This window comes from Arthrobacter sp. PAMC25284 (assembly GCF_019443425.1).
GTDB lineage: Bacteria > Actinomycetota > Actinomycetes > Actinomycetales > Micrococcaceae > Arthrobacter > Arthrobacter oryzae_A.
Window position 1 is genome coordinate 288,083 of sequence record NZ_CP080382.1, and the last position, 57,436, is coordinate 345,518.

The 57,436-nt window shown below is 65.8% G+C and carries 52 protein-coding genes and 4 pseudogenes (1 of these 56 only partly in view); 35 read left to right on the forward strand and 21 right to left on the reverse strand.

All coding sequences use genetic code 11. The features are described from left to right. The first annotated feature begins 60 nt into the window (after positions 1-60). A complete protein-coding gene (locus tag KY499_RS01375) occupies positions 61-792 on the forward strand; it encodes an alkaline phosphatase family protein (protein WP_258190887.1) in 732 nt (243 codons plus the stop codon). Here KY499_RS01375 and KY499_RS01380 read toward each other — a convergent pair. From KY499_RS01380 to KY499_RS01385, 3 genes are all read right to left on the reverse strand, one after another. After that, positions 732-2,534 carry a phosphopantetheine-binding protein gene (locus KY499_RS01380; RefSeq protein ID WP_258191045.1) on the reverse strand — a complete coding sequence of 601 codons (1,803 nt, stop codon included), beginning with the start codon at positions 2,532-2,534 and terminating at the stop codon, positions 732-734. The genes KY499_RS01375 and KY499_RS01380 overlap by 61 nt on opposite strands. Continuing rightward, positions 2,422-3,351, reverse strand: a complete 930-nt coding sequence (locus tag KY499_RS17980) for an AMP-binding protein (protein ID WP_258190888.1) — start codon at positions 3,349-3,351, stop codon at positions 2,422-2,424. The genes KY499_RS01380 and KY499_RS17980 overlap by 113 nt, the downstream gene beginning before the upstream one ends. A 91-nt stretch (positions 3,352-3,442) precedes the next feature. Continuing rightward, the gene (locus tag KY499_RS01385) at positions 3,443-4,147 is read right to left on the reverse strand and encodes an endonuclease/exonuclease/phosphatase family protein (protein ID WP_123256040.1); all 705 of its coding nucleotides are present in this window, start codon (positions 4,145-4,147) and stop codon (positions 3,443-3,445) included. A 187-nt stretch (positions 4,148-4,334) separates the two neighbouring features. Between KY499_RS01385 and KY499_RS01390 the strand changes: the two genes are divergently transcribed. Next, entirely contained in the window at positions 4,335-5,138 is an 804-nt protein-coding gene (locus tag KY499_RS01390) for a thioesterase family protein (RefSeq protein WP_123256085.1), read from the forward strand. Here the strand turns inward: KY499_RS01390 and KY499_RS01395 are convergent. Then, complete coding sequence (locus KY499_RS01395; protein ID WP_123256039.1) at positions 5,135-5,524, reverse strand: DUF2177 family protein; 390 nt, start codon at positions 5,522-5,524, stop codon at positions 5,135-5,137. The genes KY499_RS01390 and KY499_RS01395 overlap by 4 nt on opposite strands. 16 nt (positions 5,525-5,540) lie before the next feature. Between KY499_RS01395 and KY499_RS01400 the strand changes: the two are divergent. Beyond that, positions 5,541-6,321 (forward strand): annotated as a pseudogene (locus KY499_RS01400) (biotin/lipoate A/B protein ligase family protein). Positions 6,322-6,525: 204 nt separating this feature from the next. Here the strand turns inward: KY499_RS01400 and KY499_RS01405 are convergent. From KY499_RS01405 to KY499_RS01415, 3 genes are all read right to left on the reverse strand, one after another. Then, the gene (locus KY499_RS01405; protein ID WP_123256037.1) at positions 6,526-7,170 is read right to left on the reverse strand and encodes an MBL fold metallo-hydrolase; all 645 of its coding nucleotides are present in this window, start codon (positions 7,168-7,170) and stop codon (positions 6,526-6,528) included. Continuing rightward, a complete protein-coding gene (locus tag KY499_RS01410; RefSeq protein ID WP_123256036.1) occupies positions 7,167-8,252 on the reverse strand; it encodes an S-(hydroxymethyl)mycothiol dehydrogenase in 1,086 nt (361 codons plus the stop codon). Before KY499_RS01410 ends, KY499_RS01405 begins: the two co-directional genes overlap by 4 nt. Positions 8,253-8,387: 135 nt before the next feature. Then, positions 8,388-8,645 carry a mycoredoxin gene (locus KY499_RS01415; RefSeq protein ID WP_123256035.1) on the reverse strand — a complete coding sequence of 86 codons (258 nt, stop codon included), beginning with the start codon at positions 8,643-8,645 and terminating at the stop codon, positions 8,388-8,390. Positions 8,646-8,765: 120 nt separating this feature from the next. Here KY499_RS01415 and KY499_RS01420 point away from each other — a divergent pair, with 120 nt between their 5' ends. The 4 genes from KY499_RS01420 to KY499_RS01430 all read left to right on the forward strand — a co-directional run bounded on the left by KY499_RS01420 (position 8,766) and on the right by KY499_RS01430 (position 11,232). After that, complete coding sequence (locus KY499_RS01420; RefSeq protein ID WP_258191046.1) at positions 8,766-9,494, forward strand: SOS response-associated peptidase; 729 nt, start codon at positions 8,766-8,768, stop codon at positions 9,492-9,494. A 139-nt stretch (positions 9,495-9,633) separates the two neighbouring features. Continuing rightward, complete coding sequence (locus KY499_RS18475) at positions 9,634-10,047, forward strand: beta-ketoacyl synthase N-terminal-like domain-containing protein (RefSeq protein WP_308813065.1); 414 nt, start codon at positions 9,634-9,636, stop codon at positions 10,045-10,047. Positions 10,048-10,055: 8 nt separating this feature from the next. Further along, positions 10,056-10,865 (forward strand): beta-ketoacyl-[acyl-carrier-protein] synthase family protein, encoded by an 810-nt coding sequence (locus KY499_RS01425; RefSeq protein WP_308813066.1) that lies wholly within the window; start codon positions 10,056-10,058, stop codon positions 10,863-10,865. Between the two features lie 46 nt (positions 10,866-10,911). Then, the gene (locus KY499_RS01430) at positions 10,912-11,232 is read left to right on the forward strand and encodes a chorismate mutase (protein ID WP_123256033.1); all 321 of its coding nucleotides are present in this window, start codon (positions 10,912-10,914) and stop codon (positions 11,230-11,232) included. A gap of 60 nt (positions 11,233-11,292) precedes the next feature. On the opposite strand, the gene KY499_RS01435 is transcribed toward KY499_RS01430, so the two are convergent. Next, a complete protein-coding gene (locus KY499_RS01435) occupies positions 11,293-11,679 on the reverse strand; it encodes a hypothetical protein (protein ID WP_123256032.1) in 387 nt (128 codons plus the stop codon). Between the two features lie 191 nt (positions 11,680-11,870). On the opposite strand from KY499_RS01435, the gene KY499_RS01440 reads away from it, so the two are divergent. Both KY499_RS01440 and KY499_RS01445 read left to right on the forward strand, forming a co-directional pair. Then, positions 11,871-12,194: a DUF6504 family protein gene (locus KY499_RS01440; protein ID WP_123256031.1), complete on the forward strand. Its 324-nt coding sequence runs from the start codon at positions 11,871-11,873 to the stop codon at positions 12,192-12,194. After that, positions 12,191-15,707: pseudogene (locus KY499_RS01445) on the forward strand (DNA polymerase III subunit alpha). Before KY499_RS01440 ends, KY499_RS01445 begins: the two are co-directional and overlap by 4 nt. A 45-nt stretch (positions 15,708-15,752) precedes the next feature. Here KY499_RS01445 and KY499_RS01450 read toward each other — a convergent pair. Next, positions 15,753-16,457 carry a DNA alkylation repair protein gene (locus tag KY499_RS01450; protein ID WP_123256029.1) on the reverse strand — a complete coding sequence of 235 codons (705 nt, stop codon included), beginning with the start codon at positions 16,455-16,457 and terminating at the stop codon, positions 15,753-15,755. 301 nt (positions 16,458-16,758) lie between these two features. On the opposite strand from KY499_RS01450, the pseudogene thrS reads away from it, so the two are divergent. The 4 genes and pseudogenes from thrS to pdxS all read left to right on the forward strand — a co-directional run bounded on the left by thrS (position 16,759) and on the right by pdxS (position 21,199). After that, positions 16,759-18,766, forward strand: a pseudogene (gene thrS, locus KY499_RS01455) (threonine--tRNA ligase). Positions 18,767-18,786: 20 nt separating this feature from the next. Beyond that, a complete protein-coding gene (locus tag KY499_RS01460; protein ID WP_123256027.1) occupies positions 18,787-19,410 on the forward strand; it encodes an HIT domain-containing protein in 624 nt (207 codons plus the stop codon). Beyond that, positions 19,400-20,039 (forward strand): annotated as a pseudogene (gene pgsA / locus KY499_RS01465) (phosphatidylinositol phosphate synthase). The gene KY499_RS01460 and the pseudogene pgsA overlap by 11 nt, the downstream one beginning before the upstream one ends. Positions 20,040-20,272: 233 nt before the next feature. Next, positions 20,273-21,199, forward strand: a complete 927-nt coding sequence (pdxS, locus tag KY499_RS01470; RefSeq protein WP_123256083.1) for a pyridoxal 5'-phosphate synthase lyase subunit PdxS — start codon at positions 20,273-20,275, stop codon at positions 21,197-21,199. Positions 21,200-21,292: 93 nt separating this feature from the next. Here pdxS and KY499_RS01475 read toward each other — a convergent pair whose 3' ends face one another. Together KY499_RS01475 and KY499_RS17985 are read right to left on the reverse strand one after the other, a co-directional pair. Next, positions 21,293-23,317, reverse strand: a complete 2,025-nt coding sequence (locus KY499_RS01475; protein ID WP_219886079.1) for a M3 family metallopeptidase — start codon at positions 23,315-23,317, stop codon at positions 21,293-21,295. A 40-nt stretch (positions 23,318-23,357) separates the two neighbouring features. Continuing rightward, on the reverse strand, positions 23,358-23,657 hold the full coding sequence (locus tag KY499_RS17985; RefSeq protein ID WP_258190889.1) for a hypothetical protein: 300 nt from the start codon (positions 23,655-23,657) through the stop codon (positions 23,358-23,360). On the opposite strand from KY499_RS17985, the gene KY499_RS01480 reads away from it, so the two are divergent. The 4 genes from KY499_RS01480 (at position 23,623) to KY499_RS01495 (ending at position 25,839) form a co-directional block, all read left to right on the forward strand. Further along, entirely contained in the window at positions 23,623-24,654 is a 1,032-nt protein-coding gene (locus KY499_RS01480; RefSeq protein ID WP_375141130.1) for a CapA family protein, read from the forward strand. The two genes, KY499_RS17985 and KY499_RS01480, sit on opposite strands and share 35 nt — an antisense overlap. 11 nt (positions 24,655-24,665) lie before the next feature. Continuing rightward, complete coding sequence (locus KY499_RS01485; protein ID WP_183164564.1) at positions 24,666-24,806, forward strand: hypothetical protein; 141 nt, start codon at positions 24,666-24,668, stop codon at positions 24,804-24,806. Positions 24,807-24,879: 73 nt separating this feature from the next. Then, positions 24,880-25,185: a putative quinol monooxygenase gene (locus KY499_RS01490; protein ID WP_123256082.1), complete on the forward strand. Its 306-nt coding sequence runs from the start codon at positions 24,880-24,882 to the stop codon at positions 25,183-25,185. 489 nt (positions 25,186-25,674) lie between these two features. Then, entirely contained in the window at positions 25,675-25,839 is a 165-nt protein-coding gene (locus tag KY499_RS01495) for a hypothetical protein (protein WP_183164563.1), read from the forward strand. Positions 25,840-26,035: 196 nt separating this feature from the next. Here KY499_RS01495 and KY499_RS01500 read toward each other — a convergent pair whose 3' ends face one another. Together KY499_RS01500 and KY499_RS01505 are read right to left on the reverse strand one after the other, a co-directional pair. Beyond that, a complete protein-coding gene (locus tag KY499_RS01500; RefSeq protein WP_219886886.1) occupies positions 26,036-26,845 on the reverse strand; it encodes a PKD domain-containing protein in 810 nt (269 codons plus the stop codon). After that, on the reverse strand, positions 26,817-28,178 hold the full coding sequence (locus KY499_RS01505; protein WP_219886081.1) for a hypothetical protein: 1,362 nt from the start codon (positions 28,176-28,178) through the stop codon (positions 26,817-26,819). Before KY499_RS01505 ends, KY499_RS01500 begins: the two co-directional genes overlap by 29 nt. A gap of 201 nt (positions 28,179-28,379) precedes the next feature. Here KY499_RS01505 and KY499_RS01510 point away from each other — a divergent pair, with 201 nt between their 5' ends. From KY499_RS01510 to lepB, 5 genes are all read left to right on the forward strand, one after another. Further along, complete coding sequence (locus KY499_RS01510; RefSeq protein WP_123256022.1) at positions 28,380-28,892, forward strand: hypothetical protein; 513 nt, start codon at positions 28,380-28,382, stop codon at positions 28,890-28,892. Between the two features lie 123 nt (positions 28,893-29,015). Further along, entirely contained in the window at positions 29,016-30,560 is a 1,545-nt protein-coding gene (locus KY499_RS01515) for a BTAD domain-containing putative transcriptional regulator (protein ID WP_219886082.1), read from the forward strand. Then, positions 30,544-31,893: a sensor histidine kinase gene (locus tag KY499_RS01520; RefSeq protein WP_219886083.1), complete on the forward strand. Its 1,350-nt coding sequence runs from the start codon at positions 30,544-30,546 to the stop codon at positions 31,891-31,893. The genes KY499_RS01515 and KY499_RS01520 overlap by 17 nt, the downstream gene beginning before the upstream one ends. 108 nt (positions 31,894-32,001) lie before the next feature. Then, complete coding sequence (locus KY499_RS01525; RefSeq protein WP_219886084.1) at positions 32,002-33,615, forward strand: multicopper oxidase family protein; 1,614 nt, start codon at positions 32,002-32,004, stop codon at positions 33,613-33,615. 107 nt (positions 33,616-33,722) lie between these two features. Continuing rightward, positions 33,723-34,172 (forward strand): signal peptidase I, encoded by a 450-nt coding sequence (gene lepB, locus KY499_RS01530; RefSeq protein ID WP_219886085.1) that lies wholly within the window; start codon positions 33,723-33,725, stop codon positions 34,170-34,172. Between the two features lie 148 nt (positions 34,173-34,320). Here the strand turns inward: lepB and KY499_RS01535 are convergent, their stop codons facing one another. The 4 genes from KY499_RS01535 to KY499_RS01550 all read right to left on the reverse strand — a co-directional run bounded on the left by KY499_RS01535 (position 34,321) and on the right by KY499_RS01550 (position 37,790). Continuing rightward, positions 34,321-35,157: a class I SAM-dependent methyltransferase gene (locus KY499_RS01535; protein ID WP_219886086.1), complete on the reverse strand. Its 837-nt coding sequence runs from the start codon at positions 35,155-35,157 to the stop codon at positions 34,321-34,323. Continuing rightward, a complete protein-coding gene (locus KY499_RS01540) occupies positions 35,154-35,492 on the reverse strand; it encodes a glycosyltransferase (RefSeq protein ID WP_219886087.1) in 339 nt (112 codons plus the stop codon). The genes KY499_RS01535 and KY499_RS01540 overlap by 4 nt, the downstream gene beginning before the upstream one ends. 211 nt (positions 35,493-35,703) lie before the next feature. Next, complete coding sequence (locus tag KY499_RS01545) at positions 35,704-36,492, reverse strand: type 1 glutamine amidotransferase (RefSeq protein WP_219886088.1); 789 nt, start codon at positions 36,490-36,492, stop codon at positions 35,704-35,706. Next, positions 36,489-37,790: a Mur ligase family protein gene (locus KY499_RS01550; protein WP_219886089.1), complete on the reverse strand. Its 1,302-nt coding sequence runs from the start codon at positions 37,788-37,790 to the stop codon at positions 36,489-36,491. The genes KY499_RS01545 and KY499_RS01550 overlap by 4 nt, the downstream gene beginning before the upstream one ends. A gap of 92 nt (positions 37,791-37,882) precedes the next feature. Here KY499_RS01550 and pdxT point away from each other — a divergent pair, with 92 nt between their 5' ends. The 9 genes from pdxT (at position 37,883) to KY499_RS01595 (ending at position 47,836) form a co-directional block, all read left to right on the forward strand. Next, entirely contained in the window at positions 37,883-38,584 is a 702-nt protein-coding gene (pdxT, locus tag KY499_RS01555; protein WP_219886090.1) for a pyridoxal 5'-phosphate synthase glutaminase subunit PdxT, read from the forward strand. 3 nt (positions 38,585-38,587) lie between these two features. Then, complete coding sequence (locus tag KY499_RS01560) at positions 38,588-39,343, forward strand: YebC/PmpR family DNA-binding transcriptional regulator (protein ID WP_123256013.1); 756 nt, start codon at positions 38,588-38,590, stop codon at positions 39,341-39,343. Positions 39,344-39,377: 34 nt separating this feature from the next. Then, complete coding sequence (gene ruvC, locus KY499_RS01565; protein WP_219886091.1) at positions 39,378-39,956, forward strand: crossover junction endodeoxyribonuclease RuvC; 579 nt, start codon at positions 39,378-39,380, stop codon at positions 39,954-39,956. Between the two features lie 92 nt (positions 39,957-40,048). Continuing rightward, complete coding sequence (gene ruvA / locus KY499_RS01570; protein ID WP_219886092.1) at positions 40,049-40,693, forward strand: Holliday junction branch migration protein RuvA; 645 nt, start codon at positions 40,049-40,051, stop codon at positions 40,691-40,693. Then, positions 40,686-41,789 carry a Holliday junction branch migration DNA helicase RuvB gene (gene ruvB / locus KY499_RS01575; RefSeq protein ID WP_123256010.1) on the forward strand — a complete coding sequence of 368 codons (1,104 nt, stop codon included), beginning with the start codon at positions 40,686-40,688 and terminating at the stop codon, positions 41,787-41,789. Before ruvA ends, ruvB begins: the two co-directional genes overlap by 8 nt. 230 nt (positions 41,790-42,019) lie before the next feature. Continuing rightward, positions 42,020-42,412, forward strand: coding sequence for a preprotein translocase subunit YajC (gene yajC, locus KY499_RS01580; RefSeq protein WP_123256080.1), 393 nt, complete (start codon positions 42,020-42,022; stop codon positions 42,410-42,412). Positions 42,413-42,516: 104 nt separating this feature from the next. After that, positions 42,517-44,292, forward strand: coding sequence for a protein translocase subunit SecD (secD, locus tag KY499_RS01585; RefSeq protein WP_219886093.1), 1,776 nt, complete (start codon positions 42,517-42,519; stop codon positions 44,290-44,292). Continuing rightward, the gene (secF, locus tag KY499_RS01590) at positions 44,293-45,312 is read left to right on the forward strand and encodes a protein translocase subunit SecF (RefSeq protein ID WP_123256008.1); all 1,020 of its coding nucleotides are present in this window, start codon (positions 44,293-44,295) and stop codon (positions 45,310-45,312) included. It begins immediately after the preceding gene. 133 nt (positions 45,313-45,445) lie between these two features. Beyond that, positions 45,446-47,836: a RelA/SpoT family protein gene (locus tag KY499_RS01595; protein WP_375141107.1), complete on the forward strand. Its 2,391-nt coding sequence runs from the start codon at positions 45,446-45,448 to the stop codon at positions 47,834-47,836. On the opposite strand, the gene KY499_RS01600 is transcribed toward KY499_RS01595, so the two are convergent. The 3 genes from KY499_RS01600 to KY499_RS01610 all read right to left on the reverse strand — a co-directional run bounded on the left by KY499_RS01600 (position 47,833) and on the right by KY499_RS01610 (position 51,100). Continuing rightward, positions 47,833-48,474: a hypothetical protein gene (locus tag KY499_RS01600; protein WP_308813067.1), complete on the reverse strand. Its 642-nt coding sequence runs from the start codon at positions 48,472-48,474 to the stop codon at positions 47,833-47,835. The genes KY499_RS01595 and KY499_RS01600 overlap by 4 nt on opposite strands. A gap of 177 nt (positions 48,475-48,651) precedes the next feature. Continuing rightward, complete coding sequence (locus KY499_RS01605) at positions 48,652-50,232, reverse strand: DUF349 domain-containing protein (RefSeq protein WP_258190891.1); 1,581 nt, start codon at positions 50,230-50,232, stop codon at positions 48,652-48,654. 61 nt (positions 50,233-50,293) lie between these two features. Then, positions 50,294-51,100: a peptidylprolyl isomerase gene (locus KY499_RS01610; protein ID WP_219886094.1), complete on the reverse strand. Its 807-nt coding sequence runs from the start codon at positions 51,098-51,100 to the stop codon at positions 50,294-50,296. Positions 51,101-51,339: 239 nt separating this feature from the next. On the opposite strand from KY499_RS01610, the gene hisS reads away from it, so the two are divergent. After that, complete coding sequence (gene hisS, locus KY499_RS01615) at positions 51,340-52,689, forward strand: histidine--tRNA ligase (protein ID WP_219886095.1); 1,350 nt, start codon at positions 51,340-51,342, stop codon at positions 52,687-52,689. On the opposite strand, the gene KY499_RS01620 is transcribed toward hisS, so the two are convergent. Then, positions 52,686-53,972, reverse strand: coding sequence for an APC family permease (locus KY499_RS01620; RefSeq protein ID WP_219886096.1), 1,287 nt, complete (start codon positions 53,970-53,972; stop codon positions 52,686-52,688). The genes hisS and KY499_RS01620 overlap by 4 nt on opposite strands. Before the next feature lie 97 nt (positions 53,973-54,069). On the opposite strand from KY499_RS01620, the gene aspS reads away from it, so the two are divergent. The 3 genes from aspS to KY499_RS01635 all read left to right on the forward strand — a co-directional run. Then, entirely contained in the window at positions 54,070-55,857 is a 1,788-nt protein-coding gene (aspS, locus tag KY499_RS01625; RefSeq protein WP_219886097.1) for an aspartate--tRNA ligase, read from the forward strand. Positions 55,858-56,054: 197 nt separating this feature from the next. After that, positions 56,055-56,501, forward strand: a complete 447-nt coding sequence (locus KY499_RS01630; RefSeq protein WP_123253734.1) for a transposase — start codon at positions 56,055-56,057, stop codon at positions 56,499-56,501. Beyond that, positions 56,465-57,436, forward strand: the 5' portion of a protein-coding gene (locus tag KY499_RS01635; RefSeq protein WP_123253733.1) for an IS3 family transposase. Its footprint extends 72 nt past the window's final position; only the first 972 of its 1,044 coding nucleotides appear in the window; it begins with the start codon at positions 56,465-56,467; its stop codon lies beyond the right edge, outside the window. Before KY499_RS01630 ends, KY499_RS01635 begins: the two co-directional genes overlap by 37 nt.

A 57,436-nucleotide genomic window follows, 5' to 3' on the forward strand; every position in this document is an offset into this window, starting at 1 on the left:
GCCAAAGCGGAGGGACTTCACGGGCAATCCGTAACTGCGGCTGGCACAGTGCAACCACCAGTGCCACAGACTCTCAACTGGCCGGACATGTCCGGTCCCGAGCGGAAGCCGAAACCGATGATCTGGAAGGCCACACACCAACCGAGACTGAAAACCACGCGCAGGCGGACGTGGCTGCTGATGGCAGCGGTGCTCGCCCCGTTCACCGTGACAGGAACGGTGACCCCGGGGCAGGTGCAGGGAGCCGGTTGCGTCTACCCGGCGTCAATTCCCACCGTCGCCGGCCAGCTCAGTGCCGCCGGCAAGACCTGGAAGGGCTACATGGAAGACATGCAGACCCCGTGCCAGCATCCTGAACCCGGTGCCAAGGACGACCACCAGGGTGCCAGGGCCGGGGACCAGTACGCGACCCGGCACAACCCTTTTGTGTACTTCGAGGAGATCACCTCCTCCCGGGACTGCCGGCACAACGTGCTCGACTTCAGCAGCCTCGCGGGTGATCTGCGGTCCGTCAGTTCAACGCCTAACCCCGCCTACATCACATCGAACCTCTGCAACGACGGGCACGACAGCCCATGCGTTGACGGCCGTCCCGGCGGCACGGACGGGGGACGGGTCGGGGCACTGGTCCTGTCGCCCCTGACGGCAGGAGGGACGACGTCCGAGAAGCTCTACAACCACTACAGCCTGCTCGCCACGATCGAGGACAGCTTCTCCCTGCCCCGCCTCGGCTATGCCGGGGCCGCGGGACTGGATAGCTTCGGGCCGGACGTTTTCAACGGGACCCCGTAGCCCGGGATCAGGCCCCGGACGGCCCGGTCAGCCGCTTCGGGGCTTCTGCGCCGCCCTATTCGGAACTTCCGGCGCCCCAAAGCGGCGGTCGCACGCATGGTCAGGGCCCAATACGCGGCACCGGCTGCCAGAGACGCTGCGACGGCCAGCGCAGGGCTCATCCCGGCCAGCGGGGGGTAGACCAGCCAGTGGACCAGATACGCAAAAAGGGACGAACTGGCCAGAACAGCGGTGAGCCGTCGCAGTCCAGCGGGGACCGGCAGGACCGGGACCCAGATCAGCAGCAGGATCCCGAGGAGAAGAGTCCACTCCCGGGGCACGTCTTGGAAGTAGCCGGGGACCGTCAGGACCGCGACTATTGACAGTGCGCAGCGCTGATACGCGGTCCGGGCCTGGGCAATCGCCCAGCCCAGGGCAAAAATCCAGAGAACCGGCGCCGTGTGCGGAACCCCCGGGTCGAGCACTTCGAAGCGTGTGAGGAGCCCGGCGCCGGTGAGCGCCAGTGGAAAGAGCAGGGGGTAGCGTCTCTCCGCCAGGTCAGCCCATGGGATGGCGAGGAGGGCCGTCACTGCCACCAGAAGATAGACCAGCACCTCCACAAACCAGAAATGCCACTGCGTGGTCACCTCCTCGGGGCCGAGGACAGCGTTGAGCAGCAGGATGTTCGCAGGACTGTAGTGGTCGGTGACCAGATAGGCGACGGCGATGAACGCCACGCTTGGCACCACGATCCTGGCCACGCTTGAAAGCTGGCGGCGCAGCCGGACGGACCGCTCACCGGAGACCTGAAAGCGCGCGAAGTTGTACCCGGCGACCGCCATCAGGACGTGGGCCGTGCCCTGCCAGTGGAAGAGGCCCACGTGCGTGCTGATGATGCAGACAATGGCGGCGGCACGCAGCACGATGCTGGTTTCGATCGGCGCGAAAAGCCGCCGGGTGCGGGAGGCGCGTCGGTGCGGCTGCAGATCCTTGACCGGGGTGACATGCCAGTTGGCCGGGAGGTGACCGAGCGCCTGTTCCAGCCGGACCGAGGCGGCGACGTAGGAGAGTGAGTCGCCGCCGAGGCTGACGAACGTGTCGTCGTCGCCAATGTCCGGGCACTCCAGGGTCTCGGCGAAGATGGTCCTGACGCTTACGGGGCCAGCTGTGCCGGCGCCGCGGACCGGCGCCGGCCGGGTGCTGGCCGGCAACCCCAGGGCAAGAACCGCGGGGTAGTCGATCTTGCCGGTGGACAATCGTGGCAGTGAGTCGACGGCGTGCAGGGCGACGGACGCCCGGGGCAGCCCCGCGTCCTGGGCCAGGACCTTGCCCAGAAGGGCCGTGTCGTGGTCGCCTTCGACCGCGACGACCAGGCCCGCGTCGTTTCCGGCGCACGCAGACTGCGCCCCCAGGTCCGCAAGGATTTGCTCGATCCGGCCCAGATCGACGCGCAGGCCGACGATCTTGACGAACCGGCTTCTGCGCCCCACGATCTCGTAGACCCCGGCCGGGTGCAGCCGGGCAAGATCACCGGTGCGCAACTCCCCGATGGTGCGGCCCGCGGCCAGGTCTCCGGCGTCTTCCGCGTAGCCGAGCATCACGTTCGGACCGGTATATACGAGCTCCCCGTGCTCCAGCCCCGGCACGGGATCAATCCGGAAGGACCCGCCAGGCACCGGGATACCGATGGTCTGGGGCACTGTGGTCGCCAGGTCCGGCGGGAGGTAGGCCATCCGGGCGGTCGCCTCCGTGGCGCCGTACATCACGAAAAGGTTCCAGCCTCGGCGGCGGCCCCAGCTCGGCGAAACTGTGCACCGTGTCCGGATCCAGCCGGCCCCCGGCCTGGGTGACGTAGCGGAGTCTGGGCAGGTCCATACCGGCAAACCCCACCCGTTCCAGCAGCTCGAAGGTGTAGGGGACCGCCGCGAACGAGGTTGCTCCCGCGCTGCGGAACAGGTCCCAGAAACAGGGATCCACAACGGAGTGTTCGGTGAGGACCAGCCCTGCGCCGCGGAGCAGATGGCTGTTGATGACCGACAATCCGTAGGAGTAGGACATCGGCAGTGTCGTCGCCGCCCGGTCTCCGGGACCTATGCCGAGGTAGTCGGCGATGGCCTCGGCGTTGGACTGCACATTGGCATGTGAGAGGCGCACGAGTTTAGGGGAGCCGGTGGAGCCGGACGTGCTTAGCAGCAGCGCGAGATCCGGATGCAGCTCATGCGCGGTGCCGGGGCGCCGTTCGTCGAACCCGGCCGCCCCGGCACGGGAGCGGAGGACGACGTCGGGGTCGTAGACGGACAAAACCGCGTCAAGTGCGGAGGGCTTATCCGCAGGGACGACGATCAGCGGGTGTCCGGATTCGAGGGCGGCAAGATAGGCGACGAGAGAGTCGACGTCATTGGCGGCGGCCAGGGCAACGAGCCGGCGGACCGGCCCCAGCCGCCGGGCCAGCGCAGTAACACGGTCGGCGAGTTCCTGGTACGAAAGGATGCCAGAGCGGGTGAGGATAGCGGGGGAGTCTCCGTAGCGCGCGAGGTCGGCGGCAAAAGGGACCCGGGCGAGGTCAAGCTGAATGGTCACCCGGACGATGATATTAGATAAGGCTTACCTAAGTAAAAACGGCTTGCATCGAACGTTACGGCCAGGTCCGCCCCAGGGCAGCAACGCCCGCTCAGCCGTCGTACGGCCCGGCGCCGTTCTCTGCGGCGAGCCCGTATTCGGCGGAAACCAGGATGGGCAGATGGTCCGACGCACCGCGCGGCAGCGTCTCCACACTGTCGATCACCAGTCCCTGGGACGTGGCAAAGTCAAAATGGCCCTTAAAGACTTTGTACCGGGTGTAGGTCCGGCGGTCGCTGAGCGAGAGGTCGTAGCCGGCGTCCTTCATTTGCGCGGTGAGCGACTTGGTGAAGAACGGATAATTGAAGTCACCGACCATCAGCGACATGAGGCCGCCGCCCATGCTCAGCAGCTCGGCGTGGGCGGCATGGATCTGGTTGCGCCTCAGCGAATTCGATGCCGTTAGAGGTGCGGCGTGGAAGGACGCGATCACGAGGCCGTGGTCCGTCTCGTTGTCGATGACGTGCGTGCCGATGAGCCGCTCATGCGCCGGGGCCAGGACGCGGTCGTGCAGTGACTTCTTCAGCGCGAACGTCTTGGTGTCGAAGGCGGTGAAGCGCGTCTGGCGGTAGTAGATGGCCAGGCCCAGCCGGTTCCCCTTCGTGGAATCGGCCAAGTGCAGGTCACCAATGGTCTCCGGCAGGTCCGCGGTATCGCACTCCTGCAGGCACAACGCATCGATGTTGAAATCCCGTGCCAGGTCAACCAGCTCACCACTGGCTTTGTGCTTGCGGAGGTTGTAGCTAATGACTCGGATCAGGAGAGCACCTCTTCGGCGGATAGTGGTGGAACCTGTGTCCGAGTGTACCCAGTCGGGCCCGTGACGGACTGAATACGTAGACGTGCGTCACGCCTGTGTCCGGCCTGATCCTGTACCTGCCACAGGACAGGCGGGCGGTAGGGTGAAGCGGGATACACCGATGGACGCTGCGAAAGGGTCGACGTTGACTGCTGAACTACCGGTTTTGGCCGAGGGCGATTTCTACTACGAAGTGCTGGGGCAGGGGCGGTTCCGTTCGACCGTCCACGCCCAGGGTGCCTGGAACGAGCATGAGCAGCATATGGCTCCCGCCTCCGGCATCATGGCTGACTGCCTCGCCCGGCATGAGCCGCGGGACGACATGCGGATGGCGCGTTTGAGCTATGAAATCCTGGGGCTCATCCCCGGCGGGGAATTTACTGTCGTCACCAGCACGCTTCGGCCGGGCCGGACCATTGAGCTGCTCCAGGCCGAGCTCGTGGCCGGCGGCCGCGTCGCGATCCGCGCCACGGCCTGGCGGATGATCGTGTCGGACACCTCCGCGATCGCCGCCGTCGAAGACCCCCGGATCCCCGCGCCGGAGGACTGCAAACCCTACGACGCCGCCGTCATCTGGCCCGGCGGGTACATCGCCTCGCTGCAGATGCGCATCGCCGAGGGCCACCGGGCCGGCTCGGGCACAGTCTGGCTGCGGACGGACTATGCGCTGACGGACCGCGCGGACAGCGGTGACCTGGCCCGACTGATCGGTCTCGTCGATACCGCCAACGGAATTGCGGCCCGCGTCCCGCCGGGCAAGGGCAGCTACGCCTTCCCCAACCTGGACCTGCAGATCCATATGTACCGGCGTCCGGAGGGGGAGTGGCTGGGCCTGAACAATGAGGTTTCTTTCGGTGCCGACGGCATCGGGCTCACCTCAACGGTGCTGCACGACCTCGCCGGCCCGTTCGGCCGGGCCGAGCAGATCCTGACCCTGCGCCGGAGCTAATTCCGGTGAAACACGAGCCAGCCGGCGACTGTCGCCAGGCCGGTCAGCGCGGCTCCCCACAGGATGTCGACAATAATGATGGTCAGCGGCCAGTTCCGCAGGGTCGCGGCGTTGGTCAAGTCATAGGTGGCGTAGGCAAAGGCTCCCAGCGCGGCTCCGTAGCCGAGGGCTGACAGCCAGCTGCCGCCGTCGAGGGACGGACGCAGGGCGAAGAAGACGATCCCGGCGATGTAGATCGCATAGAACACAACGGCGTAGCCTAGATTGGGCTTGTCCGCCATGAGATGGCCCAGATTGCTGCGGTAGAAACCGCTCATTGTCGTTAGCCAGATCGAATCGATAACTGCGAACGCTGCGGCGACGACGAGAAACTGCAAAATAACCATAAGGGAGCATAACAATATGCAGCACGCAGCCGCGACGAAGACGCTGACGGTGGCCCGGCAGGAGCAGTCCCTCGGCGCCGCCGGCGATCTTGACTTCGCGATCGAACTGCTGCACAAGGTCAAGACCGGACAGGGCCGGGCCCATGCTGCGGCTGTACCGTCCAGCACCCACTGTGGCCTTCGGGCAACGCGACGCCAACCTGCCCGGCTTCGACGCTGCGGCGCAGGCCTGCCGCGGCCTGGGCTTCGAGCCGCTGGTCCGCAAGGCCGGCGGCCGGGCCGCGGCCTATCATGAGGGAACACTCGTCGTCGACCACCTCGAACCCAGCACCGACGCAATCGCAGGAGCCAAAGGACGGTTCTCCTTCTTCGGCGAACTCCTGGCCGAGGCACTCCGGAACGCCGGTGTCGACGCTGCCGTGGGGGAGATTCCCGGCGAGTACTGCCCCGGGGAATTCAGTGTGCACGGCAAGGACCCACTGGATCCGGAGCGCCGGATCAAGTTGATCGGCACTGCCCAGCGCGTTGTGTCCGGCGGCTGGCTCTTCAGTTCGGTCATTGTGGTGGAAAACTCCGCGCCGATCCGCGCCGTACTCGAAGCCAGCTACGCCGCACTGGGCCTGGACTGGGATCCGGCGACGGCCGGGGCGGTCAACGACCTCGTCCCGCACCTGGACGTGGCCACCATTGAAGCGTCCGTGCTCGAGATCTACGCCCGGTACGCCCGGCTCAGCTCCGCGGACTTCGCGAGCCTGCGAAGCCAAGGTCTGGTCAACCCAACCGCCAGCCGGCCCTGAGCCAGCCGTGCGCCGCGGACGGCCGCCGTCGCTGGCGCCTGATTAACGACAGGAAAAGCCCCGCCCGGGTGAACTGCTCCCCGAGAGTCAGAACTGATTTCTCAGTCCAACGTTCGGGGAGCAGTTCAGGGTTTCCGGACGGGGCCTTTCCCGGCGTTGGTGTACCACTGGACGCCCTGGTGCATCACCTGAGCCGGTCCGGGATCAGTGCCCCCGGGCGATCCATTCCTGCAGTTGCGGCGCCTCGGCCCCGACCGTTGTCGAATCACCATGACCGGTCCGCACCACGGTGTCCGCCGGGAGCGTCAGCAGCCGGCTGCTGATCGATTCGATGATGGTGGGGAAGTCGCTGAAGGACCGGCCGGTGGCTCCCGGGCCGCCCTGGAACAGGGTGTCGCCGGCGAAGACGGTACCTTCACTTTCCAGGTAGAAGCAGGTGGAACCGGGGGAGTGCCCCGGCGTGTGCAGAGCCACGAGCCGTGCCCCGGCGACGTCGAAGGTATCCCCATCCGCGATGGCGTGGTCCGGTTCGGTACCGGGGAACACCCGCTCCCACAGCATCCAGTCGTCCCGGTTCAGATGGACCGGGGCGCCCAGCAGGCCGCGTACCTCGCCGACGGCGCCGATGTGGTCATCGTGGCCGTGGGTGAGCAGGACCGCCGTGACCTTCCGGCCGGCGACGGCGGCCGCGATAGCAGCCGGGTCGTGGGCCGGATCGATGACAATGCATTCCTCGTCATTGCCGACGATCCAGACGTTGTTGTCTACGTCCCAGGTTCCGCCGTCGAGCGAGAACGTCCCGGAAGTGACCAGCTGGTCAATCCGGACGCTGCCAGCGCCGCCGATCACAGTTCCACCACCGAGCGCAGCACAGCTCCGGCGTGCATCTTGTCGAAGGCTTCTTCGATCTGGTCGATCGTGATCCGTTCGGTAACGAAGGCATCCAGGTCCAGCTTGCCCTGCCGGTAGAGGTCGATCAGCATCGGGAAGTCACGGGACGGCAGGCAGTCGCCGTACCAGGAGGATTTGAGTGACCCGCCGCGGCCGAAGACATCCAGCAGCGGCAGCTCAAGTGTCATCTCCGGGCTGGGGACCCCCACCAGAACGACAGTGCCGGCGAGGTCGCGGGCATAAAACGCCTGCTTGTAGGTCTCTGGACGGCCGACGGCGTCGATCACGACGTCTGCGCCGAAACCGCCGGTCAACTCGCGGATGGCCTCGACGGCGTCCACTGCGGAGGAATCGACCGTGTGGGTGGCGCCGAGTTCCTTGGCGCGGGCGAGCTTCTTGGCGTCGATGTCGACGGCGATCACGGTGGTGGCACCGGCCAGGGCGGCACCGGCGATGGCCGCCACGCCGACTCCGCCGCAGCCAATAACGGCAACCGAATCGCCACGCTTGACGTTGCCGGTGTTAATGGCGGCACCCAGGCCGGCCATCAGGCCGCAGCCGAGCAGACCGATCGCTGCGGCGTCGGCGTCCGGGTCCACCTTGGTGCACTGGCCGGCGGCGACGAGGGTCTTCTCGGTGAACGCTCCGATGCCGAGCGCGGCGGAGAGCTCGGTGCCGTCCTCCAGTGTCATTTTCTGGGTGGCGTTGTGGGTGTTGAAGCAGTATTGCGCCTCGCCGCGACTGCAGGCCCGGCATTCGCCGCAGACGGCACGCCAGTTCAGCACCACGCGGTCACCGGGGGCCACCGAGGTGACGTCAGGGCCGACGGCGCTGACGACGCCGGTGGCCTCGTGGCCGAGCAGGAACGGGAAGTCGTCACTGATGGCGCCAAGCTTGTAATGCAGGTCGGTGTGGCAGACTCCGCTGGTGATGATGTCCACCAGGGCCTCGCCGGGACCCGGATCCGGGACCAGGATGGTTTCCAGTGTGACGGGGGCGTTCTTGGAACGGACAACGGCGCCCTTGACCTTATGGACCATAAAAATCTCCTTGAAAGGGTATCGTGACAAAATAAGACGGCGCGGCCCCCAAAGGAGGCCGCGCTATCATTGATCAGCCGTACTGAGTCCTGATCAGACTATGAAGTTGTGTATAAGAAAACTAGCACACTTTTCTCACGCGGCGAGACGGCTCTGAACGTCCGCGGCGGAGGGGTTGGTGGCTGCGGTGCCGTCGGGGAACAGCACGGTAGGCACGGTGCGGTTGCCGCCATTGAGCTTTTCGACCAGCTCGGCGGTGCCCTCAACCTCTTCGATGTTGATTTCCTTGTAGCCGATGCCCTTGGCGTCGAGCTGCTTCTTCAGCCGGTTGCAGTAACCACACCACGTGGTTGAGAACATGGTGATGGTGCCGGATTCGGGAGTGAAGTCCACGAAAATCTCCTAGGGTGTTGTCCGTAATTGGTTGTTCTTTCCACAACCGTAACCTGCAGCCCGCTATTCCCGGTGGTTGTCCGCAGATGGCATGCTGGTGCCATGTGTGGACGCTACGTAATGGCCCGGGCCGTCGGAGATCTCCTTGCCGCGTTTGATGCAGAGCTGGAAAATGAGATCGTAATTCCGCCGTCGTGGAATGTCGCACCCACCACTGATGTGCCGATTCTGCTGGAGCGGCTCGTTGATGGCAGCGTGGCCCGGCAGTTGCACATCGCACGCTGGGGTCTGGTGCCGTCGTGGGCCAAGGACCCGGGTATCGGCCCACGGATGATCAATGCCCGCAGCGAAAGCGTGCTGGAGAAGCCCTCGTTCCGGAAAGCGGTCCGGTCCCGCCGCTGCGCTGTCCCGGCGGACGGCTACTACGAGTGGAAGACGGAAGGGCGCAGCAAGCAGCCCTACTACGTGCACCCCAGGGACGGAAGTCCCATCGTGTTCGCCGGACTCTACGAGTGGTGGCAGGACCCGGCCAAGGCCGAAGGCGACCCGGAACGCTGGCTGCTTTCGACGTCGATCCTCACCACGGACGCGCCTCCGGATGGCTATGCCGGCGGCACACTCGCCGAATTGACTGCCCTGCACGACCGCGTCCCGATCCCCATGGACCAAAGCACCCTGGCGGCCTGGCTGGACCCGCGCGACGATGACGCCGCCGCCCTGGTGGACCTTGTCCGCGCGGGGGCACACGACGTCGCGGAGACCTGGACGATCGACGCCGTTGGCACCGCCGTCGGAAATGTGAAAAACAATGCTCCGGAGCTCCTCATTCCCGTGGCGGGGCTCTTCTAGCCGACCGCCGGTCCCGGCATCCGGACACCTGGCCGCTCCGAATACTTCCCAAAGGTAAGATTGGTTGCGCCCTTTTGCCGGCGTGCGCCTGATGCTCCCACCGCGGGGGTGCGCGGGGAATTGAGTCGGAGGAAAAAGAGTGGCTGCTGTAACCGGAGAATCCATCGGAGTCGTTGTTACCGGCATGGGCGCCATGACGCCGGTAGGCGGAACGCTGCCCGAGACGTGGGCGGGGCTGCTGGCCGGCCGGTCCGGGGTTGCTGCCCTCGAGGACGAATGGGCCGCCACCCTGCCGGTCCGTATTGCCGGACGCGTCACCGCGGACCCGGCCGACCACCTCTCGATGCGTGAATTCCGGCGGATGGACCGCTGCGGCCAGTTGGCCCTCATCGCGGCACGGGAAGCCTGGGTCCAGGCCGGTACCCCCGGGGCCGACCCCGAGCGGCTCGCCGTAGTCATCGGCTCCGGGTACGGCGGACTGGGGACCACTCTTGCCCAGGCCCGTGTCCTGGACAACGCGGGGGGCCCCGCCGGGTTTCACCGCATACCCTGACCCAGATTATGGTCAACGGTCCCGCGGCCTGGGTCTCGATCGACGTCGGCGCCCGCGGCGGTGCGCGGACTCCGGTCAGCGCGTGTGCGTCCGGGGCTGAGGCAATCGTCCAGGCAGCTGAGATGATCCGCAGCGGCGCCGCCGACGTCGTTATCGCCGGCGGCGTGGACGCCTGCGTCAATGAGCTGACCATCAGCGGCTTCGCCCAAATCCGGGCATTGTCCACCGCTGACGGGGATCCGGCCAAAGTGTCCCGTCCCTTTGACCGGGACCGCAACGGATTTGTGATCGGCGAAGGCGCCGGGATCCTGGTGCTGGAACGGGAGGACTTTGCCGTCGCACGGCGGGCTGAAATCCTGGGCCGGATCGCCGGCGGGGCAATCACCTCCGACGCCCATGACATTGTTGCGGCCGACCCGGCAATGCAGGAACGAGTGATGCAAAAAGCGCTGGACCAGGCATCGCTGACCGGCGCCGACGTCGGCTTCGTCCACGCCCATGCCACCTCCACCCCGCTGGGCGACCGGCTCGAGGCCGGGGCCATCGCGGCTTTGCTCGGTGACCAGGTCCCCGTCACCTCCACGAAGTCCATGACGGGGCACATGCTCGGCGGCGCCGGGGCACTGGGCGCCATCGTCGCGGTCCAGGCGCTCCGCACCGGAAGGCTCCCGGGAACCCTCAACCTCGAGAATCCTGATCCGGAGATCGGCCTCAACGTGATCGGCGCGGCCATCGATTGTTCAGCGGCCGGCGCTGGAATGACCAATGCCTTCGGATTCGGCGGCCACAGCGTGTCGCTTGTTATTACGGGCGGCTAAGCGCACGAATCGACCACGGGGCCGAACCTTGGATACGCTCAGGGACATGTCCACGAACCACGAAGCTGAGAAAAACGCCAAGGCCGACAGGGAACAGCTCGCCGCTGTCCGGGTAGCCGTTGACGAGGTGGACGAGCAGATCGTCACACTGATTGCACGCCGGGAACGGCTCATCAGGATTTCAGGCACCTTGAAGGGTGACGACGCGGAAGTCCGGGCGCCCGGGCGGGTCGAGCGCGTGATTGAACACGTACGCTCCGCCGCGGAGAAAAAAGACATCGATCCCGACATTGTGGAGACGACCTACCGGGCCATGATCTCGGCATTCATCGAACTGGAACTGAAAGTCCACAACGCCACCGACTGACACCGCCGCAGCCGGCTTGTACAGGCGGCCGGCCGTCACGGCGGGCCGCCTTTGTGTTGCCTACAGGGACTCCTGAACCGGAACGTTGGCCTGGAAATCGCGGCCGTCCGCTTCGCTGAACGCGCTCATCAGGTGCCCCTTGGTTAGGCCCATCACGGTGCTCAGCGGGAAGTTGCCGGTAATGGTGTTGCCCGAATGCTCCACGTCCTTGAGGTCAAAGTTCTCCTCGGTGCCGTCGTGGCTGAAGCAGTAAAAGGACACGGCCTCGCCGTTCATGAACTCGATCCCCATCCGGCGCTGGTGGGAATAGTCCGGGGTGGTCGCAACCAGACCCACCACGTAGGCGCCCTGGCCCGGGATATTGCCGTCAATACTAAATTTCGCCACCAAATGGGATTCCTTGGCGGCGACGCTGACGTGGTTCAAAAGTGCGTTATGGGAGCTCATGGCTCAATCCTGCTACCTGTGTCCGCGTCCGTCCACCCCTGATCTAGGTTTTGTTCCCCGCCCTGCGTAGACTGACTCTGTTCGAATATATATTCGAATAAAAATTGTGTGCCTGGCTGCCAGCAGGCCGTTCCCGGGCGCCGTCCAACTGTGTCCGGGAACCCTGCCGCCGGGTTGTTCAGGGAGGCTTAATGGGCGTTTTCAGCGAGTCTGTCTCTGTCGTCTGCTCTCCCGCGGGCCAGCCCGAGACGCTGGAGTGGTCCGGCCGCTGCTACACCGTCTGTGTGGAACCGGTCCGCTGGTTCGAGCGGCGAAAGTGGTGGGCCGAGGAATCCCGGGCGCCGCTCGGGAGCGGCCCCGGACTGGTGGACCATGAAATCTGGCGTGTCCAGGTGCGTGCTTCCGAGGATGCCGGGGAAGGCCTCCTCACCCTTGACCTCAGCCGCCACGTCGGCAGCGGCCGCTGGCGGCTGCTGCGGGTCCATGACGCCGTCCAGACCAGGCGGCGAGCATGAGCTTCACCCATCTGCACGTTTCCACCGCCTTCAGCGCCCACTACGGCGTCTCCTGGCCCGAGGACCTCGCGGCGGCCGCTGCCGCGGACGGCGCCACCGCACTGGCCTGTACCGACCGTGACGGACTCTACGGGGCAGTCAAGCACCTGAAGGCCTGCATGGCCGCGGGCCTGGACGCAATCATCGGGGTGGACCTGGCGGTCCTGGACGACGACGGCGACCTCCGTACCGACGTCGGGGGCCGCGTCGTCGTCCTGGCCCACGGGCACACCAGCGGTGCCGGGTACCGGGCACTGTGCCGGCTGATCTCCGATGCGCATGCCCGCACCACGGGAAAGGCCGGTGGAGCCGTGCCGGTGGCTGTTACCCGGGCCGAACTGGCCTCACGCACCCTGGACCCGGAAACCCTGCAGCCGGTGCTGACCGTGCTGATTGGCCCCGACTCGGACGTCGGACGCGCCATGGGCGGGCGGCGCTACCTGCGGCCCCGTACCCTCTTCAAACGCTGGCTGGAAGCCCTGCCGCCGGGGACCCTCGCCGCCGAAGTGGTCTCCCAGCTCAGCCCGCCCGGTGAACCGCTCAGCACGGCCCAGGCCGTGCGGATGCTCAAACTCGCCGCCGAACACGACGTCCCTCCGGTGCTGAGCAACGCCGTCCGGTATGTCGCCGAGGACGGGGCGGCCACCGCTGACGTCCTGGATTCAGCCCGGGCGCTGAAATCGCTCCCCGAACTCTCCGCTGCCCCGCTGCTTCAGCCCAACGGCCAGGGCTGGCTCAAACCGGCGGCACAGATGATTCGGCTGGGACAGGAAATCATTCACGCCGCAGGGTACGGCGCCGCGGACCTCAAACGGCTGCTGGACCAGACCGGGGCGCTCGCGGACCGGTGCAGGATGGATCCCGCCACGGACATGGGGTGGAAACAGCCCGTCGTCCCCGAGGCCTCTGTAATCGGGATTGCCGGGGACCCGCTCGTGGAACTCACCCAGCGCTGCGATGCCGGCATCAGCGCCCGGTTCCCCGGAATCACCGGGAAGGCCCGGGAACAGCTGCGGGCCCGGCTGGAACACGAACTCCGGATCATCGACAGCCTGGGTTTCGCCTCCTATTTCCTGACGGTCGCCGAGGTCTCACGGATGATCCAGGACATGGGGGTCCGGGCCGCCGCCCGCGGCTCCGGTGCCTCCAGCCTGGTCAACTACCTCATCGGCGTCAGCCAGGTCAATCCGCTCCAGCATGACCTTATTTTCGAGCGCTTTCTCTCCCGGGACCGCGCCACCCTCCCCGACATCGATATCGACGTCGAAAGCGCTGAACGGCACAATGTTTACCGGAAAATCTTTACCCGCTTCGGAGCCGAACGCGTCACCTTGATGAGCATGCAGAACGGCTACCGCGCTCGCGGTGCCGTGCGGGACGCCGGCATGGCCTTGGGGCTGGACGACGGCGAGGTTGGGGAGATCGCCAAGCAGCTGTGGCGGTTTTCTGCCCGGAATTTCCGCGAGGCGCTGGCGGAGAAGCCGGAACTTAAGGAGTTCGCCGGGCGGGTGGATCAGCGGGATTTCACCGGGAACCAGCAACTGGACCTGCTGGTGGACCTGACCGAACGGCTCGACCGGCTGCCACGCCACATCTCCATGCATCCGTGCGGGGTCATCCTGGGCGATGCCACGCTGCTGGACCGCACCCCGGTGCAGCCCAGCGGCTTGGGCCTTCCGATGAGCCAGTTCGACAAGCACGACATGGACCCTATGGGCATGCTCAAACTCGACGTGCTGGGGGTCCGGATGCAAAGTGCCATGGCTTTCGCCGTCCGGGAGGTCATCCGGCTCCACCCCTCCAAGGCCGAGGTGGTCGCGGCAGGCGCACATCCAACCGGGCCGGACGGGACCGGGCCGGACTACATCGCTGCGGACGGGCGGATCGACCTGAACGCCGTCCCGCTCGATGACGAACCCACCTATGAACTGATCCGCAGCACGCACACCCTGGGCTGTTTCCAGATCGAATCCCCGGGCCAGCGCGAACTGATCGGCAAGCTGGCGCCCCGGGAATTCAACGACCTCATCATCGACATCTCGCTGTTCCGTCCGGGACCCATGCAATCCGACATGGTCCGGCCCTTCCTGGAACACCGGCACGGGTTTGCCCCCGAGGTCTATCCGCACCCGGACCTGAAACCGGTGCTGCAGGAGACCCACGGTGTCACGGTCTTCCACGAGCAGATCCTGAAGACCTTCGACGTGATGACCGGCTGCGGGCTGGCGCGGGCCGACGAGTTCCGCCGCGCGTTGGGCAACGGGGTACTGGAAGGGAAAGTGGAGGAGTTTTTCCGGAAGGAGGCCCGGGCAAGAAAGTACACTCCGGAGGTGGTGGACAAGGTCTGGGGCACGCTGAAGGCTTTTGGCAGCTTCGGATTCTGCAAGGCCCACGGGGCTGCCTTTGCCGTGCCCACCTACCAGTCGGCATGGTTGAAGACCCACCACCCGGAGGCGTTCCTGGCCGGGCTGTGGGAGCACGATCCCGGCATGTACCCCAAGCGCCTGCTCGTGGCCGAGGCCCGGCGGATGGGAATCCCGATCCTGCCCCTTGACATCAACCGGAGCGGGGCCGAGTACCGGGTGGAATTGGTCGACGCCGGCCCCGGGCCGTGGCAGGCTGGGCATACGCCTGAGCCTGAACGGCATCTACGGGTTGTCCGGCGCCGAGCTGAAACGCATCGAGGCAGGCCAGCCCTATGATTCCCTGGCGGATCTGCGGGTGCGGTCCCGGCTGAGCAGGCCGGGCATCCAGCGGCTGGCACGGTTGGGTGCGTTTGATTCGTTGCACCGCGCCTCGGGAGGCGAGGGCAGTCGTGCGGACCTGGTCCAGCACCTGCAGAACCTGCAGCACCGGCCCCCGCGCAAAGGCACAGAGGTGATCGAGGGTCAGCTGGCCCTGCCGCTCGGGGACGTCGAGCTGAAAAACGTGAAGGCGGTCCTGCCCGCACCCAGCATGGTGGAAAATGTCCGTGCGGAGCTGGACCTGATGGCCATGGACGTCAGCGAACACCTGATGACCAGCCACCGTCCCCTGCTGGACAGGCTCGGCGTCACCACCGCGGACAAGCTGCTGGGGCTGCGCAACGGCACGGAAGTGCTCGTGGCCGGGGTCCGGGTCGCCACCCAGACGCCGCCCATGCGGGGAGGCCGCCGGGTGGTGTTCATCAGCGTCGACGACGGCACCGGATGCGTGGACTCGGTGTTCTTCCATGAGGCCCAGGAGCAGGCCGGGCCCCTGCTGTTCGGCACCCGGCTCCTGCTCATCCGGGGCACCACCCGCCGGACCGGACCCCGGGGGATCAGCATCAGTGCCAGTATGGCCTGGGACCTTAGCCGCACCGGCACCCTGCCGTACCCGGAGCAACCGTCCGCCGCACCCGGTCCCGGTGGGCCACGTCACCATGGTCCGTTGCTGCCGGGGCCGCTGGACGGCATCCGCCGCAACCTTGCCATCACCGGGTTCGGAGGCTGACCCCGGGCTCTACAAAAGGCCCGAAGTTTCGGGCCTCGGTCACCTTCACGGTTGGGCCAGCATCCTGGCAATCGGGCGGACCACTCGTCGAGTTGGTGCGTCGTCGGATGCGGCGAGTCGTCGTACGATCGCGTCAACCTCAGTCAGTAGCTTTGGTCGTTTGTGCACGATTGCGCGGAGCGCCATGGTTTGCGCTTTCCCCACCAGATGCCGGGGGTCGCTGGCATTCGCATCGATCAGCGCCAGGGCGTTCCCGAAGCGCTCGTCGTCGGCGCTCTTGTCGTGGAGGGCGAGAGCCCACAACAACGCGAAACCGGCGCGCTTCGTGAATTCGCCGTCGTTGTTCGCCCAGGGTTCGACCATCGACCAGGCTGCAGGAGCCTTATCGAACAGTGTGAAACACACAGTATCGACCAGGGCCCAGTTGTCGAAGTCAGAGCACCAATCATTCATTTGATCGACGTCGACAAGTTCGGGGTCATCAATGTGCGCGGCGATCGTGCGTGCCTCGTAGAGACCTGAGGCCCACAGCGCGAGGGCAAGGCCATGGTTCGGGCGGTGCGGCGCGGCGATCGCTTTCATTCTGGCCATTGTTATGCCGACCGCCCGGTCGGTATGAATGCCATAGCGCCTGCCGAGCTCGGCGCGCACCACCGGATCACCTTCGTCATGGAGTCCTTTGACGATGGCTGCTGCGGTTGCTTCCGGGTCGTCTGTCATCGTTTCGAAACCTGATGCCTCCTCCAGCATCAAGAACCTCACTGACGTCTGTGCTGCGCCCCATGAGGCGATCCCTGGTCGTTTCACTGTCGAATACAACCAAGTGCAATGCCTTCCAACGTGCCTAGGATACTGCGTCGCCTCCAGTCCCCGGGAGGGCCGACGACATCAACCGGGATGAACACTGGAGGGACATGCCCGGGAATGACCCTTCCGGGCGTGTCCGTGGCGCGTTGGGTGGCGTATCCGTAAACCGATAACATGGACGGGGCTGGCTGTGGTCCCCGTACGCCACAAGCTACGAAGCCTTAACTTTGAATAGGAGACACCCGTGTCAGATGCCCAGAAGATCACCGTTCTCGTCGATGGCGAAGAGACCAAGGTGACTACCGGGACCACCGGCGCGGAACTCTTTTTTGAGCGCCGTGACGTTGTGGTGGCCCTCATTAACGGCGAGCTGAAGGACCTCGATCAGCCGCTGCCCGAGAACGCCACGGTCGAAGGCGTCACCATCGACTCCCCGGACGGACTCAACGTCCTGCGCCACTCCACAGCACATGTGATGGCCCAGGCCGTGCAGCAGTTGCGCCCGGACGCCAAGCTCGGCATCGGCCCTTACATCACCGACGGCTTCTACTTCGACTTCGACGTCGCTGAGCCCTTCACCCCGGAGGACCTGAAGACGCTGGAAAAGATGATGCTCAAGATCGTCAATCAGAATCAGAAGTTCGTCCGCCGCGTGGTCAACGAGGCTGAGGCCCGCGAGGCCATGGCCAATGAGCCTTACAAGCTGGAGCTGCTGGGCAAAAAGAACGACGCCGACACCGCTGAGGGAGTCAACGTTGAGGTCGGCGCCGGAGACATCACCATTTACGACAATGTCGATCGCAAGAGCGGCGACTCCGTCTGGTGCGACCTGTGCCGCGGCCCGCACCTGCCCAATACCAAAATGATCTCCAACGCGTTTGCCCTGACCCGCACCTCCGCCGCCTACTGGCTGGGCAACCAGAACAACCAGCAGCTGCAGCGCATTTACGGCACCGCCTGGCCCACCAAGGACGCCCTCAAGGCCTACCAGGAGCGGATCGCCGAGGCCGAGCGCCGCGACCACCGCAAACTCGGGGTGGAGCTGGACCTCTTTTCCTTCCCCGACGAGCTGGGTTCTGGCCTGCCGGTCTTCCATCCCAAGGGCGGCATCATCCGCAAGGAGATGGAGGACTACTCCCGCCAGCGCCACGTGGACGCCGGCTACGAGTTCGTTTACACCCCGCATATCACCAAGGGCCACCTTTACGAGGTCTCCGGGCACCTGGACTGGTACAAGGACGGCATGTTCCCGGCCATGCACATCGACGCCGAACTCAACGCTGACGGCACCGTGCGCAAACCCGGCCAGGATTACTACCTCAAGCCGATGAACTGCCCCATGCACAACCTGATCTTCCGTTCCCGCGGCCGGTCCTACCGCGAACTGCCGTTGCGGCTCTTCGAATTCGGGTCCGTCTACCGCTACGAGAAGTCCGGGGTAGTGCACGGGCTCACCCGGGTGCGTGGCATGACCCAGGACGACGCCCACATCTACTGCACCCGCGAGCAGATGAAGGATGAGCTCACCAAGACCCTCAACTTCGTGCTTGGGCTGCTCAAGGACTACGGCCTGGATGACTTCTACCTCGAACTCTCCACCAAGAACGAGGACAAGTTCGTGGGCGAGGATGAGGCCTGGGAAGAGGCCACCCGTACCCTCGCCGAGGTGGCGGAGGCCTCAGGCCCTGGAGCTGGTTGCAGATCCGGGCGGCGCCGCGTTTTACGGCCCCAAGATCTCTGTCCAGGCCAAGGACGCCCTGGGCCGGACCTGGCAGATGTCCACCATCCAGCTGGACTTCAACCTGCCGGAACGCTTCGAGCTCGAATTCCAGGCCGCTGACGGCACCCGCCAGCGGCCCGTGATGATCCACCGTGCCCTGTTCGGTTCGATTGAACGTTTTATGGGTGTGCTGACCGAGCACTACGCCGGGGCCTTCCCGGCCTGGCTGGCGCCTGTGCAGGTGGTCGGGATCCCGGTGGCGGAGGCCTTCAACGACTACATGTTCGACGTCGTTGGTCAGCTCAAGGCCGCCGGCATCCGCGCCGAGGTGGACATTTCCTCGGATCGCTTCCCGAAGAAGATCCGCACAGCCAGTAAGGACAAGATCCCGTTTGTGCTGATTGCCGGGGGAGACGACGCCGAGGCCGGTGCCGTGTCATTCCGTTTCCGCGACGGCAGCCAGGACAACGGTGTGCCCGTGGCCGAGGCAGTCCGGCGGATTGTGGACGCTGTCCGCGACCGGACCAGCTAGCGGACAGGCAAGGGAGCGACGTGCAGGAGCAATCAGAAAGCGCCGGGCCGGCCGGGCCGGGCGACGACGCCGTGACCGACGACTTTGGCCTGGCCGGGGTCCCGGACGCTTTCCAGCGGCTGTGGACTCCGCACCGGATGGCGTACATCAAGGGCGGCCAGCACCAGTTCAAGAACGAGAACGACTGCCCGTTCTGTGTTGCGCCGGCGCGAAGCGACGACGATTCGCTCATCGTGTACCGGGGACGGTCCGTTTACGTGGTGCTCAACCTGTTCCCGTACAACCCCGGCCATCTGTTGGTGTGCCCGTACCGTCACGTTCCGGACTACACGGACCTGACGGTGGAGGAAACCGCGGAATTCGGCGAGCTGACCCAGACTGCCATGCGCGTGCTGCGCAAGGTCGCCAACCCTACCGGTTTCAACCTGGGCATGAACCAGGGCGTCACCGGGGGCGCGGGGATCGCCGGCCACCTGCATCAGCACGTCGTTCCGCGCTGGGGCGGGGACGGTAATTTCTTCCCCATCATTGCCCAGACCAAAGCCATCACGCAGACCCTGGGCGAGGTCCGGCAGCAGGTTGCGGATGCCTGGCCGCAACAGGCACGGGAGCAGTCCGGACCCGGGGAGACGCATGCTGAATAGGCACGCGCGGGGCTTTTTCACCGCCCTGTTCTCTCCGCTTGCACGCTGGCTGCTCAAGATCGGGGTTTCCCCGGACGCGGTCACTGTTGTCGGCACACTGGGCGTGGTGATCGGTGCCCTCGTGTTTTACCCGCTGGGCCAGCTGTGGTGGGGAACTTTGTTCATCACGGCCTTTATCTTCTCCGATGTCATCGACGGCATCATGGCCAGGATGCAGGAGCGCGGCGGCCGCTGGGGAAACTTCCTGGACTCGACCCTTGACCGGGTGGCCGACGGTGCGCTCTTCGCCGGCGTCTCCATCTGGTTTTTCACGGGAGGAGCGGACACGCCGATCGCAGTCGCCGCCATGGTGTGCCTGGTCCTGGGCATGGTGGTCTCCTACGCGCGGGCGAAGGCCGAGGCGCTGGGCTTCCACGCCAATGTGGGCATCGCCGAGCGGGCCCGAGCGGCTCGTGTCGGTGCTGGTCGTCACCGGCTTCACCGGCCTGGGCCTGCCTACCGTGGTGCTGTTTTCGACGTTGTGCCTCCTCGCGGCCGCCAGCCTGGTGACCGTGATTCAGCGGATCATCGCGGTCCGGCGCCAGTCGCTGGATGAATTCGGCGGCACCGCCTCCGAGCAGGCGGCGTAAATGTCACCGCGCGCCGGGGTATGCCGGGTGTCCGGCGGGCGGTGTCGGGTCGCGAAGAATCCGGGTCAGCCAGTGGAATTCCACGACTGTAACCGGAATTCTGCCGCGCCGTAGCCGGGGGCTAGTATTAGGATTACCGGCCAACGGATCCGGTAATCCGGTGTGTGCATCGCGGCATTTCATGTGCCGTCAGCGCCTCCGGCGAGGTCATCTATCTACCCATAGGGGTTTTTGTGTCTACACCTGATGTAAGCAGCGAAGCCGGCGTGTCCGCCAAGAACGTAACGGGCAGCAGCCGCGTCAAGCGCGGCATGGCGGAGATGCTCAAGGGCGGCGTCATCATGGACGTTGTCAACGTCGAACAGGCCCGCATCGCCGAAGATGCCGGTGCCGTGGCCGTGATGGCGCTGGAGCGTGTTCCGGCCGACATCCGCGCCCAGGGCGGCGTCTCCCGCATGTCGGACCCGGACATGATCGATGCGATCATCGACGCCGTTTCCATCCCGGTCATGGCGAAGGCCCGGATCGGCCACTTCGTCGAGGCCCAGGTCCTTGAGTCCCTCGGCGTGGACTACATTGACGAGTCCGAGGTTCTGACCCCGGCCGACTACGAGCACCACATCGACAAGTGGAACTTCAAGGTCCCGTTCGTCTGCGGCGCCACCAACCTTGGTGAGGCGCTGCGCCGGATCAACGAGGGCGCGGCGATGATCCGTTCCAAGGGCGAGGCCGGCACCGGGGATGTCTCCAACGCCACGGGACACATGCGCAAGATCCGGGCCGAGATCCTCAAGCTCGCGGCCCTGCCCGAGGACGAACTCTACGTCGCTGCCAAGGAACTCCAGGCACCGTACGAACTGGTCAAGGAAATCGCCGCGACCGGCAAGCTTCCCGTGGTCCTGTTTACCGCCGGCGGCATTGCCACGCCGGCTGACGCTGCCATGATGATGCAGCTCGGCGCTGACGGTGTGTTCGTCGGTTCGGGGATCTTCAAGTCCGGCAACCCGGCCCAGCGCGCCGAAGCCGTGGTCAAGGCCACCACCTTCTTCGACGACGCCGACGTCATCGCCAAGGTTTCCCGCGGCCTGGGCGAAGCCATGGTCGGCATCAACGTCGCCGACCTCCCGGCACCGCACCGCCTCGCCGAGCGCGGCTGGTGACCCTGCCTTAGCAGCACTGAAAAAAGCACGACGCCGGCAGGCCACCTTTTCGGGTGACCGGCCGGCGTCGTCTTGCGTTAATTCCCGGGTTGGTCAGCTTCCGGCCTGATCGAGGCCGCGGCGCTTGAGCAGCGGTTCAAGTTCGGCGTCACGGCCGCGGAAGGCGCGGAAGGATTCAAGCGGATCGCGGCTATTGCCCCTGGACAGCAGTTCCGCCCGGAAGAAGTCGCCGTTGGCGCGGTTCAGGCCGCCGTTGTCCTTGAACCATTCCACCGTGTCGGCGTCCAGGACCTCGCTCCAGATGTAGGAGTAGTAGCCTGCGGAGTAGCCGTCGCCGGCGAAGATGTGCTGGAAGTAGCCCGTGCGGTAACGGGGCGGAATGAGGGGGTGCGCCACCCCGGCCGCGGCCAGCGACTTCGCCTCAAACTCGAGCGCGTCGCCGGGGACCTGATCGGGGCCGAGGACATGCCATGCAAGGTCCAGCAGGGCCGCGCCCAGGTATTCGGTGGTGCCGAATCCTTCACCCCAGAGCCGGGCTGCTTCCAGCCGGTCCACAACGTCCTGCGGGAGCGGCTCGCCGGTGGCATGGTGCCTGGCGTAGTTGGCGAGCACCTCCGGCCACAGGATCCACATCTCGTTGACCTGCGAGGGATACTCCACGAAGTCACGCGGCACAGAGGTGCCGGAAAAGCGCGGGTAGGTCACCGAGGAGAAAAGGCCGTGGAGTGCGTGGCCAAACTCGTGGAAGACGGTGCGGAGCTCGTCCAGGGTCAGCAGGGTGTGTTCCCCGGCCGGTGGTTTGGAGATGTTGAGGTTGTTGATCACGACGGGCCGGGCGTCCAGGAGCCGGGACTGCTCCACGAGCGAGTTCATCCAGGCGCCGCCGCGCTTCGATTCGCGGGTGTAATAGTCGCCCAGGAACAGGCCGAGCCCGGCGCCGTCCTGGTCTTTGACCTCCCAGACGCGGACGTCCGGATGGTAGCCGGAGAGGTCGGTGCGCTCGTGGAACGTGACGCCGTACAGGGCGCCGGCGGCGTGGAACACACCGTCCGTGAGGACCCGGTTCAGCTCGAAGTAGGGGCGCAGGGCCTGCTCATCGACCGCATAACGTCCGCGCTTGACCCTGGCCGAGTAGAAGGCCCAGTCCCAGGCTTCCAGGGGGTGGCCGGCCACCTCCGCCAGCGCGGTGGCCTCGGCGTCGGCGTTCCGGACGGCGGCCGGGGCGAGCCGGTTGAGCATCGCCTGCACAGCGGCGAAGTCGGGCGCCGTCTGGCGGTCCACGGTCAGTTCCGCGAAGTTCCCGAACCCCAGCAGGCCTGCCTTCTCGGCCCGGAGCCGGACCAGGTCCTTGACTACGTCGAGGACGTCGAGGCCGCCGCCTGCGCTGCCGCGGCTGACCGACGCCTCGAACAGACGCCGGCGGATGTCCCGGTTCTCCAATGACGCCAGGGCGGGCTGGCTGCTGGGCAGGATCAGGGTGAGCAGGAATTTTCCGTCGTGCCCGGCGGTGCGGGCGGCCTCCGCTGCACTGGCGACATCGTCCGCGGGCAGTCCTGCCAGCTCGGCGGCGTCGTCCAGCAATACGGCGGCGGACTTCATCCCTTCCTTCACCCGCTGTCCGAATGCGGTGCCGAGCCGGGACAGTTCCGTATTGAGCGCTTTAAGCCGGTCCTGCCCGGTGTCGTCGAGCTGGATACCGGAGGCCCGGAACTGTTTGAGGTATTCCTCCACGAGCCGGCCCGCCTCCGGATCGAGGGCGTGGGAATCCAGGGCCGCGAACCGGTCAAAGAGGGCGCGGTTGAGGTAGATGGCGTCCTGATGCGCCGAGAACAGCGGGGACAGCCGGGTTTCCAGCTCCCGGATCGCGTCCGAGGCATCTGCCGAGACCAGGGTGAAGAACGATGCGGCAGCCCGTTCCAGCAGCCGGCCGGATTCTTCCATGGCGACGGCGGTGTTCTCGAAAGACGCCGGTTCCGGGTTGTCCACGATTTGCTGGATTTCGGCGAGGTGCGCGGCCAGGCCCGCTTCGATGGCTTCGCCATAGTGGTCGTCCGCAATGTCCGCGAACGGCGGCAGCCCATAGGGCAGGGTGCTGGGAGTCAGGAGCGGGTTAGTCATGAAACAACTGTTTCATGACTGGTGCTGCATCTCAACGGCATCACCCCATGAAATCCCGTGTCATCCGTCCTAGGATGACGGTCATGCGGTTGGGGTCCAGGAAGCTCAGGGCACGCGCGGCGGCGGGCTGCGCCGCGTCGGTACTGGTGGTGTCCGGCTCGGGCTGCGGTCTGCTTCCCGGGCAGGAACCTGCCGGCAGTACGCCCGCGGCCGCTCCGACGGCTCCCGTCATCAGCCCGGTCCCGGCCCCGCCGCCCACGCCTACGCCTACGCCCACGCCGGGGAAGGGGCCTGGGTGTGCTGCCGTGCGCTGTACCTCGGTGCTGGTGACTGGCGACATGCTGGTCCATGCTCAGCTCTGGCAGCAGGCCCGCGAGGACGCGGCGGCCACCGGCGCCCAGGGGATGGACTTTGTGCCGTTGCTGGAGGGCCAGCGGCGGTACGTAGCCGGGAGCGACCTGGCGATCTGCCATTTGGAGACGCCGGTGGCCGGGCCCGGCGGACCGTTTTCTGCCTACCCGTCGTTCAACGTCCCGCCCCAGATCATCCCCGCCGCCCGGGACCTGGGTTATCAGGCCTGCACGACGGCGAGCAACCACACCATCGACCAGGGGACCGCCGGGCTGGTGCGGACGTTGGATGCCCTCGATGCCGCCGGGATGAAGCACACGGGCTCTTACCGCACCGAGGCCGAGGCTCAGGGCGTCCTGATTCTGGACACCGACGCCGCCAGGATCGCCCTCGTCAGCGCCACTTACGGACTGAACGGGCTCCGCCCCGAGGCGGGCTGGCAGGTGGACCTGCTCGACGCTCCCGCCATGATCGCCAAGGCCAGGACAGCCCGCGCGCTGGGGGCGGACATCGTCCTGGGTGCGATGCACGCCGGCGACGAATATTCCAGCGCTCCCAACGCGCAGCAGCAGGACGTCGCCCGGGCTTTGGCGGACAGCGGTGAATTCAGCCTGGTCTACGGCCACCACAGCCACTCGGTGCTGCCGATCGAAAGCTACAACGGAACCTGGATCGTCTATGGGCTCGGCAATGGGATCACCGAGCTCTCGCCCTGGTACACCGTCAACAACGAAGGCCTGCTGGTCAGGGTCCAGTTCAGGCAGGACGACGCCGGTAACTGGACGGCCGGCGACCTCGCCTGGGCGCCGTCGGTGATGGTCCGGAACCCGTACCGGTGGTGTTCCGTCGCAGCCGACGCACCGCAGGGACCGTGTGCCGGGGCGGCTGCCGATGCTGCCACCCGCCAGCGCACCAGGGCTGCAGTGGAGTCGATGGGTGCTGCGGGGGCCGGCGCGCATGAGCTGCTGATCAGCCGGGAGCCCTAAAGCCGGGCACGGTGCAGTCTTTCCCGGATGTCGGCGTCACCCAGCGCCAGGTCCTCGAGGATGTCCTGGGCGACTCGCAGAAGGTGATGTCGAACTACACCAACCATCTGGCGCAAACGCCGGTGGATGCGCCGTTCCGCACGTTTGAGTGACAGGAAGCGGACGCAACGGTCTGAAGCCGGGGACGCCTCGGCCGATCACACCCTGCCGGCCTATACTCGTCGCATGACTTTCGCAAACGTGGGAACGCTCGGCGTCAGGCCCGGACAGCGCGGGAAGGTGGTCGATATTTTGACACGTCCGAACCGTCAGCTCGAGGAAGCAGGATGCCTGCTCTACGAAGTAGGCGTGAGCGATGAGCACCCGGATACTGTGTTCGTCGCCGAGCTATGGACGTCGGCCGAGGCCCACGGATCATCGCTGCAGCTGGAGTCCGTACGGGCCGCCATCGCTGAGGCGATGCCCTTCCTGTCCGGCCAGATGGAGGGGAAACAGTTCTCTGTGATCGGGTCCCCTCTCCGGGACCCGTGATGCTCCGGGGCAGCACTGCCGTTCGGCGCAGGCGGTCCGGCGAGTGAAAGAAGAAAAAGTCCCCGCGGAATCCGGGCGCCGCTGTGTGTGTTCCTGCTGTGGCCGTACTATGCCGCGCCGAAAGCTGCATGCCCTCGAACAGCGCCCGGCGTTTATCTGCCGGCGCTGCGGCCTCTGGGTTGCGCTGCGGCTCCGTCCAGATCCGCTCCCACCCGGCCGCTGACGCTACGGGACGGCCAGAAGGTCGGCGTGGCCGATGCCCGCTCCGGCGGCGCTGCCGTTCGGACAGCCACCCTTCTGTTTCGGCGGGGTGGCACAGTCTGCCTTCCTGCACCGCCGTCGCAATTCCGCCTGCCGGTTCGCCGCTCAATTGCTGGTCTCCGGCCCTAGAAGCCACGGCGAAGGTGCTGTCCTGACGGCGGGTGGTCTTTTGGCTGGTCCGACGTCCATCTCTCGCCGGGTGGCTGCAAAGTTCCCGCGGTCCAGCAGATGGTGCAGCAGAGCAGTCTCCGGATCCCCAGGGTGCTCGACGACATGGCGGCGCAGGCCTTCCCGGATCCCTTCCAGCTCGGGTCGGGTACCGCCCAGGATGCCACTGATGATTCCGAGCACTTGCAGCCGCAGGGCAAGATTCGGACTGTTCCCGGGGGCTGACGGAATCGGCTGGTCGCACGGCGCCGGGGAAACATCAGTTTTGGTCCCGCCAAAGGCGTTGACAGGGCGCTGACAGCCGTCGCCGTAGTTACCCTGGGTGGCTGGGCCGGCCTCCACGGGTCCACCGGATCGCAGCGGACCTGTGGGGGCCCGGGGCGGCTCGATGGCCGCTGGACCGGGCCCCCGACCGGGATGGTTACTGGACACGGACGGCAAACCCCGCGGCGGTGCCGCCCAGAACCGATTCCACGCTCACAGTCTGGCCAGCCCGACCCACAAGCGCGGATGATCCCCGAATGGAGAAGCCGCCCGTAGCGTCCACCGTGGTTGCCCCAAGAGCAGGACCGTCGAGGCCGCCCAGATGTATGGTCACCTTCTGGCCCGCTGGAACGGAACTGGTCCCGTCCACCCGCCACTCCCGCTTGCTGACGGAGTAACGGGCAGTGGTGATGGCTACCTCGTCTGCTTTGGGGGTGACGGTGACTGTGGCCCCGCTTACGGAGCCGTCAGTGCTAGTCACAGCCAGCTTGAACGTGAGCGCGCCGGAAGCGGCAGGATACGTGTAGAGCGGGTACGTGAAGCTGGGCCGTGGGGTGTTGGCACCGGTCAGGGGTGCCTGGGGGTCACCCGGGGCAACAACCTGGGTCCACGCATACGTGGCAGCGCCGGCCGAGCCGGTTCCGTCCAGGGTGACCTTCTCGCCCCGCGTCACACCCTGCTGGTTTGGCCCGGCGTTGGCTACAGCCGAGGCCGGGCTGCTGACGGTCACAGTGATGGTTGCTGAGCTGGGGCCGCCGGGGCCGTTGACGGTCAGCGTAAAGACGTACTCGCCGGGGTCCGGTGCCGTGAAAGTCGGCCGGACCGAGTTTGGATCGCTGAGTACCACTCCGGACGGGCCACTCCAGGAGTAAGTGGAGATCGGGCCGCTGGACGCGGATCCGTCGAGCGTAATTTGCTGGCCTTCGTAGACGCTTTGGTCAGCGCCGGCTTGAGCGACAACCGCAATTGGAGCGCGGGCCCTGGCCGGTGACTTCTACGGGCAGGACCACCTCTCCCTTGGCATCTGACCTGACCGTGACCGATACCGGCGGAACCTGCGTATCGGATTTCAAGGAACCGGACACGAGCTGGCCGAATCCAACCGCTGTCAGTGTGCGGGAGCCTGCGGCGTCGCTGGATACTGCATCGATCGACAACACATTGCTGTCGGTGTCATAGCTTGCTTTGCCGCTGACCCGGTCCGCAACCTGCATCTGTTTGGAGGTTGCCGGGACGTCGCTGGAGTTTGTGATGGTGACCACCGACGGCGGCTCGGATCCCTCGAACGCGATCCGCGCAAAGTACCGGCCGTCTTGTCCCACGAGTGACGTTGGGCTGAACGACCCGTTGCCGGCGGATGCATCGGCAGCCTGGATCGACTGTGACCCGGAATCGGACGAAGCGAACACGTCCACGTTTCCTGAGCTGGTGGACGTCCTGGAGTACGTTGCCCGCTCCGCGGTCACGCCGCTGTTGGTCGCAAGTTTGCCCTGGACGGTAAAAAGGTCTGTCTCCACGCAGTCCGCTGGTGGGCCGGGGACGGAGGGGCACGCGTCGGCTCCGGGGTTCGGATTGATCCCGGGGCCCTCGATGCGGAAAATATTGGTGCCGTACGGACTGCCCTTGATCCTGTGCGGGGTGGTGCCATCTCCGACATACGTGTTTTTTCCGCTCGCGTCGGGCCTGAGCGCAGGGTCGCCAGGAAATGTATCCCATGTCAGGAACGGCCCGATTGGCCCGCCCAACGCTCCCGAGAAGTCTCCCTTGCCGCCTATTCCGATGTCTTCGGTGTCGAAGACGATGCCGGGCTTGGACGTCTGGACAGTCTTCGTGCCTGCGGGCGTCGTGAACTTGTAATCCGCGCCGTCCCGCGCGTTCGTGATTCTCAGTCGAACCCGGGCGAAGGTCACTTGGTCCCCATTGGAGACCGGTCCGGCGCCGAACGCCTGTTCCAGCGCGAGCGCGGCGAGGGCCCGCCCGCCGCCCGCCGTGTCCAGGTTCCCGGTGGTGAGGGAGTAAAAGCCCTCATCCGGATAATTCGTGGGAAACGACACTGGTGAGGTCTCATCGGGAAGCGCTCCGCGGGCCGGGCAGAGCGGATCGGCCTGGGCAACGCAGCTCTGCAGCCGGAGTCCGTTTTTATCCCGGTACCAGACCGGATATCCGTCAGTGGTGTTGACCGGGCCCACCTCGGCAAGTCCGGGCCCGCTGGCCCCCGGCGGAATGACCTCAGCCCAGGCGACGCCGGCAAAGGCGACCACTGTGACGAACGTGAACAAGAACGCAAGTACCCTTTTCATGGCAATGTCCATCCTGAGTTTTCTCTGCCGCCGCGCCTGGCCGGAACAACCGGGTGACTCTGCCGGCGCACTTACGACCGTCACGGTATTGGCAGGGTCTTGTAAATATCCTGTCGTCGGCGTGGAATCGGCCGACGCCTGCGGGGAGGCCGGAATCATTTTCGAAGGATTTCCTAGGGCATCGACGGGAAACTTGGCCTCATGCCCCAGCCAGCAGCGTATAAGCGGACGAAGATCGTTGTGCCGGCCATCCTGCTTATTCTCCTGGCGGGCTTGATGGCCGCCGTTTTGACGGCTCCTCCGCGAAAGCCTCCCGTTCCCTTGGGCGCTTCAGCCACTGTCAACGGCGGTCTGGCGCGCGTCAACGGCATCTTGCCCTTCGACAACGGGGTAGGCGGTCCGGACGGTGTCGCGAGCCGCTTCCCCAACCCGCCAGGACCTGGACTCCACCGCGTTCGCATACTGCTGGAGCTGACTGCGCTGGACAAGGGCGGTCTTTCCTATCACCCGGACGATTACTCTGTGTCCGGTCTCGGTACGGGGAGGTGGACACCGGTGTGGTTCTCTCCCGCTCCGTCCCTCGCGGCCCAAGGTGAACGCATCAACGCCGAGCTCATGTTCGAACTTCCCGACCGCGCCGTCGAGCTGACCCTCGAGGTGACGGGCGGGCCGGGGCTGTCCTTGGGTGTGGGACATCACAGGACCCGGGGTTAAAGACTGCGGAGCGTCGCCTCGAGACCGATGTGACGGAAACAGGTACCCGCTACTCGTGCCGCCTGATGCCACATGGAAAAAACTTGAGAGCAACGGTTTCCGTCAGAATTGAAGGCCACTCAGATGTCCGTTGATCCTATGCAAGCGGCTGCCCGCGGGGCAGTCACAGACCAAGAGATGCCGTCACCGGAGATGCTTTACGTGACCATCCTGGGTTCGCTCCGGATCCGGCGTGGTGACTCCACCCTCGGTGGCTCTGAACTTGGCGGGCCAAAACCTCGGCAGATCCTTGAAATCCTTCTGATGAATTTCGGTAATCCGCTGTCCAAGGAGCGGTTGGTGGAAACTCTGTGGGAGGGACAGCCGCCTATGGAGGCGCTTCCCACCCTGGAAAGCTACGTCAGCGTCCTACGGCGCCACCTGCAGCCCGGCCTGGGAAAGTCGGGGCCCCTCAGGACAGTCACAGGCGGCTACATGATCGATCCGGATCTGGTGGATCTGGACCTGGCCCGCTTCAATGCGCTGCTTCAACAAGCTACGCACTGCGTGCCGCGGGCGGCACTGGAGCTCTTACAGGAAGCCCTGGACATGGCAGCCGCTCCATTGCTGGGGGATGAGCTGAAGGCCTCGTGGGCGGAGAACGAGCGGGCCAACCATGAACTACGGGTCAGCCGCGCCAGGACGGACGCCGCCGATTTGGCTCTGGCCCTCAAGGAACCGGACCGGGCAGTTGCCTGGGCCCGGGAAATCTTGTCAGGGGATCCGCTCAATGAACGCGCCTGGGCGGCCCTGGTCCGGGGGTTGGACGAATCTGGACAACCGTTGGAAGGACTCAGGGCATTCGAACAGTGCCGGCGCACCCTGGACCGGGAAATGGGGTGCAGTCCGGGTGAAGCCCTCCGCGCCGCCCACGCCAGCTTGCTGCGGCAGACCGGCGACCCCGTGCTGCCGGCTCCCGCGCGGGCCACGGTGGCCGGGTTCCCGCCAGCGGCCACCGCGGCTGGTACGGCGGGTATCCGGATCTTAACCGTCGACGACCACCGGACGTTCACCGAGTTGCTGACCGGCGCGCTGGACCGTGAGGCCGACCTGCAAAGCGTCGGCTCGGCCTTTTCCGTAGCTACCGCGATACGCCTGTGCCGAGAGCTGGCCCCCGACGTCGTCGTGATGGACTACCACCTGCCCGACGGGAACGGACTCACGGCTTCCGTCCGTATCCTGGAGCACGCACCGGACACGCGGATCATCATGTTGACGGGGGACCCGTCCCAGGATGTCCTGCGACAGGCAGCCGGCATCGGGATCTGTGGTTTCCTGCCCAAGGACGGCTCATTGGCCACGATGCTGGACACTGTCCGACACGCCCGCACCGGAAACATGGTGGTCCATCCTTCATTGGTAGCCCAACTTGGAATTCCCCAGGGACGCACCGCCCACGTCCCCCCAAACCCGCTCCTGAGTCCCCGCGAGCTGGACGTACTGCGGTTAATGGCAGATGGACAAGAGCTGCGGAGTGTCGCTAAAAGCCTGGGTATTTCCGTCCACACGTGCCGCGGATACGTCAGGACAATTTTCTCCAAGCTGGGTTCCCATTCGCCGCGCGAAGCCATGGCAGAGGCAGAGCTGCGGGGCATCCTGAGCGTGGAACTCGATGTCCAGGCCGTCTGAGACGGACGACATATCTTTCTCACGAGACGCCGAGGCCGCCGAACGGCTGCAAATCCGGACCGCCGTCGGAAAGTTCCTCATCATGGGGTTCATTGCCCTGCTGATAGTGGCGACACCGGTCGCGTTCTGGATCCGGAGCGCGGCCGAACGGCATGCCCTCGACAACGCGATCCTGCACACCCAGATGGTTGCGGATTTGGCTATCGGACCACTCGTCAGCAAAGCACTGCTGGCCGGAGACAGTGCGGCATTGGCTGGGGTGGACCGTGCCGTAAAACGGTGGCGCGAGGACACCTCGGTGCTGCGTATCAAGGTTTGGGACGCGGAGGGCCGTGTGGTGTATTCGGACGTGCACTCGCTGGTCGGGCAGCGATTCGATTTACCCGAATGGGGGCATGCCCTGTTGGCTGGAGCGCCGGGCACGGCCACCCTGGAGCAGCAGCAAGAGTTGGAAAACGAGTACGAGTCCGCATCAGGTGAGCTGGTCGAGGTCTATGTGAGCTCAGTGGCGGCAGACGGTACCAGGCTCATTTTTGAGGCCTACTACGACGACGGACCGGTGCGCGGCGAACAGCAGGAGGTCCTGTACAGCATGATTCCGCCCTTCCTGCTCGCGCTGTCGGCCCTGCAACTCGCACAGTTGCCCCCTGCCATCCGGCTGGCCCGGCGCATCCAGTACCACCAGGCAGTCCGAAACCGACTGCTTCAACGCGCTCTCGAGGCCTCCGATCTGGAACGTCGCAAAATTGCACGGGACCTCCATGACGAAGTCATCCAAGACCTCTCCGGGCTAGGATTCGCGCTTGAATCAGAAGAGCTTCACGGCCCCGTCGACCAGCGCCCCGTATTCCGCAGGGCGCGTTCGATGCTCCAGGGCAGCGTCCGCGCCCTGCGCGCCATGACCAGTGAGCTGTACCCGCCGGACCTCGACCAACTGGGGCTAAAGACATCCCTGGAACGGCTCGCAGAGCCGCATCAGGAACGTGGGCTGGCAGTCCGCCTTGTCATCCCGGAAGACGCCCCTCTGGAGCGTGGATCATCCGCTTTGCTGTACCGGGTGGCGCGGGAGGCACTGTCCAACAGCGCCAAACACTCCGGGGCGACCGCTGTGGTGCTCACGCTGCGAACAGACCATCAGGGCCCCGAGATAAGCATTTCGGATAACGGGGCAGGATTTGATAGGACACAGCCCTTACCGGGCGGACACCTTGGTCTGCGAATCCTCGAAGACACGGTCCGGGAAGCCGGGGGAGCATTGGAAATCCGCAGCGCTCCCGGCGCTGGCACGACGGTCACGGCGCGTCTGCTGCCCGGCTTTGCCGCGTCCAGTTGAGCCGCCTGCTTGGACATAAGTTTCTTCCAAGGTCCACAGACAGTACGCAGGATATCTCCAAGACGGATGGCGCAAAGTCGGGATACGGAATAAGTAAGGAGACCGGCCATGTCCATTTCACGCCGCCAGGTTCTGTTGATCGGTGGATTAGGGGTCCTCGGGGCGGGAGGTGCCATGGTGCCCCTCGGGTCCGTCGAGGCAAAGTCCGCGAGCCGCATCAGCGACCGCGAGATGCCGCGCCCATTCCAGACCAACTTCGTCCGGGCACCGTTTCTTCAGCCCGACGCGACCGGGACCGACCCCTCCGATGGGGCCCCGGTCAATTACTACAGCGTGGTGGAAAAGGCTGCGACCGCCAGTATCCTGCCACGGCTGATGACACCGATTCTCGGGTACAACGGCATTTTCCCGGGACCCACGATCAGCGTGGATCAGGGAACGAAGGCCGTGCTGAGAGTACGAAACCAGCTTCCGTCCCAGCACGCGCTGGACGGCCACGCCCTGTCCACGTCCACCCATCTGCACGGGTCCGCCTCGCTGCCGCAATACGATGGCTACGCCAGCGACATCACCAGCCCGGGGTTCTACAAGGACTACCATTTCCCGAACTTCCAGTCGGCCCGGACACTCTGGTACCACGACCACGGTGTCCACTTCACGGCCCTGAACGCCTATTCGGGATTGGCAGCGCAGTACCACCTGCATGATCCGGCCGAGAGGGAGCTTCTCCCGCAGGGCCGGTACGATGTCGCGCTGACCGTCAGCGATGCGATGTTCGCCGAGGACGGATCGTTAGGTTACGACGACAACAGCCACTCGGGACTCTGGGGGGACGTGATGCTGGTCAACGGGAAGCCGTGGCCTGTCATGAAGGTGCAGAAACGTATCTACCGTTTCCGGATACTGAATTGCTCCATCTCCCGTTCGCTGCGACCGACGCTCAGTACGGGCGACCCGGTAGTCGTCGTGGGCACGGACGGCGGTTTGGTCCCGACGGCGCAAACAGTGGCCAGCTGGCGCCAGGGAGGAGCCGAACGATACGAGATTCTCATCGATTTCCGCAAGTACAAGACGGGCCAGCGGATCGAACTGCGAAACCTTTCCAACAAAAACAACGTAGATTACGGCTTTACCAACAAGATCATGGCCTTTGACGTGACCGACGAGCCGGTCGATACTTCGGACCCGACGTGGGACCGGATCCCGACGAGCCTGGCCGCCAACAACGAGGCCATGGCACTTCAGCCGGGTCAATCGGTGGCCACACGAAAATTCCGGCTGCGGCGGAACGACACCACACGGATGTGGACCATCAATAACGACTCGTGGCAGGACGTCATTGCCAGTGGGTACAAAAAAGTCGTCGCCGAACCCGCGCTCAACTCGGTGGAAATTTGGGAGGTCGAAAACTCCTCCGGCGGCTGGTTCCACCCCCTGCACATCCACCTCGTCGATTTCCAGATCCTGACCCGAAACGGCAGACAACCCTTCCCGTACGAACGCGGACCCAAGGACGTGGTGTACGTCGGGGAAGGCGAGACCGTCCGTCTCATCATGAAGTTCACGCCCCATGCGGGCCTCTACATGATGCACTGCCACAATCTGCCCCACGAAGATCACGACATGATGGTCCAGTTCCGGGTGAGCCTCCCCGGGCACGATTATGACAGCGATGACCCGATGACGGCCGCCAAAGCTGTTTGGGACGACGGCCCAGCATGAACCGCGGGTCCGCGCGCCGTGATGGGCGGCGGACGTCCCTGGTTGTCCGTCCCGGGTCGGGCAACGCCCGGTCGGACAGCGGCCGGGGGACCTGGCTCCTTGCGGCCATGGTTGTCCCCTTCCTGGCAATGCTCGCCGTCCGCAGTTGGCTCGTGGAGCCCTTTACGGTAGCCGCGGACAGCATGTCCCCGGCTATTCCGTCGGGCAGCATCGTGTTCGTGTACAAGCCGGCGGCGGCCATGGGCCTGATCCGCAATGGCATGGTGGTCGCCTTCACGAGCCCCGTCGACGGCCGGACAGTGATCAAGCGCGTCATCGCGGGCGAGGGACAACGGGTCGCCATACGGGACTCGGAACTGTTCGTCGATGACGTTGCCGTCAGTGAGCCCTTCGTTGACCACAGCCGTATTGACGCTACCTATTTCGGACCCGAGACAGTGCCCCCGGGTCGAGTCTTCGTTCTTGGGGATAACCGCGCCGTGTCCATTGATTCCAGGGATTTCGGTGCCTTGCCGTTGTCCGCGATCCAAGGCAGCGTGCTGACTGGCCACCAGTAGCGGATGCGGCTCGTTCCGATTGCCCCCGGTTCGGCGCCCGGTCGAGTGGGCAGCACACGACTCGAAAGCCAAGGCAAAGGATGCAGGCAGCCCGGACGCCGGTTGCATGCGCAGGCCTCCGCCCTATCCACCTGCTCAGAAACGACGGCTACGGGATGGCCAGGAGGTCGGTGTGGCCGATGCTCGCTCCGGCTGCGCGCTGCCGTTCGGACAGCCACTCTTCCGCTTCCTCGGCAGATACGGCGTGGGTTTCCTGGGCCGCCGTCGCAATCCCGCCGGCCAGTTCGCTCATCAATTCGTGGTCCCCGGCCCCCAGAAGCCACGGAGAGGATGCCGTGCTGACCCTAAAACCGGCGTCCGTGAGCCGGCGTCCCAGGCTTTCGGCCGCCTGGGCGCCCGCTGCCGGGCCGAAGCCCTTATCCGTGCGCTGGTGGTCGTTAAAGGCGGCCACAACTGCCGCGTCCAGCCGGTGCGGCGGGGCCCACGACTGCTGGCCGTCGTAGCTGAGCACCGTGTACAACGGGATCCGGGCGGCTGTGAGCGCGGCGGTGAACGTGTCAAGCCAGGGTTCTGACACCAGGTCAAAGAGCGCGGACGCGGTAACCAGGTCAGGTGCCTGCGCGAGCAGGGCCTCCATCTCCTCCTTCAGGTCCGCTTGGGCGAAATCGACCTCGAGGGCCTTGGTGCCCTTGCGCAGGATCAGCCGCCGGCCGTCTGCACGGCTCTCATCGGCCCACCCGGTCAGCCGTTGCCGGGCGGCAACGAGCAACTCCGGGTCATAGTCCACCAGCAGCCAGGACTGCCGGTCCGGCAGCCACCCCGCGGTACCGCGCAGAGTGGATCCGGCCCCGCAGCCGAGGTCAATTACACTGACCTCATTCCGGCCGGCGAAATGTTCGCTCAGCTGCCACGTCAGCACCTCCGACCGGGCCTGCTGATCGGCGGGTTCGCGCAGGGCGAGCCACTCCGGGCTGGAGCCGCTCACCGCGTCCGCTCCGCACCGGCCGGCGACAGGCCGCTGAGCGCCGCCGCGCCGGCGGACGGCGCTTTGATCCCGGTACCGTGCGGGACCGTCCGCGCCGCCGCGCCGCCGGTGGATACCCTCGGCAGCCCGTGCGCCATCGCCCCGGTCAACGCCATGCCATAGCCTTCATAAAGAGAGGGCATCACAAAGAGGTCGCTGGAGCAATAGGCGGCGTCCAGGGCGTCGCCGTCGAGCATGCCGGCGAAGTTGATCCGGCCGGTGGGGGCCGGCGCGGCTGATGGCGTCCCGCACCGCCGTGATTTCGTCCGGGGAGCGGCGCGCCCGGTGTGGTCCAAATGCGCGCTGGCCCTCCGGGAGGCCCGTTTCTCGGGCGAGCGGGTGGTTGCACGAGAGCCACGACCGTCCGGTCCAGTCCGTGCAGGATCCCTTCCGGCAGGGCTGCGAGGAGCCGGCGGGCATACACATAGCCCCGGCCAGGGTGCCGAGTCCGCCCGGAACGGCGAAAACCAGCTCGACCTCGCTGCGGCCGGGCAGGGCGGGCGTTCCCTAGCGCGGCCGGCGGGCGGCGTGCTCGCGGGCCAGTGCCGCGAAGCGGTCATCCGGCGTTCCCGGGGTGAAGCTTCCGAACTTGCGTTCGGCGGCTGTCCGGATCAGGAAGTCGGCGAGGGCCGGGTTCTTTGGCAGCAATGAGCCATGCAGGTAGCTGGCCACGATGTTCTTGTACCGTGCACCTTCCTGGCCGTCGCTGCTGTTGTTGCCGGTACCCTTCGCGGTTGTCCCGAGGGGCTCGACGCCGGGTCCCAGACTGGTCTGGCCGCTGTGGTTCTCGTAGCCCAGGATGCTGCCGAATTCGCCGGAGGAGACAGTAACGTTGCCGATCAGCCGCTCGTCGGTGCCGTGCGTCTCGACGTCGAGGACGCCGATGCCCGGAATGACGGAGCCCGTCCGGGTCTTGAAGAACTTTCCGAACAGCTGGTACAGCCCGCAGATCACCAGCATTGGGGTGCCGTCCTCGGCCAGTTGCTTCAGGGCTGACGCGCGGGAGAGCAGATCGTCCTGGATGACCAGTTGTCCGCTGTCCTGTCCGCCGCCGCCAACGATCAGGTCAACATCCGCGGGGAACTCGTCACCGACGTCGTATTCGAGCAGGTCTGGGGTGTAGCCGTGCCAGCGCAGCCGCTGGGCGAGGACCAGCGCGTTGCCCCAGTCGCCGTAAATGTTCATGTCCCGTGGATACAGCTGCAGGATCCGGATGGTTCCCTTGCTGGCCGCGGCGGGTTCTGCCGGCGGGAGTTCGTGCGCGGCAGGGCTGTCGGGCGGGGGCTGGGGACTCATGAGACCACCTCAACTGTGGTGATTTTGGACAGCTCGCGGCGGATGGCGAGCATGGCGGTGTAGGTGCAGAAGATCCGCTTGGGTTTGTCCTTGGCGCCGCGGATGAAGGCGGCCAGTGCGGGCGCGATCTCGGTGTCCACCGCGCCGATGGCAACGTCGTCGTACTGCAGCCGGAGCGCCATGTCATAGCCGCGGGAACCGGTCAGCTGGTCCACGCCATCCTCCCGGAGCGTGTCGAATTCGACGTCCCAGAGCCAGGACATGTCCCGTCCGTCGGCGTAGTTGTCGTTGATGGCGATCATGGTGGCGTAGCCGGCGGCCGGGAAGGACTTCAGGCCGAGCCGGAAGCCGCTTGGGTTCTTCACCAGCACCAGATCCAGCGGAAGGCCGTCCACCACGAGGCTCTCGCCGCGGCCAAACGCCGGCGCCACTTGGGAGAGTGACTTCAGCAGGCCCTCGTTGTCGGCCACTGCCGGTCGTCCCGGACCTGCGCCCAGCACCGCGATCGCGCGGGCCAGGGTGAGTGCGGCGGCCGCATTGAAGATGTTGTAGACCCCGCGAAGCTTCATGCCCGTCGTGACCGTAACGCCGTCGTATTCAAAGTCGGCGTCGTCCGCCCCGACCCGGCGCAGCACGACGTCGGCGGGAGGCCGGGTGGCGGCCGGCACCGGACTGCCGGGAGCCGCTCGCATGTCGTCGTCGTTGGGGAAGGTGCTGAGCAGTGAGTCGTCGAGACCGAAGTACAGCACCTCGGGGCCGCTGATTTTGCCGGCGATCCGGGCCACCCGCGGATCCTCGCGGTTCAGCACCACGGTTCCGGTGGTTTTGGCCGCAATGTGTTCGAGGAGCTGCGCCGTTTTGTCGATCTCGCCGAAGCGGTCCAGCTGGTCCCGGAGGACGTTGAGCAGCAGGCTGTAGCGCGGTGGCACCTGGTTGACGAAGTGCACCGCGTGCGCCTCGTCCAGTTCCAGGATGGCAACGTCGGCCGTCAGCCGGCCGCGCCAGTCCACCTCACCGAGCAGGGCCGCGGCCACGCCCCGGGTGAAATTGCTGCCTGTGCGGTTGGTGAAGACTTTCAGGCCCTGGCCCTCGAGTAGCTCCACCACCATCTTTGTGGTTGTTGTTTTGCCGTTGGTGCCGCTGACAACAGCGACGCCCAGGGGCAGGGTGGACAAAGTCCGGCGCATGAAACCGGGGTCGATTTTTTCGACCACCAGACCGGGAAGGGCTGAGCCTCCGCCCCTGAGCCGGGAGACCCGGCGGACGAGCTTGCCGAGCGGAACGCTGAAGTAAAGCATGCTCTGTAATATATCCCAGCGGCGGTATGGAAGCCCGACGGCCGGCGGCTCCACGTGCGGCCCGGCGCCTGCGGGCGCATTATGCTGAGGGGATGACCACCCCTTCTTCTGCGCTTCCTTCCCGCGCGGGTTCAGGCATACGGATCGGCGTCCTGGGGCTGCAGGGCGACTTCCGGGAGCACTTGCACGCCGTTGAGGCCTTGGGCGCCTCGGGCGTCCGGATCCGCCGTCCGTCCGAGCTTGCAGGCCTGGACGGACTGATTATCCCTGGCGGCGAATCGACCACCATCGACAAACTGTCCCGGACCTTCGGTCTTCGGGAGCCCCTGCGCGAACTTATCCAGGCGGGCCTGCCCGTCTACGGATCCTGCGCTGGAATGATCCTGCTGGCGGACGAAATCGCGGACCCGGCGACGGACCTCTCCGGCGCACCGCAGCAGACGTTCGGCGGGCTCGACATCATGGTGCGCCGCAATGCCTTCGGCCGGCAGCGTGAGTCCTTTGAGACGGATCTGGAATTCAAGGGACTGGAGTTCAGCGCTACGGACGACGGCATACCGCCGGTCCACGCAGTGTTTATCCGCGGACCATGGGTGGAGCGGGTGGGCGACGGCGTGGAGGTCCTCGCGCAGGTGGAACCGTCCAAGATAGGTCACCCCGAGCAACTGGCGGGGAAGGCTAGAATTGTTGCAGTACGTTCCGGCAAGCTTTTGGCCACCTCCTTCCACCCGGAAGTGACGGGGGAGAAGCGCGTGCATGAACTATTTATCCGAATGATCAGAGGGGAAGCGTAAAGCATGTCAGGCCACTCCAAATGGGCGACGACCAAGCACAAGAAGGCTATCCTGGACAGCCGTCGGGCCAAGTCGTTCGCCAAACTGATCAAGAACATCGAAGTTGCCGCCCGCATGGGTGGCCCCGATCTTGCCGGCAACCCCGGCCTGGAACTGGCCGTTACCAAGGCCAAAAAGACGTCGGTTCCCGCGGACAACATTGACCGCGCGATCAAGCGCGGTGCCGGCCTCACCGGTGAAGTCGTGGACTACACCGAAATCATGTACGAGTGCCGCGGACCGCAGGGTTCGGCCCTGCTGATCGAGTGCCTCACGGACAACAAGAACCGTGCCGCATCCGAAGTGCGACTGGCCATCTCGCGCAACGGCGGCACGATCGCCGATCCCGGTTCGGTCAGCTACCTCTTCAGCCGCAAGGGTGTTGTCTCGCTGCCCAAGAATGACTTGACCGAAGATGACGTCCTGATGGCCGTCCTTGACGCCGGTGCCGAAGAAGTCAAGGACAACGGAGAGAGCTTCGAGATCCATTCCGAGCCGACCGACCTGCAAGCCATCCGCGAAGCGCTCAAGGAAGCCGGCATCGACTATGACACGGACGAAGCCGAGTTTGTCCCCTCGATGCAGGTCCCTCTCGACCTTGAGGCCGCGAAAAAGTTCATGAAACTCGCGGACGCCCTGGAAGAACTTGACGACGTCCAGAACGTCTACAGCAACGCCGACATCAGCGACGACGTGCAGGCCGCACTGGAAGCCGAGTGACCCGGCAGTTCCGCCACGACGGTGAGGCCCGGTTTTGACCCTTCGTGTTCTGGGGGTCGACCCGGGCCTCACCCGTTGCGGCATCGGGGTGGTGGATGTAGAGAAGAACCGCCGGGCCACGATGGTCGCCTATGGGGTCGTCGGGACGTCGCCCGAGGAAAGCCTGGACCAGCGGTTGCTGGTGATAGCCACGTCCATCGATGACTGGCTGGACCGTTACGAACCGCACGTCCTTGCCGTCGAACGGGTTTTCTCCCAACTCAACGTCAGCACTGTGATGGGCGTGGCACAGGCCTCCGGCGTGGTCATCGCAGCCGCAGCGCGCCGCGGCATCCCGGTGGCGCTGCACACGCCCTCGGAGGTGAAGGCGGCCGTGACCGGAAGCGGCACCTCCAACAAGGACGCAGTAACAAAACTCGTGACAAAGATCCTGCGGCTGGACACCCCGCCCCGCCCGGCCGACGCCGCCGACGCCCTCGCGCTGGCCATCACCCACGCGTGGCGGGCCGGCAGCGGGGCCGCCGTCGCCACCACCGGACCGGGCAGCCAGTCCCTGACTCCGGCCCAACGGGCCTGGGCCGACGCCGAGGCAAAAGCGCGCCGTGCACGCTGACGGCCGCCGCCACTTGCTAAGGTATTCGTAGATATGTTCGGATGGCCGGGTTTCTCCGGCTGCAATTTCGCTGTACACCCAGGAGCGCGGCTTTGATCAGTTTTCTTCGAGGAACCGTAGCCCACGTCGGCCTGTCTTCCGCCGTGATTGACCTCAACGGCGCCGGCATGAGCGTCAATGCCACGCCCCAAACCCTCGGCAGCCTCCGGGTGGGGGGCGAGGGGAAGCTCTTCACCTCCCTGATTGTCAGGGAGGACTCGTTGACGTTGTACGGGTTCGGCAGCGACGACGAGCGGGAGGTCTTCGATATCCTCCTGAGCGTGAGCGGCGTCGGGCCCCGCCTTGCGCTGGCTGTTTTGGCGGTCCACGAACCCCAGGCCATCAGGGTTGCCGCGCATTCCGGGGACGGCAAGGCTTTCACCAAGGTCCCCGGGATCGGCCCCAAGGTCGGCGCGCGGATTGTGCTGGAACTCGCCGGCAAACTCGTCCCGCATGGGACAGCCACCGGTGCAACGCCGGCAGTGTCGGCGGAAGCCGCGTGGAAGCCGCAGGTTGTGGCCGCCATGACAAGCCTTGGCTGGTCCGAAAAGGACGCTACCTCCAGTATTGATAAGTCGCTGGCCGACGCGCCGGAGCTGGCGGAGAAGGGCAACGTTGCCGAGATCCTGCGTGCAACGCTGCGTTGGCTTGGCCAGGACGGCGCCCGCGCCGGAAACAGGGCAGGCGCCCGTGGCTGAGCCGGCATCTCCAGTCGCTTCGGCGGAAGAGCCCGAAGAGCGCGTCATCGAGGCCGCCCTGCGGCCCAAGAACCTGCACGACTTCGTGGGCCAGCACCGGGTCCGCAGGCAGCTCTCCCTGGTTCTGGAAGCCTCGCGGATGCGGGGACGCAGCGCTGACCACGTTCTGCTCTCCGGACCTCCGGGACTGGGGAAGACCACCCTGTCGATGATCATTGCCGCGGAAATGAACGTCCCGCTCCGGATCAGCAGCGGCCCCGCGATCCAGCACGCCGGCGACCTGGCCGCCATCCTGTCCTCGCTGTCCGAGGGCGAGGTCCTTTTCCTGGACGAAATCCACCGGATGTCCCGGCCGGCCGAGGAAATGCTGTACATGGCGATGGAAGACTTCCGGGTGGACATCGTGGTGGGCAAAGGTGCCGGTGCAACGGCAATCCCGCTTGAGCTGCCGCCGTTCACCCTGGTCGGCGCCACCACCCGGGCCGGACTTCTGCCCGGCCCGCTCCGTGACCGCTTCGGCTTCACCGGCCACCTCGAGTTTTACTCGGTGGAGGAGCTGGAACTGGTGCTCCGGCGTTCCGCCGGGCTGTTGGATCTGAAAGTCAACTCCGCCGGCTTCAGCGAGATCGCCGGCCGGTCCCGGGGAACACCGCGTATCGCCAACCGGCTCCTGCGCCGTGTCAGGGACTGGGCGCTGGTGCATGGGATCGACCAAATCGATGCGCGGTCCGCCTCTGCGGCCCTGGACATGTATGAAGTGGACAAACGTGGTCTCGACCGGCTGGACCGGGCCGTCCTCGAAGCGCTCATCACCAAGTTCGGCGGGGGACCGGTGGGCCTGTCCACCCTGGCGATCGCCGTCGGCGAGGAAACGGAAACCGTGGAGACCGTCGCGGAGCCGTACCTTGTCCGCGAAGGCCTGCTGGGCCGCACGCCGCGGGGCCGGATTGCCCTCGCACCGGCGTGGACCCATCTGGGGTATGCCGTACCAGCAGGGATTTTCGCGCAGGACCCGCTGGAATTGTTCCGGGCCGCGGATATGGACGCCGAAGCAGGTGCCGATACCGGACCGGAATGGATCCAACAGGGCCGCTAACACCGCCGGCGGCCCTTTTCCCTCTAGACTGGAGAGACGCTCGGCACGTTCGGGTCTTCGTTTTGCGGCGGCATTCACACTGACGCCGGTCTGTCGCGGTTTCCGTCAGGCGACCTGAGCGAAGCGGACGTTGCTGAAAACCAGCTACGTAAGTACAGAACGGAACTTTTCCTGTGTTCGGATATATTTCTGCCCAGAACCAGCCGGCGGCCGGCGGCGGTTTCGACCCGATGACCATTCTCCTGTTCGTCATGCTCGGAGTCTTCGTCTTTATGATGTTCCGCCGCAACAAGAAGACCCAGCAGGCCCAGGCCCAGGTCCAGTCGCAGTTTGCACCTGGCGTAGAGGTCATGACCAGCTTCGGCCTGTATGGCCGCATCATTGAGATGGATGACGAGGAGAACAAGGTCGTCCTGGAGCTCTCGCCCGGAAACCTCGCCACCGTGCACCGCCAGGCGGTCACCAAGATCGTCGAACCCGTTGTGGCCGCCGAGGAGACCCCCGTGGTCCCCGACGACGCCTCCGCCCTGACGTTCGACAAGGCGCCCGAGCAGACTGCTGCCGGCGAATCGGCCGACGAAACCATGCGCCGCCTGAACGACGAAGGCAAGAAAGACAGCTAGTCTGCCTATTTGAGCCATACCCGCGCAGCTTCAGCAGCGGGCAGCCGCCGGTGCGGGCTCGCCACGCACCGGCGGCTTCTCCGTAATTAATAGAAAGATCGACAATGGCACGAACAGGCCCGAAAAACACAGCCCGCAGGGTGCTCGTCTGGCTCGGCGTTGTTATCGCCGTCCTGACCGCCGTCCTGGCCGGCGGAACCATGGCCGGGCAAGCCAGCTGGGCTCCGAAACTAGCCCTGGACCTTGAGGGCGGCACCCAGATGATTCTGGCCCCCCGGGTGGAGGGCGGCTCGAATATCAACGAGGAGCAGCTCAACCAGGCGGTGGCGATCATCCGCCAGCGTGTTGACGGTTCCGGCGTCGCGGAAGCCGAAATCAGCACCCAGTCCGGCCGCAACGTTGTGGTCAGCCTGCCCGGCACGCCATCGAGGGAAACCCGCGCGCTGATCCAGGCTTCGGCCGACATGAACTTCCGCCCCGTGCTTCAGGCCGGCTCCGGCGCTGCCGTGCCTGCCGAGGCGCAGGTTCCGGAGGACCAGTTGCCGAAGCCGACCGCCGAGCCGGTTGACGGAAGTGACACCAACTGGATCACCGCCGAGGTTTACCGCAAGTTCGAGACCCTCGACTGCGACAACCCGTCCCAGGACAAGCAGGAACGTTCCGATCCAACGAAGCCGCTGGTCACGTGCGAGCCTGCCACCGACGGCGCTCCGGCGATCAAGTACATTCTGGGACCGGTCGAGGTCAAGGGTTCAAACATCAAGTCCTCCTCGTTCCAGCTGCAGCAGGGCGCCCAAGGCGCGGTGACCAACGAGTGGGCCGTTAACATCCAGTTCGATGACGAGGGCTCACAGAAGTTCAAGACGGTCACAGAACGGCTGAACCGGTTCTACGTTGAGAGCCTCTCCCAGGGTGGTTCGGACCCGAGAGCGCAGTTCGCGATTGTGCTCGATGACCAGGTCATTTCCGCTCCCCGTTCGCTCGCTGTGATCACCGACGGACGTCCGCAGATCACGGGCGGCTTCACCGAGCAGTCCGCGAAGGCCCTGTCGGACCAATTGCGCTTCGGCGCCCTCCCGATCAGCTTCGAGATTCAGAGCGAGCAGCAGATCTCGGCCACCCTCGGCGGTGAGCAGCTCCGCATGGGCCTGTTGGCCGGTGTGATCGGCCTGCTGCTGGTGGTTGTCTACTCACTGTTCCAGTACCGCGCCCTGGGCCTGGTCACGATTGCCTCCCTGGTCGTGGCCGGCGCCCTGACCTACCTGGCCATCGCCATCCTCGGATGGACCGAGAACTACCGGCTGTCCCTTGCCGGCGTCGCGGGCCTGATCGTCGCCATCGGCCAGACGGCTGACTCCTTCATCGTCTACTTCGAACGCATCCGTGATGAACTCCGTGAAGGCCGCGGACTGGTTTCGGCCGTGGCGAATGGCTGGAAGCGGGCTAAACGCACGGTCCTCGCTTCCAAGGCCGTGAACCTGCTGGCCGCCCTGGTCCTGTACTTCGTGGCCGTGGGCAACGTCCGCGGCTTCGCCTTTACCCTGGGCCTGACCGCCATCGCCGACCTCATCGTCGTCTTTATGTTCACCCACCCGACCCTGCAGCTGCTGGCCCGCACCAAGTTCTTCGGCGAAGGCCATAAGTTCTCCGGGCTGGACCCGAAGCGTCTCGGTGCCGTGCCCCTATACCGGGGCGCCGGCCGGATCCGGACACCGCAGGAGAACCCCGCAGTGGCGGTCCGTGCCAAGAACACCGGCGCGACGGCCGAAGCCGCCCGCCGGATGACCATCGCAGAACGCCGCCTCGCGGAACAGCAGGAGCAGGCACAGCAGGAACAGCTTGCCGGCTCCGCCAAGGGTGCAGCCAAGGAAGGCAAGTAAATGGCCAACTTCGCCGAGTTCGGTAACGAGCTCTACACGGGAAAACGGTCCTACGAATTCGTCGGATCCAAGAAACTCTGGTTCCTGATTGCAACCGTCCTCGTTGCCTTCTCGATCCTCCTGCCGATCGTCAAGGGCGGCTTCAACCTCGGAATTGAATTCCGGGGCGGGTCCGAGTTCACCGTATCCAACGTGAGCACCACGGATGCGGCTCTCGGCGAGAAAGCTGTCCAGGACATCGTTCCCGGAAGCATCCCGCGGGTTGCCAACGTTGCCGGCAACACCATGCGGATCCAGACAGACAAGCTCACCGAGGACGAAACGCTCAGCATCAAGGAAGGACTGACGTCCGCCTACGGTGTGACCGAGAACGAGGTGACCTCCACGTTCGTCGGTCCCACCTGGGGCGCTGATGTCACCAATCAGGCGCTGCTGGGCCTCGTCATCTTTGTGGGGCTGGCAGCGGTGCTGATGGCGCTGTACTTCCGGACCTGGAAGATGTCGCTGTCCGCAATCGCCGGCATGGGCGTGACCATGTTCATCACGGCCGGTGTCTACTCCCTCAGCGACTTCGAGGTCACCCCGTCGGCCATCATCGGATTCCTGACGGTGCTCAGCTATTCGTTGTATGACACCGTGGTGGTGTTCGACAAAATCCGGGAAAACACCGCCGACCTTCAGGCCTCCACCCGCAGGACGTTCGCTGAAGAGGTGAACCTGGCCGTCAACCAGACCCTGGTCCGGTCGATCAACACTATGATGGTGGCCATCCTTCCCGTGGGTGCCATCCTGTTCATCGGTGCCGGCCTGTTGGGTGCAGGAACTTTGCGTGACCTCTCCCTCGCCCTGTTCGTCGGAATCCTGATCGGCACCGCGGCAACCATCTTCGTTGCTGCTCCGCTGTATGCCTGGCTCCGCCAGGGCGAGCCGGAGCTGGTCAAGCAGGCCACCCGGGTGGAACACCGGCGCGCCGACGCTGCTGCCAAGACGCTTTCGCAGGCGAACACCGCCAAGGCCTGACGGCGTTGGGTGGCCGGGCTGGTGATCGTCATCCGTGACGCTTGCCGGCCCGTCGTCGTATCCGGAGCGGTTATCAAAGTCTCCGGCTGCGGGAATACACTTGAATAATTAACCGGTTGTGGAAGGTGCTCCATTGGAAGAACGATCGAAGCCGGTGCCGGCGGCACCGGATCAGGGTCACGCCCAGGGGTCCCGGACCGGTGTGGTTGCCTCCGGACGCAATGATGGTCCGGTGCCGGTGGACAGCTCCGGCGCCCGGCCCACATTCCCGGGCCGCCGCGAACGGACCCGTTCCCGGCTGGCCCGGCTGACGGGTCGGGGAGCGCCGGCGTATTCGCCGATCCTCGAGCCGTTGCTGCGTACCGTCCGGGTCAACAACCCCAAGGAAGACTTCGACCTCATCCAGCGTGCCTTTGTCGTTGCGGAGCGCTGCCACCGGGGCCAGAAGCGTAAGAGCGGTGATCCTTACATCACCCATCCTGTTGCCGTCGCCACCATCCTCGCCGAACTGGGACTGAGCGGCACAACGCTGGCCGCCGCCCTGCTGCACGACACCGTCGAAGACACCGCGTACTCGCTGGAAGACCTGAAGGCGGAGTTCGGTCCCGAAGTGGCGATGCTGGTGGACGGCGTCACCAAACTGGACAAGGTGAGCTTCGGAGAAGCCGCCCAGTCTGAAACCGTCCGCAAGATGGTCGTGGCCATGGCCAAGGACATCCGGGTGCTGATGATCAAGCTCGCTGACCGCCTGCACAACGCACGGACCTGGCGGTTTGTGTCCGCTGAGTCCTCTGGACGCAAGGCCCGCGAGACGCTGGAGATTTTTGCTCCGCTGGCGCACCGCCTCGGCATGAACACGATTAAGTGGGAATTGGAAGACCTCTCCTTCGCTGCGCTCTACCCGAAGGTCTACGAGGAAATCGTCCGGATGGTGGGGGACCGCACTCCGGAACGCGAAAAGAACCTGAGCGTCATCCGGAATCAGATCACCGATGACCTGCGTGCTGCCAAGATTAAGGCAACCATCACCGGCCGGCCGAAGCACTACTACTCGATTTATCAGAAGATGATCGTGCGGGACAAGGACTTCGACGACATCAACGACCTCATGGGCGTGCGGGTGCTGGTCGATTCCGTCCGGGACTGTTACGCCGCCCTGGGAGCCATGCATTCCCGCTGGAATCCGCTGCCCGGGCGGTTCAAAGACTACATCGCGATGCCGAAGTTCAACATGTACCAGTCGTTGCATACGGTGGTGATCGGACCCGGCGGCAAACCGGTGGAGATCCAGATCCGCACCCACGAGATGCACCGGCGGGCCGAGTACGGCGTAGCCGCGCACTGGAAGTACAAGGACCAGCCCAACCGCTCGGCGGCCGGCCCCGGCAGCCCGCGCGACGGCGACATGGGATGGCTGCGTTCCCTTGTTGACTGGCAGCAGGAGACTTCGGACCCGGGCGAGTTCCTTGACTCTTTGCGCTTCGAAATTAATGCCCGTGAGGTGTTCGTCTTTACCCCCAAGGGTGAGGTGATGGCCCTGCCCGCCGGGTCCACACCGGTGGACTTCGCCTATGCCGTCCACACCGAGGTGGGCCACCGGACCATCGGCGCGCGCGTCAATGGCAAGCTCGTGCCGCTAAACAGCGAGCTCAACCACGGTGACTGGGTGGAGATCTTCACGTCCAAGGCCGAAGGAGCCGGCCCGAGCCAGGACTGGCAGCACTTCGTCAAAAGTGCCCGGGCGCGGAACAAGATCAGGCAATGGTTCAGCAAGGAACGCCGCGAAGAGGCTATTGATCACGGCAAGGAGCTGCTGACCAAGGCAATGCGCAAGCAGAACCTCCCACTGCAGCGCCTGATGACACACGATGCCCTGGCTGCCATCGCCGAGGACTTCAAATACGTGGATATCTCCGGCCTCTATGCCGGGGTCGGTGACGGCCACACCTCGGCCCAGTCCGTGATGGAACGACTGGTCGAGCATGTCGGCGGAAACGAAACCCCCGACGACGAGCTCACCGAGGTTTCCATCCCGACACAGGTCTCCAAAACCCGCTACTCCGATTCCGGTGTGGTGGTCCGCGGCGTCGACGACATCTGGGTGAAACTCGCCCGGTGCTGCACACCGGTGCCGCCTGACCCGATCCTCGGATTTGTGACCCGGGGGTCCGGCGTCTCCGTGCACCGGACCGACTGCACCAACGTGTCGGGCCTGATGGACGAGCCGGACCGTATCGTCGAGGTGGACTGGGCGCCGACGCAGTCCAGCGTGTTCCTGGTGGAGATCCAGGTCGAGGCGCTGGACAGAAAATCGCTCCTCTCGGACGTGACCAGGGTGCTGTCCGAGAGCCACGTCAACATCATGGCAGCGAGTGTGCAGACCTCCACCGACCGGGTCGCGATCTCCAAGTTCGCGTTTGAGATGGGTGATCCCAAGTACCTTAGCCATGTCCTGAGTGCCGTGCGCCGGATCGACGGGGTCTTTGACGTCTACCGCACCACCGGCAACCGGCGGCGCAGCTAGGCAACAGGGCCGGCACCGGGCCGGACGGAGTCCGGCATGCCCGGGCCCGCTGCAACGGGCAGCGGGGCCGGAAGGGGTCCCTGCTCTAAGGCGGCGAGTTTTTCCAGTGCCGCTTTTTTGTGCGGCAACCTGGGGCTGGCCTCAACTGCGACCCGCAGTAAGCGGAGCCGCACGCCCAACTCCGGGCGTGCAAGGAGCGCCCGGAGAGCCGGTACGGCCCGGTCCGCCTCCACGTGCAAGGCAATATCGAGGGCCGTCCGCAGCGGGCTGGAGACCAGCAGGCCACCGAAATTGACGACGTCGAACGGTCCCAGCCGGACTTCATGGAGCGTGCAGCCGCGCATGGACCTAAGGCCGGAGACACGGTGGCCGGCGTCAACGAGCAGCGCCAGCCGGTCCGGCTCCTGCGTCCCATCGTAAATCCAGGCGGCTGTCATCCGCCCTGCGACCACGCGGGCCCGGACGTCCGGCGGAATAATCAGCGCGGCGGCGCGCGCCCGCAGTAGCGGCGTGGCGCGGGCGCCCGGCGGCAGGTAGCCGCGCTGGAACAACCTGGTCACTACCCCGTCAACCGCCATCGCCTGCAATTCCTGCCACGAGAACAGGGCGCCGGGGGCGTAGAGCTCCGGCCGGTCCACACCCGGTGGCAAGGGCGCCGGTCGGGGCCTTGGAGGCCGGGCGGGGGAGCTGGGCGTGAGTACCATCCCGTCATCGTCCCCTGCCGGCCCGGACGCGGCACAGGCCCCGTCCCGGTCATGTGGATAACCGGGACGGGGCCTGTGGGCGTGCTGCGCGGGCGCGCGGCGGATGAAGCGCTAGGCGAGTTCGCTGGCGGAGCGTTCCAGCTGCTCCAGCCACGCCTGGCGGGCGTCGAGGGCTTCCTGTGCCGCCTTGATCTTGCGCTGGTCGCCGGCTTTCTCGGCCTTGGCCAAGTCATCCTTGAGGCCGGTTATCGCGGATTCGAGCTGGCTCAGGGCACTGTTGGTGCGCGCCTTCGTCTCCGGGTTGGACCGCTTCCAGTTCTCGTCTTCGGCGTGGCGGACGGCGTCCTCGACCTTCCGCAGCCCGGCTTCGATGCGGCCCATGTCGGCGCGCGGGACTTTGCCGGCTTCTTCCCAACGGTCACGGATCGACTGCAGGGCCTTCTTGGCAGCGGTCAGATCCTTGATGGGCAGCAGCGTATTCGCCTCCGCCAGGAGCTCTTCCTTCACAACGAGGTTAGCGCCGTATTCCTGGTCGATCTCTTCGTTGGCGGCCTGCCTGTGGGTGAAGAAGATGTCCTGTGCGGCACGGAAACGGGCCCAGAGGGCGTCGTCGTCCTTGCGGCTCGCGCGCGGTGAAGCCTTCCACTCATCCATCAACCGGCGGTATTCGCCGGCAGCATAGCCCCAGTCGGTCGAGGCCGACAGCGCTTCGGCTTCGGCGATGAGCTTCTCCTTGGCCGCTTTGGCTGTCGAGTTGTTGCTGTCCAGCTGGGAGAAGTAGGCGCGGCGGTGCCGGTCGAAAACGGTCCGGGCGGCCCGGAACCGCTTCCAAAGCGCGTCTTCGTTGCTGCGTCCGAGACGGACCCCGCTCTTCTGCGCAATTTTCCAGCTTTCGAACAGTTCGTTCATCCGCGCGCTGGACGTCTTCCACTGGATCTGGGCCGGGTCGTGGCCGGCGATTTCTTCGGCCTCCGCCACGATTGCTTCGCGGGCGGCCAGTTCGGCGGCGCGGACGGCGTCATGTTCTGCCTTCTCGGACTTCTCCAGATCGACGATCTGGCCGACCAGGGTGTCCAGACGGCCCTCGGCGGCCCGGAGGTCGCCCACCATGTTGCGCTCGGCGAGCTGTTCGCGCAGGTGCGTGACGGTCTTCTGCATGTCCGTGGACGGAGCTTTGGAGCTGACGCGCTGTTCGAGCAGGACGATTTGGGCCACGATGTCGTCGTACTTCCGGGCGAAATAGCCCAGTGCCTCGTCGGCGCTGACGCCGGGATACTGGCCGACGGGGTGTTCCTCGCCGTCGAGGGTCAGGAAGACGTGGCCGTCTCCTTCGACCCTGCCCCAGCGCGCTGCTTCGGCCAGGGCGGCAGCGGACGAGACGATGGCCGGTGCGGGGGCCGCGGCAGAGGGCGTGGCCTTCGGGCGTGCCGCGAACGCGGCGGGGGAGGGGGCCGGGCGCTTGGCAGGGGTGGGAACCGGTGACTCAGCCGTGGCCTTCTCGCCGTCGGCAGTCGGCTCGCCGGCGTGGATTCCCGGAGCCGCGGCATCTTCAGTCGTCGGGGCGTCTTCGGCCCCGGGGGCCGGGTGCGTCACCTCGGCCGGGCTGCTGTCCTCGGCCGGGGTTGCCGTGGTTTCGGTTTCGTTGGCGGGTGCTGCTGCCAACGTTTCGTCGGATTTCTGACTGTCTGTCACCGCTAGAAGTCTTTCGCTTGGAGGGAAATACCGGGACCGTGGCCTGTGGGGCCGCGGTTGGTTACTTCAGTGAGAACGAGTCTATCGTGACTGGTTCCGCAGGTTCGCCGTCGCTGGGGTTCTCCCCGGGTTTAAGACCTGCGGCGGCAATGCTTGCCACGACGTCCAGTCCGGTGGTCACCCTGCCGACCACCGTGTAGCCGCCCGCCGCGTCCGCCGGGATGACCGTGTCCTTGTAGACGATGAAGAACTGGGTGCCGTTGCCGTACGCGTTGCCGCTGGTCCTGGCCACGGCGATCGTGCCCGCCGGGTAGTTGTTATCCGGCGGGGTGTTCTCCAGCGGACCCCAGGTGTAGGCCGGGTCACTGCTGCCGTCCCCGGCCTTGGAACCGCACTGCAGGACCCCGAAGGTTTCGGCGGTGGTCAGGCGGTGGCAACTGACGCCGGCGTAGAAATTCCCGTCCGCGAGAGACTTGAAGACGGCGGCGGCCTGCGGAGCCGCTGTCCCGTCCAGTTCAACGCCGAGCGTCCCTGAGTTGAGTCGGAGCTCACCGGAAAACGTCTGGCCCGCGGCGCTTGCCGGGTCTGGAATGTTCGCTGCGTTCGTCGGCCCGGCAGTGGGCGTGGCGGATGCGGAGGGGCTCGTCAGATCCGCCTGCGTGGCGGCGAACTCCGCCTCGCTCGGGTTGCCGGCGAAGACGGAGAGTTGGAGAACGACGGCCAGGACGATGGCCGCGGTGCCGGCACCGGCGGCCACGAGGTTGTCGCGTTTCCTGCGTCGGTCCTGTTCCCGACGCAGCTCCCGCTTGCCTTCCATCTGCTGGATGCGCCGCCTGGCTTCGCGGGCGCTCCGTGAACTGGCCGCCAAAAGTCCTCCTGGGGTAGGGCCGAATACGCGGGCAGCGTGGGGCGCCGTCGCGGTTTCAGCGGTCATACAGCCGTCAGTCCGCCCCGCGCGGCCGCATTAGAGGATGCAGGCGCCGAAAGCATAAACTGACTGCCGCACACAGTTTATGCACGACTGGCTGGTCTGCCGTCCTTACTCTCATGCGTTTCGGGGAGAAGACGGCTCATGACGCCGGTGTTACCAGAGGAGAACAATCCACCATGGCACGCACAGCCTCCCTGTCCGGATTCCCCGAATGGCTTCCCGAGGAGCGGCTGGTGGAGTTGCATGTGCTGGATACGCTGCGGCGGACCTTTGAGCTGCACGGGTTCTCCTCGATCGAGACCCGGGCCGTGGAAACGGTGGGCCAGCTGCTGCGCAAGGGCGAGATTGACAAGGAAGTCTACGGACTCAGCCGGCTCCAGGACGACGACGGAACTCCCGGCAGCGACGCCGGGAAAACTGACCCGCACGCCCTGGCCCTGCACTTCGACCTCACCGTGCCGTTTGCCCGCTATGTCGTGGAGAACGCCGGGTACCTTGCCTTCCCGTTCCGCCGATACCAGATCCAGAAGGTCTGGCGTGGGGAGCGTCCGCAGGAGGGCCGCGCCCGCGAGTTCACCCAGGCGGACATCGACGTCGTCGGCGACGGTGACCTGCCGTTCCGCTACGACGTTGAAATCGCCCTGGTTATTGCCGAGGCCCTGAACGCCCTGCCAATTCCCGATTTCCTGCTCCGGATCAACAACCGCAAGCTCGCGGAGGGCTTCTACACCGGCATCGGGCTGACCGATACCGCGGGGGTGCTGCGCAGCATCGACAAGCTCGAAAAGATCGGTCCCGCCAAAGTGGCGGAGCTGCTCCGCTCCGAACTCGGTGCGACCGAGGACCAGGCGCAGGCAGCGCTGAAGCTTGCCGGCATCCGCACACCGGATACGTCCTTCGTGGATCAGGTCCGGGCGCTGGGGGTCAGCAACGACCTCCTCGAAGAGGGCCTGAATGAATTGGAGCAGGTCATTGCCGCTGCCGTCCAGCGGGCACCCGGACGGGTGGTGGCGGACTTGAGCATAGCCCGCGGACTGGACTATTACACCGGCACCGTCGTGGAGACCATCCTGGTGGGCCACGAACAGCTCGGCTCGATCTGCTCCGGCGGCCGCTACGACGCCCTCGCCAGCAAGGGAAACCGCAAGTTCCCGGGCGTCGGACTCTCGATCGGGGTCACCCGTCTGGTCTCGCGGATCCTCAGCCAAAACCTCGCCTCCGCCTCGCGTTCCGTTCCCACCGTGGTCCTCGTGGCGCTGAACAGCGATGACAGCTGGGGTGCGGCCCAGGACGTCGCCGCGGCGCTGCGCAGCCGCGGCATCGCCACCGAGGTCGCCGCGAAAGCCGAGAAGTTCGGCAAACAAATTAAGTTCGCGGACCGCCGGGGGATCCCGTTCGTCTGGTTCACGGACGACGATGGCAAGCACCAGGTCAAGGACATCCGCACCGGCGAACAGCACGACGCCGATCCGGCGGACTGGACCCCGGCCGAGGAAGACCTGCGCGTGCGCGTCACAACGAACTAGCTGCCCGGCACCTCCGGCCGGGACTGCCGCAGCCGCAGCACCACAAGCCGCACTGTCATGCCCGCCGCCAGCACAGCCGCCATACCAAGCACCGAGCCGGGCGGCAGCGTGACGGCCAGGGTCAGGCAGCCAAGGAAACCGAGCACGTTCAGCCAGCGCGGGGCATACCACGGCCGCCCGGTGAGGGTATAGGCCGAGGCGTTGGTCACGGCGTAATAGACCAGGACGCCGAAGCTCGAGAACCCGACGACGGTCAGCACCTCCGTGGTCAGCAGCAGGACAATCACGGCAGCCGCGACGGTGAGCTCCGCGGCGAACGGGACAGTGTGGGCGCCGCCCACCCGGGCCAGGGCTGCGGGCAGGTCACGTTCCCGCGCCATCGCCAGCGTGGTGCGGCCGACACCCGTGATCAGCGCCAGGAGCGCACCCAGGCTCCCGGCGGCGGCGCCGGCCTGCACCAGCGGCGCGCCGCCCTGCAGGCTGGAACCCGTGACGGCATCCAGCAATGGCGCCGTCGAGAGTGCCAGCTGCTGCGCCGGGAGGTGCCCCTGAAGCAGCAGCGCGAGCCCCAGATAAATCACAAATGCCAGGGACAGTGCGGTAAAGATGGCCCGCGGGATGGTGCGGGCGGGGTCTTTGACTTCTTCGCCCAGCGTCGCGATCCGCGCGTACCCGGCGAAGGCGAAAAACACCAGTCCCGCCGCCGACAAAACATTGCGGATATTTGCCGCGGCGTCCGGTCCGGCGGGCACGGCTCCGGACGGCGGGTGCGGGCCCACCACGGCAGCGGCGGCCACCAGCACGAGGCTGGCCAGTACGACGGCCAGCAGGACCCGGGTCAGCAGGGCCGTGCGGGTGATGCCGAGCAGGTTGACGCCGGTAAGGGCGGCGACGGCGGCCACCGCCACCGGGACGGCGTAGCCGGGGGCCAGATAGTGCCCGAAGGTCAGGGCCATCGCCGCGCAGGACGCCGTCTTGCCGGTCACGAACCCCCAGCCGGCGATGAACCCGGGCCATGGCCCCAGCCGGCGCCGGCCGTACACATACGTCCCGCCGCTGGCCGGATACAGTGCGGCGAGCTGGGCGGAGGCTATCGCGTTACAGCAGGCGACGACCCCGGCGACGGCGACGGCGGCCGGAAGCAGCGGGCCGGCCAGGGCCGCGGCCGGGGAGAACACCACAAAAACCCCGGCACCGAGCATCGATCCGAGGCCGATCGCCGTGGCGTCGAGGACGCCCAGACGGCGGCGGAGCGCAGGGGGGAGGGGTGGTTGGCTTGGCATGGCGGGAGGGGCCTTTCCAGCGGGTAAACTCTAACGGGATCGTTCCCGTAGCGGTTTCATTTAACATCACCCCTGTCTTCCCTCTGAAAGGTACGCTGTGCTGCGCACACATGACCTCGGATCACTTCGCTCTGAGCACATTGGACAAACCGTAACCCTGGCCGGCTGGGTGGGCCGGCGTCGTGACCACGGTGGTGTCGCATTCGTTGACCTTCGCGACGCGTCGGGCGTGGCCCAGGTCGTCGTCCGCGAGGAGGAGGTCTTCCACGGCCTGCGCAACGAGTACGTCCTGCAGATCACCGGTACCGTGTCCAAGCGTCCGGAGGGGAACGAAAACCCGGCCCTGGCCAGTGGCGAGATCGAGGTGATGGCCGAGCAGGTCACCATCCTCAACACCTCCGATCCTCTGCCTTTCCAGATCGACGAGCATGTCGAAGTCGGCGAGGAAGCCCGGCTCAAGCACCGCTACCTCGACCTGCGCCGCCCCGGCCCCGCCCGCAACCTGCGGCTGCGCTCGGAAGCCAACCGCGTGGCCCGCGAACTGCTCCACCGGGACGGCTTTGTCGAGATCGAGACCCCCACGCTGACGCGTTCGACGCCGGAAGGCGCCCGCGACTTCGTTGTCCCCGCCCGCCTGGCCCCGGGTTCCTGGTACGCGCTGCCGCAGTCCCCGCAGCTGTTCAAGCAACTCCTGCAGGTCGGCGGCTTCGAGAAGTACTACCAGATTGCCCGCTGCTACCGCGATGAGGACTTCCGCGCGGACCGCCAGCCGGAGTTCACCCAGCTCGACATTGAGGCGAGCTTCGTGGAGCAGGACGACATCATCAGCCTCGGCGAGAACATCGTGAAGGCACTGTGGCAGCTGATCGACGTCGAGATCCCGACCCCGATCCAGCGCATCACCTACCACGACGCCATGGCCCGCTACGGCTCGGACAAGCCGGACCTGCGTTTCGGCCTGGAACTCACCGAGCTGACCGAGTTCTTCAAAGACACCAATTTCGGCGTCTTCAAGGCACCCTATGTCGGCGCCGTCGTGATGCCCGGAGGCGCCTCCCAGGCCCGCCGCGCCCTCGACGCCTGGCAGGAATGGGCCAAGCAGCGCGGCGCCAAGGGCCTGGCATACGTCCTGTTCAAGGAGGACGGTGAGCTTGCCGGTCCCGTGGCCAAGAACCTCACCGAGACCGAGCGCGCCGGCCTGGCCGAGGCCGTGGGTGCCAAGCCGGGCGACTGCATCTTCTTCGCCGCCGGCGAAAAGTCTCCCTCACGTGCCCTGCTGGGTGCCGCCCGCGTGGAGATCGGCCACCGGACCGGACTGATCAACCCCGCTGACTGGGCTTTCTGCTGGGTCGTCGACGCACCCATGTTCGAGCCCGCCGCCGCCGCCGTCGCTTCCGGTGACGTGGCCGTCGGCGCCGGCAAGTGGACCGCGGTGCACCACGCGTTCACCTCACCCAAGCCCGAATTTATGGACACCTTCGACCAGGATCCGGAATCGGCCCTGTCCTACGCCTACGACATCGTCTGCAACGGCAACGAAATCGGCGGCGGCTCCATTCGTATCCACGAACGCGAGGTCCAGGAGCGGGTCTTCGAGCTGATGGGCCTGGACAAGGAAGACGCCCAGACCAAGTTCGGTTTCCTCCTCGAAGGCTTCAAGTTCGGTGCGCCCCCGCACGGCGGCATCGCCTTCGGCTGGGACCGTGTCGTTGCCCTCATGGCCGGCGTGGAGTCCATCCGCGACGTCATCGCCTTCCCGAAGTCCGGAGGCGGCTACGACCCGCTGACAGCGGCACCCGCCCCGATCACGGCGCAGCAACGCAAGGAAGCCGGCGTTGACTTCAAGCCCGAGGTCAAGAAGGCCGAGCCTTCGGCAGAACAGTAGGCCGCGGCCAACGAGTAACCAGCGCGTCGTATCGGCAGGGCCCCCGGGCTAAGGGGGCCCTGCCGTGCTTTAACGACACCGGCCTCCCAATTCGGTGCTGCCGTGCGCACTCGACGCGCCCGCCCTGTGTGTCAGGCTGTTGTGTGACAGGTTCTCTGTCGGCTCGGCCTGATCACGGGGGCGGGGAAAGGTCCGTCATGGATTTTGTTGTCCCTGTCCGTCGCTCCGGGAGGAGCCACTTCACTCTCGAGCAAAAGCACGCGATTCTGGATGAGTACGAGAAGTGCCTGGAGCGTGGGTCCCGGATCGCGTTCTGCCGGGCTGTGGGTATCGGCGATAACACCGTCCGGCTCTGGGTCCAGCAACGCGAGGCCGGGGAGCTGAGGTCCAGCATCAAGCAAGGGAACGAGGACCAGCGGTTGAACGCAGGCGACAAACAGCAGCTTAAGCGGGTGTTGAAGGAGAACGAGATCCTCAAGGCCAAGCTGGCCCGGGCCGAGGCGGCGGTGGACATTCTGGGAAAAGCTTCCGCGCTCTTGGACGCCATGGCCAAGAGCGCGGCGGCGACCGATCCGGTGCTGGAAGAACCGGAGCCGGGCCGGCCGGAGTGGTTGGTGCCAAAGTCTGGAAAGACATCGCCCTGACCTTCGCCGGCAATCTGATCACGGCGGGCTGGTCAGCGGTGAAGACCTGCGCCCTGCTGGGCCTCCACCGCACCACCTGGTACCGGCATCTGAGTCCTCCTGTCCCGGCAGGGGTCACCGTGCCGCGCCGTGACCGGGCTTACCCGAACCGGATCACCACGGCCGAGGCTGAGGAGTTCATGGAGCTGCTCAACTCCGAGGACTACGGGAATCTCTCGGTCACCCAGGCCTATTATCGGATGCTCGACGCCGGGTACTGCTCCTTCTCGATTGCGGCAGCCCACCGGATCGTCGCCGCGCACGGGCAGAACGGGGACCGCCGCGCACTACGCGGCGGCACGGGCCCGGGACGGGTCAAGCCGGTCCTGGTCGCGACGGCCCCGAACCAGCTCTGGAGCTGGGACATCACCATGCTCCACGGCTCCGGCAAACACACGTACAAGCTCTACACAATCATCGACGTCTACTCCCGCAAGGTCGTTGGGCACCGGGTCGAACACGGAGAAACAGCGGCCCTGGCGGCCGCTCTCATCAGGGACGCGGTCGCGGGAAACCGGCAGCGCCCCGCGGTGCTGCATGCCGATAACGGGGGCCCGATGCGCGCCGGCACGACCTTGGACCTCGCCCGGTCTCTGGGCATCGAACTCTCCTACTCCCGCCCGCGGGTTTCCAACGACAACCCCTACTCGGAATCCCTGTTCAAGACGGTCAAATATGACCTCGACTTCCCCCCACGGTTCCAGGATCTCCAGCACGCCCGGGCCCACATGGCCGCGTTCCTGGCGGACTACAACGCCAACCACCGCCACAGCGGCCTGAACTACTACACGCCGGACACCGTCCACCACGGGCTCGTCGAACAGGCCCGCAGGCAACGGCAGGCAACACTGGACGCCTGCCACGCACGCAACCCCCACAGGTACCGCCGCAAACCG

What these genes read in the sequence shown, in the direction of transcription:
- KY499_RS01560 (WP_123256013.1), top strand. Translation starts at nt 38,588, where the DNA reads ATGTCAGGCCACTCCAAATGGGCGACGACCAAGCACAAGAAGGCTATC.
- KY499_RS01440 (WP_123256031.1), top strand. Translation starts at nt 11,871, where the DNA reads ATGGGCGTTTTCAGCGAGTCTGTCTCTGTCGTCTGCTCTCCCGCGGGC.
- KY499_RS01620 (WP_219886096.1), bottom strand. Translation starts at nt 53,972, where the DNA reads ATGCCAAGCCAACCACCCCTCCCCCCTGCGCTCCGCCGCCGTCTGGGC.
- KY499_RS01380 (WP_258191045.1), bottom strand. Translation starts at nt 2,534, where the DNA reads ATGTACGGCGCCACGGAGGCGACCGCCCGGATGGCCTACCTCCCGCCG.
- KY499_RS01420 (WP_258191046.1), top strand. Translation starts at nt 8,766, where the DNA reads ATGGCCCGGGCCGTCGGAGATCTCCTTGCCGCGTTTGATGCAGAGCTG.
- KY499_RS01505 (WP_219886081.1), bottom strand. Translation starts at nt 28,178, where the DNA reads ATGAAAAGGGTACTTGCGTTCTTGTTCACGTTCGTCACAGTGGTCGCC.
- KY499_RS01550 (WP_219886089.1), bottom strand. Translation starts at nt 37,790, where the DNA reads ATGCTTTACTTCAGCGTTCCGCTCGGCAAGCTCGTCCGCCGGGTCTCC.
- KY499_RS01410 (WP_123256036.1), bottom strand. Translation starts at nt 8,252, where the DNA reads ATGGTCCATAAGGTCAAGGGCGCCGTTGTCCGTTCCAAGAACGCCCCC.
- secD (WP_219886093.1), top strand. Translation starts at nt 42,517, where the DNA reads ATGGCACGAACAGGCCCGAAAAACACAGCCCGCAGGGTGCTCGTCTGG.
- KY499_RS01630 (WP_123253734.1), top strand. Translation starts at nt 56,055, where the DNA reads ATGGATTTTGTTGTCCCTGTCCGTCGCTCCGGGAGGAGCCACTTCACT.
- KY499_RS01515 (WP_219886082.1), top strand. Translation starts at nt 29,016, where the DNA reads ATGTCCGTTGATCCTATGCAAGCGGCTGCCCGCGGGGCAGTCACAGAC.
- KY499_RS01545 (WP_219886088.1), bottom strand. Translation starts at nt 36,492, where the DNA reads ATGAGTCCCCAGCCCCCGCCCGACAGCCCTGCCGCGCACGAACTCCCG.
- KY499_RS01395 (WP_123256039.1), bottom strand. Translation starts at nt 5,524, where the DNA reads ATGGTTATTTTGCAGTTTCTCGTCGTCGCCGCAGCGTTCGCAGTTATC.
- KY499_RS01425 (WP_308813066.1), top strand. Translation starts at nt 10,056, where the DNA reads ATGGTCAACGGTCCCGCGGCCTGGGTCTCGATCGACGTCGGCGCCCGC.
- KY499_RS01495 (WP_183164563.1), top strand. Translation starts at nt 25,675, where the DNA reads ATGGTGCAGCAGAGCAGTCTCCGGATCCCCAGGGTGCTCGACGACATG.
- KY499_RS01475 (WP_219886079.1), bottom strand. Translation starts at nt 23,317, where the DNA reads ATGACTAACCCGCTCCTGACTCCCAGCACCCTGCCCTATGGGCTGCCG.
- pdxT (WP_219886090.1), top strand. Translation starts at nt 37,883, where the DNA reads ATGACCACCCCTTCTTCTGCGCTTCCTTCCCGCGCGGGTTCAGGCATA.
- hisS (WP_219886095.1), top strand. Translation starts at nt 51,340, where the DNA reads ATGGCACGCACAGCCTCCCTGTCCGGATTCCCCGAATGGCTTCCCGAG.
- KY499_RS01520 (WP_219886083.1), top strand. Translation starts at nt 30,544, where the DNA reads ATGTCCAGGCCGTCTGAGACGGACGACATATCTTTCTCACGAGACGCC.
- KY499_RS01430 (WP_123256033.1), top strand. Translation starts at nt 10,912, where the DNA reads ATGTCCACGAACCACGAAGCTGAGAAAAACGCCAAGGCCGACAGGGAA.
- KY499_RS01510 (WP_123256022.1), top strand. Translation starts at nt 28,380, where the DNA reads ATGCCCCAGCCAGCAGCGTATAAGCGGACGAAGATCGTTGTGCCGGCC.
- KY499_RS17985 (WP_258190889.1), bottom strand. Translation starts at nt 23,657, where the DNA reads ATGTCGCCAGTCACCAGCACCGAGGTACAGCGCACGGCAGCACACCCA.
- KY499_RS01435 (WP_123256032.1), bottom strand. Translation starts at nt 11,679, where the DNA reads ATGAGCTCCCATAACGCACTTTTGAACCACGTCAGCGTCGCCGCCAAG.
- yajC (WP_123256080.1), top strand. Translation starts at nt 42,020, where the DNA reads ATGACCATTCTCCTGTTCGTCATGCTCGGAGTCTTCGTCTTTATGATG.
- lepB (WP_219886085.1), top strand. Translation starts at nt 33,723, where the DNA reads ATGGTTGTCCCCTTCCTGGCAATGCTCGCCGTCCGCAGTTGGCTCGTG.
- secF (WP_123256008.1), top strand. Translation starts at nt 44,293, where the DNA reads ATGGCCAACTTCGCCGAGTTCGGTAACGAGCTCTACACGGGAAAACGG.
- KY499_RS01525 (WP_219886084.1), top strand. Translation starts at nt 32,002, where the DNA reads ATGTCCATTTCACGCCGCCAGGTTCTGTTGATCGGTGGATTAGGGGTC.
- KY499_RS01490 (WP_123256082.1), top strand. Translation starts at nt 24,880, where the DNA reads ATGACTTTCGCAAACGTGGGAACGCTCGGCGTCAGGCCCGGACAGCGC.
- KY499_RS01450 (WP_123256029.1), bottom strand. Translation starts at nt 16,457, where the DNA reads ATGCTGGAGGAGGCATCAGGTTTCGAAACGATGACAGACGACCCGGAA.